General features: G+C 39.0%; 51 protein-coding genes and 1 pseudogene (2 of these 52 running past the window's edge). 40 read left to right on the top strand and 12 right to left on the bottom strand.

From position 1 onward, the window contains the following. Both CVT07_RS10400 and CVT07_RS10395 read left to right on the top strand, forming a co-directional pair. Positions 1-273: pseudogene (locus CVT07_RS10400) on the top strand (methyl-accepting chemotaxis protein) (its annotated part extends 33 nt beyond the left edge of the window); the annotation flags it as partial. Positions 274-330: 57 nt separating this feature from the next. Next, positions 331-639 carry a CZB domain-containing protein gene (locus CVT07_RS10395; protein WP_430622316.1) on the top strand — a complete coding sequence of 103 codons (309 nt, stop codon included), beginning with the start codon at positions 331-333 and terminating at the stop codon, positions 637-639. 79 nt (positions 640-718) lie between these two features. Here the strand turns inward: CVT07_RS10395 and CVT07_RS07155 are convergent, their stop codons facing one another. Then, positions 719-1,072, bottom strand: a complete 354-nt coding sequence (locus tag CVT07_RS07155; protein WP_004317216.1) for a histidine triad nucleotide-binding protein — start codon at positions 1,070-1,072, stop codon at positions 719-721. A gap of 118 nt (positions 1,073-1,190) precedes the next feature. Between CVT07_RS07155 and pheS the strand changes: the two genes are divergently transcribed. From pheS to CVT07_RS07110, 9 genes are all read left to right on the top strand, one after another. After that, on the top strand, positions 1,191-2,186 hold the full coding sequence (gene pheS / locus CVT07_RS07150) for a phenylalanine--tRNA ligase subunit alpha (RefSeq protein ID WP_004317202.1): 996 nt from the start codon (positions 1,191-1,193) through the stop codon (positions 2,184-2,186). After that, positions 2,183-4,519 (top strand): phenylalanine--tRNA ligase subunit beta, encoded by a 2,337-nt coding sequence (pheT, locus tag CVT07_RS07145; RefSeq protein WP_107936397.1) that lies wholly within the window; start codon positions 2,183-2,185, stop codon positions 4,517-4,519. The genes pheS and pheT overlap by 4 nt, the downstream gene beginning before the upstream one ends. Next, entirely contained in the window at positions 4,516-5,802 is a 1,287-nt protein-coding gene (aroA, locus tag CVT07_RS07140; protein WP_107936395.1) for a 3-phosphoshikimate 1-carboxyvinyltransferase, read from the top strand. The genes pheT and aroA overlap by 4 nt, the downstream gene beginning before the upstream one ends. Next, positions 5,783-6,607 (top strand): 4-hydroxy-3-methylbut-2-enyl diphosphate reductase, encoded by an 825-nt coding sequence (locus CVT07_RS07135; RefSeq protein ID WP_021093116.1) that lies wholly within the window; start codon positions 5,783-5,785, stop codon positions 6,605-6,607. The genes aroA and CVT07_RS07135 overlap by 20 nt, the downstream gene beginning before the upstream one ends. Before the next feature lie 80 nt (positions 6,608-6,687). After that, positions 6,688-8,364: a 30S ribosomal protein S1 gene (locus CVT07_RS07130; protein ID WP_103650771.1), complete on the top strand. Its 1,677-nt coding sequence runs from the start codon at positions 6,688-6,690 to the stop codon at positions 8,362-8,364. 50 nt (positions 8,365-8,414) lie between these two features. Beyond that, entirely contained in the window at positions 8,415-8,852 is a 438-nt protein-coding gene (locus CVT07_RS07125) for a hypothetical protein (protein ID WP_230855694.1), read from the top strand. Then, positions 8,846-10,426 (top strand): phosphoglycerate dehydrogenase, encoded by a 1,581-nt coding sequence (gene serA, locus CVT07_RS07120; protein ID WP_223227349.1) that lies wholly within the window; start codon positions 8,846-8,848, stop codon positions 10,424-10,426. The genes CVT07_RS07125 and serA overlap by 7 nt, the downstream gene beginning before the upstream one ends. A gap of 21 nt (positions 10,427-10,447) precedes the next feature. Then, on the top strand, positions 10,448-11,014 hold the full coding sequence (efp, locus tag CVT07_RS07115) for an elongation factor P (protein ID WP_004317246.1): 567 nt from the start codon (positions 10,448-10,450) through the stop codon (positions 11,012-11,014). A 24-nt stretch (positions 11,015-11,038) separates the two neighbouring features. Then, positions 11,039-11,650 (top strand): DUF4304 domain-containing protein, encoded by a 612-nt coding sequence (locus CVT07_RS07110; RefSeq protein WP_107936393.1) that lies wholly within the window; start codon positions 11,039-11,041, stop codon positions 11,648-11,650. Positions 11,651-11,693: 43 nt separating this feature from the next. Here the strand turns inward: CVT07_RS07110 and CVT07_RS07105 are convergent, their stop codons facing one another. Then, a complete protein-coding gene (locus CVT07_RS07105) occupies positions 11,694-11,951 on the bottom strand; it encodes a SelT/SelW/SelH family (seleno)protein (protein ID WP_257639680.1) in 258 nt (85 codons plus the stop codon). 81 nt (positions 11,952-12,032) lie between these two features. On the opposite strand from CVT07_RS07105, the gene CVT07_RS07100 reads away from it, so the two are divergent. The 5 genes from CVT07_RS07100 (at position 12,033) to CVT07_RS07080 (ending at position 19,473) form a co-directional block, all read left to right on the top strand. Continuing rightward, positions 12,033-12,584 (top strand): DJ-1 family glyoxalase III, encoded by a 552-nt coding sequence (locus CVT07_RS07100; RefSeq protein ID WP_107936391.1) that lies wholly within the window; start codon positions 12,033-12,035, stop codon positions 12,582-12,584. 224 nt (positions 12,585-12,808) lie between these two features. Then, positions 12,809-13,054 (top strand): RNA recognition motif domain-containing protein, encoded by a 246-nt coding sequence (locus tag CVT07_RS07095; RefSeq protein WP_009294719.1) that lies wholly within the window; start codon positions 12,809-12,811, stop codon positions 13,052-13,054. After that, complete coding sequence (locus CVT07_RS07090; protein ID WP_107936389.1) at positions 13,032-13,931, top strand: glutamate--tRNA ligase family protein; 900 nt, start codon at positions 13,032-13,034, stop codon at positions 13,929-13,931. The genes CVT07_RS07095 and CVT07_RS07090 overlap by 23 nt, the downstream gene beginning before the upstream one ends. Before the next feature lie 1,207 nt (positions 13,932-15,138). Further along, a complete protein-coding gene (gene dnaE, locus CVT07_RS07085; RefSeq protein ID WP_107936385.1) occupies positions 15,139-18,750 on the top strand; it encodes a DNA polymerase III subunit alpha in 3,612 nt (1,203 codons plus the stop codon). Positions 18,751-18,765: 15 nt separating this feature from the next. Beyond that, positions 18,766-19,473, top strand: a complete 708-nt coding sequence (locus tag CVT07_RS07080; RefSeq protein ID WP_107936383.1) for a DUF6882 domain-containing protein — start codon at positions 18,766-18,768, stop codon at positions 19,471-19,473. A gap of 34 nt (positions 19,474-19,507) precedes the next feature. Here CVT07_RS07080 and waaF read toward each other — a convergent pair whose 3' ends face one another. Beyond that, positions 19,508-20,461 carry a lipopolysaccharide heptosyltransferase II gene (gene waaF / locus CVT07_RS07075; protein ID WP_107936381.1) on the bottom strand — a complete coding sequence of 318 codons (954 nt, stop codon included), beginning with the start codon at positions 20,459-20,461 and terminating at the stop codon, positions 19,508-19,510. Then, a complete protein-coding gene (locus tag CVT07_RS07070; RefSeq protein WP_107936380.1) occupies positions 20,458-21,489 on the bottom strand; it encodes a glycosyltransferase family 4 protein in 1,032 nt (343 codons plus the stop codon). Before CVT07_RS07070 ends, waaF begins: the two co-directional genes overlap by 4 nt. A gap of 131 nt (positions 21,490-21,620) precedes the next feature. Between CVT07_RS07070 and CVT07_RS07065 the strand changes: the two genes are divergently transcribed. Genes CVT07_RS07065 through CVT07_RS07045 form a run of 5 tightly spaced genes read left to right on the top strand, consistent with a single transcriptional unit; the run spans position 21,621 to position 27,025 of the window. Continuing rightward, on the top strand, positions 21,621-22,556 hold the full coding sequence (locus CVT07_RS07065; RefSeq protein ID WP_107936378.1) for a glycosyltransferase family 9 protein: 936 nt from the start codon (positions 21,621-21,623) through the stop codon (positions 22,554-22,556). Then, positions 22,519-23,838, top strand: coding sequence for an O-antigen ligase family protein (locus tag CVT07_RS07060; RefSeq protein WP_107936376.1), 1,320 nt, complete (start codon positions 22,519-22,521; stop codon positions 23,836-23,838). Before CVT07_RS07065 ends, CVT07_RS07060 begins: the two co-directional genes overlap by 38 nt. Then, the gene (locus CVT07_RS07055) at positions 23,816-24,853 is read left to right on the top strand and encodes a glycosyltransferase (protein ID WP_107936374.1); all 1,038 of its coding nucleotides are present in this window, start codon (positions 23,816-23,818) and stop codon (positions 24,851-24,853) included. Before CVT07_RS07060 ends, CVT07_RS07055 begins: the two co-directional genes overlap by 23 nt. Next, a complete protein-coding gene (locus tag CVT07_RS07050) occupies positions 24,840-25,913 on the top strand; it encodes a glycosyltransferase family 9 protein (protein WP_107936372.1) in 1,074 nt (357 codons plus the stop codon). The genes CVT07_RS07055 and CVT07_RS07050 overlap by 14 nt, the downstream gene beginning before the upstream one ends. Continuing rightward, positions 25,910-27,025, top strand: coding sequence for a glycosyltransferase family 4 protein (locus tag CVT07_RS07045; protein ID WP_107936370.1), 1,116 nt, complete (start codon positions 25,910-25,912; stop codon positions 27,023-27,025). The genes CVT07_RS07050 and CVT07_RS07045 overlap by 4 nt, the downstream gene beginning before the upstream one ends. Here the strand turns inward: CVT07_RS07045 and CVT07_RS07040 are convergent. Continuing rightward, a complete protein-coding gene (locus CVT07_RS07040) occupies positions 26,973-28,070 on the bottom strand; it encodes a glycosyltransferase family 9 protein (protein ID WP_107936368.1) in 1,098 nt (365 codons plus the stop codon). The two genes, CVT07_RS07045 and CVT07_RS07040, sit on opposite strands and share 53 nt — an antisense overlap. A gap of 102 nt (positions 28,071-28,172) precedes the next feature. Between CVT07_RS07040 and CVT07_RS07035 the strand changes: the two genes are divergently transcribed. After that, positions 28,173-28,943 (top strand): polysaccharide deacetylase family protein, encoded by a 771-nt coding sequence (locus tag CVT07_RS07035; RefSeq protein WP_107936366.1) that lies wholly within the window; start codon positions 28,173-28,175, stop codon positions 28,941-28,943. A gap of 644 nt (positions 28,944-29,587) precedes the next feature. Here CVT07_RS07035 and CVT07_RS07030 read toward each other — a convergent pair. From CVT07_RS07030 to waaC, 6 genes are all read right to left on the bottom strand, one after another. Then, positions 29,588-32,011, bottom strand: a complete 2,424-nt coding sequence (locus CVT07_RS07030) for an N-6 DNA methylase (protein WP_107936364.1) — start codon at positions 32,009-32,011, stop codon at positions 29,588-29,590. A gap of 25 nt (positions 32,012-32,036) precedes the next feature. After that, positions 32,037-33,062 (bottom strand): IS1595 family transposase, encoded by a 1,026-nt coding sequence (locus tag CVT07_RS07025; protein WP_107936362.1) that lies wholly within the window; start codon positions 33,060-33,062, stop codon positions 32,037-32,039. Positions 33,063-33,308: 246 nt separating this feature from the next. Further along, entirely contained in the window at positions 33,309-34,379 is a 1,071-nt protein-coding gene (rfaQ, locus tag CVT07_RS07020; protein ID WP_107936360.1) for a putative lipopolysaccharide heptosyltransferase III, read from the bottom strand. Further along, a complete protein-coding gene (locus CVT07_RS07015; protein ID WP_107936358.1) occupies positions 34,376-35,080 on the bottom strand; it encodes a glycosyltransferase family 2 protein in 705 nt (234 codons plus the stop codon). The genes rfaQ and CVT07_RS07015 overlap by 4 nt, the downstream gene beginning before the upstream one ends. Continuing rightward, complete coding sequence (locus CVT07_RS07010) at positions 35,074-35,967, bottom strand: lipid A biosynthesis lauroyl acyltransferase (RefSeq protein ID WP_107936356.1); 894 nt, start codon at positions 35,965-35,967, stop codon at positions 35,074-35,076. Before CVT07_RS07010 ends, CVT07_RS07015 begins: the two co-directional genes overlap by 7 nt. Next, the gene (waaC, locus tag CVT07_RS07005; protein WP_107936354.1) at positions 35,960-36,934 is read right to left on the bottom strand and encodes a lipopolysaccharide heptosyltransferase I; all 975 of its coding nucleotides are present in this window, start codon (positions 36,932-36,934) and stop codon (positions 35,960-35,962) included. The genes CVT07_RS07010 and waaC overlap by 8 nt, the downstream gene beginning before the upstream one ends. Positions 36,935-36,997: 63 nt before the next feature. Here waaC and CVT07_RS07000 point away from each other — a divergent pair, with 63 nt between their 5' ends. The 5 genes from CVT07_RS07000 to CVT07_RS06980 all read left to right on the top strand — a co-directional run bounded on the left by CVT07_RS07000 (position 36,998) and on the right by CVT07_RS06980 (position 41,506). Then, positions 36,998-38,008 carry a 3'-5' exonuclease gene (locus tag CVT07_RS07000; protein ID WP_107936352.1) on the top strand — a complete coding sequence of 337 codons (1,011 nt, stop codon included), beginning with the start codon at positions 36,998-37,000 and terminating at the stop codon, positions 38,006-38,008. Positions 38,009-38,089: 81 nt separating this feature from the next. Next, entirely contained in the window at positions 38,090-38,764 is a 675-nt protein-coding gene (locus CVT07_RS06995; RefSeq protein ID WP_107936350.1) for a hypothetical protein, read from the top strand. A 9-nt stretch (positions 38,765-38,773) separates the two neighbouring features. Further along, positions 38,774-39,496 (top strand): hypothetical protein, encoded by a 723-nt coding sequence (locus CVT07_RS06990; RefSeq protein ID WP_107936348.1) that lies wholly within the window; start codon positions 38,774-38,776, stop codon positions 39,494-39,496. 88 nt (positions 39,497-39,584) lie between these two features. After that, complete coding sequence (locus tag CVT07_RS06985; protein WP_107936346.1) at positions 39,585-40,643, top strand: NAD-dependent epimerase; 1,059 nt, start codon at positions 39,585-39,587, stop codon at positions 40,641-40,643. Then, positions 40,640-41,506, top strand: a complete 867-nt coding sequence (locus tag CVT07_RS06980; RefSeq protein ID WP_107936344.1) for a DNA ligase — start codon at positions 40,640-40,642, stop codon at positions 41,504-41,506. The genes CVT07_RS06985 and CVT07_RS06980 overlap by 4 nt, the downstream gene beginning before the upstream one ends. On the opposite strand, the gene CVT07_RS06975 is transcribed toward CVT07_RS06980, so the two are convergent. Then, positions 41,503-42,543: an LLM class flavin-dependent oxidoreductase gene (locus CVT07_RS06975; RefSeq protein WP_107936342.1), complete on the bottom strand. Its 1,041-nt coding sequence runs from the start codon at positions 42,541-42,543 to the stop codon at positions 41,503-41,505. The genes CVT07_RS06980 and CVT07_RS06975 overlap by 4 nt on opposite strands. A gap of 188 nt (positions 42,544-42,731) precedes the next feature. On the opposite strand from CVT07_RS06975, the gene galE reads away from it, so the two are divergent. The 13 genes in view from galE to pglA are tightly spaced (at most 8 nt apart) and all read left to right on the top strand, a layout consistent with a single transcriptional unit that may run on beyond the window. After that, complete coding sequence (galE, locus tag CVT07_RS06970) at positions 42,732-43,715, top strand: UDP-glucose 4-epimerase GalE (protein WP_107936340.1); 984 nt, start codon at positions 42,732-42,734, stop codon at positions 43,713-43,715. A gap of 8 nt (positions 43,716-43,723) precedes the next feature. Beyond that, complete coding sequence (locus CVT07_RS06965) at positions 43,724-45,046, top strand: UDP-glucose dehydrogenase family protein (protein ID WP_107936338.1); 1,323 nt, start codon at positions 43,724-43,726, stop codon at positions 45,044-45,046. Further along, complete coding sequence (locus tag CVT07_RS06960) at positions 45,043-45,489, top strand: ecotin (RefSeq protein WP_107936337.1); 447 nt, start codon at positions 45,043-45,045, stop codon at positions 45,487-45,489. The genes CVT07_RS06965 and CVT07_RS06960 overlap by 4 nt, the downstream gene beginning before the upstream one ends. Further along, entirely contained in the window at positions 45,486-46,718 is a 1,233-nt protein-coding gene (locus CVT07_RS06955; protein WP_002939912.1) for a nucleotide sugar dehydrogenase, read from the top strand. Before CVT07_RS06960 ends, CVT07_RS06955 begins: the two co-directional genes overlap by 4 nt. 8 nt (positions 46,719-46,726) lie before the next feature. Further along, positions 46,727-48,856: an STT3 domain-containing protein gene (locus CVT07_RS06950; protein WP_107936335.1), complete on the top strand. Its 2,130-nt coding sequence runs from the start codon at positions 46,727-46,729 to the stop codon at positions 48,854-48,856. Next, complete coding sequence (locus CVT07_RS06945) at positions 48,856-50,373, top strand: MATE family efflux transporter (protein WP_107936333.1); 1,518 nt, start codon at positions 48,856-48,858, stop codon at positions 50,371-50,373. Before CVT07_RS06950 ends, CVT07_RS06945 begins: the two co-directional genes overlap by 1 nt. After that, positions 50,374-51,135, top strand: coding sequence for a glycosyltransferase family 25 protein (locus CVT07_RS06940; RefSeq protein ID WP_107936331.1), 762 nt, complete (start codon positions 50,374-50,376; stop codon positions 51,133-51,135). Further along, positions 51,136-52,068, top strand: coding sequence for a glycosyltransferase family 2 protein (locus CVT07_RS06935; RefSeq protein WP_107936329.1), 933 nt, complete (start codon positions 51,136-51,138; stop codon positions 52,066-52,068). Further along, positions 52,065-53,123: a glycosyltransferase gene (locus CVT07_RS06930; protein WP_107936327.1), complete on the top strand. Its 1,059-nt coding sequence runs from the start codon at positions 52,065-52,067 to the stop codon at positions 53,121-53,123. The genes CVT07_RS06935 and CVT07_RS06930 overlap by 4 nt, the downstream gene beginning before the upstream one ends. Continuing rightward, positions 53,120-54,163 (top strand): glycosyltransferase, encoded by a 1,044-nt coding sequence (locus CVT07_RS06925; RefSeq protein WP_107936326.1) that lies wholly within the window; start codon positions 53,120-53,122, stop codon positions 54,161-54,163. Before CVT07_RS06930 ends, CVT07_RS06925 begins: the two co-directional genes overlap by 4 nt. Then, a complete protein-coding gene (pglJ, locus tag CVT07_RS06920) occupies positions 54,160-55,284 on the top strand; it encodes an N-acetylgalactosamine-N,N'-diacetylbacillosaminyl-diphospho-undecaprenol 4-alpha-N-acetylgalactosaminyltransferase (RefSeq protein ID WP_107936324.1) in 1,125 nt (374 codons plus the stop codon). Before CVT07_RS06925 ends, pglJ begins: the two co-directional genes overlap by 4 nt. Beyond that, the gene (locus CVT07_RS06915; protein WP_107936323.1) at positions 55,277-57,376 is read left to right on the top strand and encodes an STT3 domain-containing protein; all 2,100 of its coding nucleotides are present in this window, start codon (positions 55,277-55,279) and stop codon (positions 57,374-57,376) included. The genes pglJ and CVT07_RS06915 overlap by 8 nt, the downstream gene beginning before the upstream one ends. A 2-nt stretch (positions 57,377-57,378) precedes the next feature. After that, positions 57,379-57,671, top strand: the 5' end (the start) of a protein-coding gene (pglA, locus tag CVT07_RS06910) for a N,N'-diacetylbacillosaminyl-diphospho-undecaprenol alpha-1,3-N-acetylgalactosaminyltransferase (RefSeq protein ID WP_107936321.1). It continues 823 nt past the right edge of the window; the window shows 293 of its 1,116 coding nt (coding positions 1-293); the start codon lies at positions 57,379-57,381; its stop codon lies beyond the right edge, outside the window.

Genomic DNA, 57,671 nt, shown 5'->3' with positions numbered 1-57,671 from the left:
GCGCTAAATGCTGCTATCGAGGCGGCTCGTGCGGGCGAACATGGACGAGGCTTTGCAGTCGTTGCAGATGAGGTTAGAAAGCTTGCTGAGCGCACGCAAAAGGCTACACTTGAGGTTGAAGTAAATATAAATGGCCTTAAGCAAAGTGCGAACACGATGATCGAAATGAGTGAGAGTTTCTCTAAAATTTCAGCAAATGCGATGCAAATTTTAGGTGGTTTTGAAGGCAACATCTCAAGTGTAAATGCCAACACGCAAAATATCCTAAACCAAGCTCTAAATGTCACAAACGAAGTAAATGTAAGTAACGGTAAGATAGATCACATCAACATGAAGTTAAATGGCTACCGAGGCGTCTTGCTTGGCGAGATAAATAAAATTCAAAGTGTGCATGAGTGTAGATTTGGCAAGTGGTATGAAAAAGATGTGAAAAATACCATCATAAAAGATCCAAGAACCCTCTCAAGCATAGCTGCGCACCACGAAAATGTCCATCACGGACTAGATAAGGCTATGGCGATTTTTGCTGACAAAGATAAGGGACATTTAGCAGGTGTCGAGATATTAAAAGACGTCGAGCACTCAAGCAAAGCGGGCTTTGAAGAGCTACTTGAGGCGGTAAAAGCTGCTAGGAGATAAATTTATTTAAATTTATGATGTTTTAAAAAGTAAAAATACGAAGTGAAATTTAGACTCAAAAAGAGTCTAAATTTTGTTTTTAAAATGTGCTTTGTGGATCAGCTACGCCTTCGCTCCAGCCAAGTTTTGCGCCAGCAAGTAGGTGAAAGTGCAGGTGCATGACCTCTTGACCGCCGTTTTCGCCACAGTTTGTTATGAGGCGGTAACCGCTCTTATCAACGCCCATTAAGCTCGCCACTTCTTGGATAAATTTAGTCATCTCACCCATCAAAACTGGATCCATCTCTTGGAAGTTTTTGTAGTGTTTTTTGGGGATGATGAGGATATGGATCGGCGCTTTTGGGTTGATGTCGTTAAAAGCTAGAAATTTCTCGCTCTCAAGCACTTTGTTACAAGGAATTTCACCGGCAACGATCTTTTCAAATATGGTCATTTTAGCTCCTTTGAAAGTTTGAGAAATTATATCAAAGTGTGCTTAAATTTCGCGCTTTTTATCTTGATTTTAACTCTTTTTCTATAAAATCGATGCAAAAATTCATAAAGGTAAAAAATTGCAAGATTTCATTAATAAAATCAAAAATGAAATTTCAACTCTTGATGATCTGGAGAAGGTCAGGGTAGAAATTTTTGGCAAAAAGGGCATCTTGGCGCAAGGCTTTGCAAAGCTAAAAGAGCTTGGCGAGGATGAGAAAAAGGAATTTGCAGCAAATTTAAACAAGCAAAGAGATGAGCTAAGCGCGCTAATAGAAGCCAAAAAGGCCGAGCTTAGCGAGCAAGAGATAGATAATAAGATGAAAAAAGAGGCCGCTGATATCACGCTCTTTAACGAGCCTGTTGCTAGCGGGGCGCTGCATCCTGTGATGGCCACGATGGATAAGATAATTGAGTATTTTTTAGCTCTAAATTTCTCGCTCGAGACTGGGCCGCTTATAGAAGATGATTTTCACAACTTTGAGGCGCTAAATTTACCAAAATACCACCCAGCAAGGGATATGCAAGATACGTTTTACCTAGATGATTTTAGACTTTTAAGGACGCATACGAGCCCAGTTCAGGTGCGAACTATGTTAAATCAAAAGCCGCCTATTCGCATGATAGCGCCAGGCACGGTCTTTAGACGTGATATGGACTTAACGCATACACCGATGTTTCATCAGGTTGAGGGCCTTGTAGTGGAGGACGCTGAGAAAGTTAGCTTTGCAAATTTAAAATCAATGCTAGAGGGCTTTTTAAAACACATGTTTGGCGACGTTGAAGTGCGTTTTCGCCCTAGCTTTTTCCCATTTACGGAGCCTAGCGCAGAGGTTGATATTAGTTGTATATTTTGCCATGGCAAGGGCTGCAGGGTGTGCAAGCAGACTACTTGGCTTGAGGTGCTTGGATGCGGCGTCGTTGATCCAAATGTATTTAAGGCGGTTGGCTATAAAAATGTAAGTGGATATGCCTTTGGTCTTGGCGTTGAGAGATTTGCGATGTTGCTTCATAGAGTGCCTGATCTAAGGTCACTTTTTGAGGGAGATTTAAGATTGTTGGAGCAGTTTAAATGATAATTTCAAAGCATTGGTTAAACGAGTGGATCGACCTTAGCGAGGTTAGCGGCGAGACACTTTCAAAGACATTAAATTCAATCGGTTTAGAAGTTGATAGCTATAAAGAGATAAATTTACCAAAGAGCATCGTAGTTGGCTATGTAAAAAGTAGAGAAAAGCACCCAGACGCCGATAAGCTAAGCGTTTGTCAGGTTGATGTTGGCAGCGAAACGCTTCAGATCGTGTGTGGGGCTAAAAACGTCGAGGCTGGTCAGTTTGTGCCAGTCGCGCTCATTGGCACTACGATGCCAAATGGCCTTGAGATCAAAAAGGCAAAGCTGCGAGGCATCGAATCATGCGGTATGATCTGCTCTTCAACTGAGCTAGGGCTACCTAAGACAAATGACGGCATCTTGCCACTTGATGAGAGTATCGGCAAGCTAAAACTTGGCACAAGCCTTGGTGAATTTGAAGCGTTCAAAGATGTGATCATCGAGGTTGATGTCACAGCAAATAGGGGCGACTGCCAAAATTTACACGGCATCGCAAGAGAAATTTGCACCGCACTTGATCTAAATATGAAAGATAGCCACGAAAATGAAGACAGTGAAAATTTACTAGGCATCGGCAGGATCGCATCTGTGCGAACTGAAGATAAGGTAAATGGCTCGTTTTTGTATAAAGCATTTGAGCTAAAAAATGCATTAAGTGAAAATTTATTAACTCGCTTGAGACTAGCTCTAATTGATTGTCAAAAGACAAATTTAGTAGAAAGACTACTTGAATACGCGACATTTTGCACGGGCGTTCTATTTAGAGTTTATGATCACGCTAAGCTTGTGGGCGAGGGCGAAAAAGCAGTTTTTGACATCAAAAATGGCGAAAATGGCGAGTGCGTGGTCTTTTGTGAGGATAAAAATTTAGGTGTTGCTGGAATTTACCAAAGCGATGAGGCTAGGGTCGATGAGGGCTCAAAGGTGATCTTGGTAGAGGCTAGCTACGTAAAACCAGATGTTGTCTCAAAAGCCATTTTTGAAAATAAAAATTTACCAAAAGGCGATCAAGTTTATCGCTCAAGCCGTGGCAGCGAGCCAAATTTAGCTTATGGGGCGGACTATCTTTTTAAAAGGCTAGCTAGCTTTAAAGATAGTCTAAGTCTTTTTGCAGGATCACAACAATCACTTCTAAACACCGAGCCTATCACGCTTAGCATCTCACTTGGTGAGCTTAAAAATATGATCGGTCAAGAGGTTGCAAGAAACGATGTCGTTAAAATTTTAAAGAAACTTGGCTTTGAGATCGCGGTAAATGTCGAGCAAGAGAGCTTTAATGTAAAAGTGCCGTTATTTCGCCATGACATCGTAAATTCTCATGATATCTGCGAGGAGATCGTAAGGATAATAGGCATCGACAATATCGCCTCAACGCCGCTAAATTTCTCTGAGAAAAATAGGCTAAATAAGACATATTTTGACTATAAAAATGCTTTAAATTTAAGGCGCCGTGCAGCTGATAATGGCTTTTTTGAAAGCGTGCACTACGTATTTGACAGCCTTGATGAGCTAAGTGAGCTAAATTTCAAGCCTTGCAAGATCAAGATACTAAATCCTATAAACAACGAGCTAAACACGCTTAGACCGGCACTTGTTAATCACCTTCTAAGCTCAAGCGAGAAAAACATCAAAAACTCAAAACGCTCAGTTAGACTTTTTGAGCTTGGCGAAGTCTTTGACGAAAATGCAAACCAAGGCTTAAATTTAGGCTTTGTCGTATCTGGACTTTTAAAAGAGCCGACACTGATAAATGGCGCAAAGGGCGAGGAGGCAAATTTCTACGCATTTGCAGCGATGGTGCAAAATGTCATAGGCAAATTTGAGCTAAAACCTTGCCATGGCATTTCATATCTTAGCCCATACGAGCAGGCACACATCTATCAAAACGGCGAAAAGATCGGCTATATCGGCAGAGTTGATGCAAGAGTAGAGGCAAAAAGGGATCTGCCTAAAACTTATGTTTGTGAGATTGATTTTGCAAAGCTTAAATTTGAGCCGATCCTAGCAGTGCCTTACTCAAAATTCCAAAGCACTACAAGGGATCTTAGCCTTATCGTGCCTGAAAATTTCGAAGCTGGACGAATTTATGAGTGCATAAGAGGGCTAAATTTAAAAGAGCTAAAAGAGTTCTTGCCAGTTGATATCTATAAAGATGCAAAACTAAACGGCGCGATTAGCCTTAGCCTTAAATTTACATTCCAAGATATGGAAAAAACGCTCGAAGATGACGATATAAACGCACTTATGGATAAAATTTTAAGCGAGCTAAAAGAGAAACTAAATATCGGAATAAGATGAGAATTTATCCACTAGAAAAAAGTCTAAATTTAACCATCGATGACATCGCAGCTGATAAGTCTATCTCGCATAGATGCGCGATGTTTTCGCTTTTAAGTGACAAGCCATCTCGCGTTAGAAACTACCTAAGAGCAGGTGACACGTTAAATACCTTAAAAATAGTCGAGCTCCTTGGCGCAAAGATCGAAGATAACGGAGCTGAGATAACGATCACTCCGCCACAAAAGATAAAAGAGCCAAATGAAATTTTGGAGTGTGGCAACTCAGGCACGGCGATGAGGCTTTTTATGGGGCTATTAGCCGCGCAGGAGGGCTTTTTCGTGCTAAGTGGCGATAAATACTTAAATTCTCGTCCGATGGCAAGGATAGCAAAGCCTCTAAATGATATGGGTGCAAAGATAGATGGCGCAAACAACGCAAACAACGCTCCTCTTTGCATAAGAGGGACTAAATTTGAAAGATTTAGTTTTGAGAGCAAGATCGCCTCAGCTCAGGTAAAAAGCGCGCTTTTACTGGCAGCACTTTATTCAAATGGTTGCAAATTTAGCGAGCCAGAGCTAAGCAGAGACCACACTGAGCGCATGCTTGCTGGCATGGGGGCTGATATAAAGCGTGACGGCCTAGAGATCACTCTAGAGCCGATGAAAGGCCCACTTGCGCCACTTGATATAGATGTGCCAAACGACCCAAGCTCGGCATTTTTCTTCGCAGTCGCAGCTTTAATCATCCCAAATTCGCATATCATTTTAAAAAATATCTTGTTAAATAAAACTCGCATCGAAGCTTACAGAGTTTTAGAAAAAATGGGCGCTGAGATAAAATTTCACAAAACTTCAAGCAAATATGAAGATATCGGCGATATTGAGGTTAGATACTCGCCAAATTTAAAAGGTGTAGAGGTTAGCGAAAATATCTCGTGGCTCATCGACGAAGCCCCAGCTTTAGCCATCGCATTTGCCTGCGCTAAGGGTCAAAGCAAGCTAACAAATGCAAAAGAGCTTCGCGTAAAAGAGAGCGACAGGATAGCTGTCACGATAAATGCGCTAAAGCAGTGCGGTGTCGATGCTAGCGAGCTTGAAGATGGCTTTATCATAAATGGCTCTGAGGCTAAATTTGCTACAATAGATAGCCACGGAGATCACAGGATCGCCATGAGCTTTGCCATACTTGGACTAAAATGTGGCATGCAGATAGAAAAGAGCGAATTTATCGCTACTTCGTTTCCAAATTTTGCTGAAATTTTAAAGAAAATGGGAGCTAGAGTTGAAGATCGAGCTTGCTAGTAGTTATGGATTTTGCTTTGGCGTAAAAAGGGCTATAAAAATAGCTGAAAACGCTGGAGATGCCGCAACTATCGGTCCGCTCATACATAATAACGAAGAGATAAACAGGCTAGAGAAAAACTACAATGTAAAGACGCTTGAGGGCATAGATGAGCTAAAAGATGAGAAAAAGGCGATCATCCGCACTCATGGCATCACTAAAAACGACCTTGCGGAGCTAAAAAAGACCGATATAAAAGTGATCGACGCAACTTGTCCATTTGTGACAAAGCCACAACAAATTTGCGAAAAAATGAGCGAAGAGGGTTATGATGTGGTGATCTTTGGCGACATGCATCACCCAGAAGTAAAAGGGGTGAAGTCGTATGCCAAGGGCAATGTCTATGTCGTGCTTGAAGAGAGCGAGCTAGAGGGCATTAAATTTAAGCAAAAGGTCGCGCTCGTTAGCCAAACTACTAGAAAAGTTGAGAAATTTATGCAGATCGCAAACTATCTCATGCTTCATGTAAAAGAGCTGCGCGTTTTTAACACTATCTGCAACGCGACATTTGAAAACCAAGAGGCTGCTAAAAATTTAGCAAAAAGAGCTGACGTGATGATAATAATCGGCGGTAAAAACAGCTCAAACACAAAACAACTCTATCTAATATCTAAAAATTTCTGCGAAGATAGCTATCTCATTGAAAGCGAAGAAGAGCTTGAAAGATCATGGTTTGATGGCAAAAATTTGTGTGGTATAAGTGCGGGTGCTAGCACACCTGACTGGATCATACAAAAAGTCGTTGACAGAATCAAAAAAGTATAAAATTTATCCTAGCTAAAGCCACAATTAACTATAATAAGCCAATTTGCCGCTACTGGCATAATAAAATTTAAAGGATCAAGATGGCTGTGAACAAAAGTGTTCAATTAGGAAAAGCAAAAGACGAAGATATCGAAGATATCGATTTTGCTGCGATGTTAGAGGAGTCTTTTAAAAAGACTGAAGAAGATAGTGACGCAAAGATCGTCAGTATCAATGGCGATGAGGTTTTAATCGACGTTGGCAAGAAGTCAGAAGGCATTTTAAATGTTTCTGAGATCACTGACACAAACGGCAACCTGACGCATAAAGTTGGCGATACGATCAAAGTTGTAATAACTGGATCAAGAAATGGAAGACCTATAGTGTCGCACAAAAAAGCACTTAGAAAAGAGAAAGTTAAAGCTTTCATCGAAGCTTACGATCCTGAAAATTCTGGCGAAATCGACGTAAAAGTAGTTGGAAAAAATAAAGGTGGTTTTATTACTCAAGACGCAAATGGCGTAGAATTTTTCTTACCAAGAACGCACAGCGGATTTAAAAACGCTGAGGGCGTAGTTGGAAAATCATACAAAGTAAGAGTTATAAAAGTTGATAAAGAAGAGAATAGCATCGTTGTCTCAAGAAAGAAAATTTTAGATGACGACCGCAAAAAACGCAAAGAAGCTCTATCAAACATAGTAGAAAACGATAGCGTTATAGAGGGCACAGTTAAGAAGATTACAACTTATGGTATGTTTGTTGATGTTGGTGGTGTGGACGGACTTGTGCATTACAGCGAGATAAGCTACAAAGGCCCAGTAAATCCTAGCTCTTTATACAAAGAAGGCGATAAAGTTTTAGTTAAAGTTATCAGCTATGACAACGAAAAACGCCACCTATCTCTATCTATCAAGGCTGCTACTCCAGATCCTTGGGAAGAGATCATAAATGATGGTCTAGAAGTTGGCGACACTATCAAAGTAACAGTTAGCAATATCGAGCCTTATGGCGCATTTGTCGATCTTGGAAATGATATTGAAGGATTTTTACACATATCTGAAATTTCATGGGATAAAAATATCAAAAATCCAAAAGATCACATCAGCGAAGGTCAAGAGATCGATGTTGAAGTTATCGAAATAGACGCAAAAGGACACCGCTTAAGAGTGAGCCTTAAAAATTTACTTCCAAAGCCATTTGATGAATTTAAAGCTAAATTTAAAGAGGGTGACGTAGTAAAAGGCGTTGTGACAACTATCACAAATTTTGGTGCATTTGTTAGAGTAGGCTGCGTTGAGGGCTTGCTACACAACGAAGATGCATCTTGGGATAGAAATGACAAGTGCAAAGATATGTTCAAAGCTGGCGACGAGCTTGAAGTAAAGATCATCAAAATCGACAGCGCTGAGCAAAAAATTTCTCTAAGCCTAAAAGATCTAAAACAAAGTCCAGTTCAGGCATTTGCTAATAAATTTAGTGTAGGCGATATCGTAAAAGGAACGATCCGTGACATTAAAGATTTTGGCGTGTTTGTTGAGCTTGGCGATAATGTCGATGCGTTAATCCGCAAAGAAGATCTAGGTAGCGTAGATGCTAGCACGTTAAAGATCGGCGATGAGATCGAAGCCGCTATCGCATTTATCGATGAGAAGAAAAATAGAATTCGCCTAAGCATACGCCGTTTAGCAAAACAAAAAGAGCGTGAAGTGTTAAATGAGATCAACGACAACGACGACAAAGTAACACTTGGCGACATTATAAAAGAACAATTACGCTAGTATAAATGGGCAGACGCACGCTTTTATTAGTAGTTGTTCTGCTCTTTGTGATGTTAGGTTTGGTTGGAGTTTATCTTGTTAAATTTGCAAGCGTAAATTTCAGCCAAACTACTGAAAAAAATATTACAAGTGAGCAAAATATAACCAAAAATACAGCCGGCAGTGAAAACTGGATCAACGAGCTGGCAACTATTAAGAAAAAAGATTACGTATTGCCCGTAAATGAAATTTTTATAGAATACAACCGACCTAAGATAGAAAAGCCAAAGATCACAGCATACGAACTTTTGATAGATAAAAACGACATCTACTCTATGTTCTGCTTGATGCAGACTTTAAGAAATAGCGAGGTTGATTTTACTGTAGTAAGAGATGGCGCTAAGAGCCAGATCTTTTTAAATACCCAAGACTCAAGGCTTTTGCAAAATATCATTTTGCAGCTAAGGGTTTACGATATTCACTCAAGTGTGAGAGAGGTAAAATTATGAAAACTATCATTGTTTGCGATGCGATACACCCAGTAGGTTTTGAACTTTTAAAAAAAGAACAAGATATAAATGTAATAGACGCAGTTAATACCCCAAAAGACGAGCTTTTAAAAATTTTAGGCGAGGCTGATGTAGCGATCACTAGAAGCTCGACTGAGGTAAATGAAGCGTTTTTAGAAGCTGGTAAAAAACTAAAAGCTATCGTTAGAGCTGGTGTTGGCGTGGATAACGTTGATATAGATGGCTGTTCAAGAAGAGGCATCATCGCTATGAACGTCCCAACTGCAAATACTATCGCAGCAGTTGAGCTAACTATGGCACACATGCTAGCAGCTGCAAGATCACTTGAATACGCTCACAACGACCTAAAGCTAGATAGAATTTGGAAACGCGAGAAGTGGTATGGAGTTGAGCTTTTTAAGAAAAAGCTAGGTGTGATCGGTTTTGGTAACATCGGCTCAAGAGTAGCAGCTCGCGCAAAAGCTTTTGGCATGGATATCATCGCATATGATCCATATATCGATCCATCTAAAGTTATCGATATGGGAGGCACATATACTAAAAATTTTGATGATATCTTGGCGTGTGACTTCATCACGATCCACACTCCAAAGACCAAAGAGACAACCGATATGATCGGGGCTAAAGAGATAGCAAAGATGAAAGATGGCGTAAGGCTTATAAACTGCGCTAGAGGTGGTCTTTATAACGAAGAGGCGCTTTATGAAGGGCTAAAAAGCGGCAAGATAGCATTTGCTGGCATTGACGTTTTTACAAAAGAGCCAGCGACAAGTCATCCGCTTCTTGATCTAAATAATGTAAGCGTCACACCGCATCTTGGAGCAAACACTCTTGAGTCGCAGCGCAACATCGCAGTAGAGGCAGTCGAGCAGGCTATCTTGGCAGCACGCGGCATAAGCTATCCAAACGCTTTAAATTTACCTATAAAAACAGAAGATCTACCGCCGTTTGTTGAGCCTTATATCGATCTTACAAGCAAGATGGCATTTCTTGCAGCTCAGATAAACAAAAGCGCGATCAAAGCTATCCGTATAGAGACTCACGGGCAAATTGGCGAATATGCAAATTCAATGCTAACTTTTGCGATCGTAGGCGCTTTAAAAGAGAGTCTTGGCGATGCGATAAACTACGTAAATGCTAAATTTTTATGCGACGAAAAAGGCATAACTACCGAAACTAGCACAGGTGGAGACAGTATCTTTAAAAACAAGATCACAGTTCGTCTTACGACAGAAAATGGCATCGTAAGCGTTGGTGGCACGGTATTTGGTGAAAATCAACAACGCATAGTAACCGTAAATGGCTTTAAGACTGACTTCAAGCCAAAAGGCAAGATGATCATCTTTAAAAACCACGACGTACCAGGCGTTATCGCTCAGATCAGTAAAATTTTAGCTGATGAGAAGATAAATATCGCAGACTTCCGTCTTGGTAGAGATGAGCACGGCATGGCGCTTGCGGTCATCTTGGTTGATGAACATATAAAAACAGAAACGCTAGAGAGATTAAACGCACTTGAAGCTTGTGTTTGGGCTCAATACGCAGTTATATAACAAATTACGAAAGGATAAAAAATGGCTTCATATTCAATGGGCGATCTAAAAAAGGGACTAAAGATCGAGATCGACGGCGTTCCTTATAAAATCGTAGAATATCAACACGTTAAACCGGGCAAGGGTGCAGCTTTTGTTCGTGCAAAGATCAAATCTTTTGTCGATGGAAAGGTTCTTGAAAAGACTTTTCACGCAGGTGACAAGTGCGAGCAACCGCATCTTGAAGAAAAAGAGATGCAGTACCTCTATGATGATGGTGAGTTTTGCCAGTTTATGGACACGACTACTTACGAGCAAGTTGCGATCAGCGACGAGGACGTGGGTGATGTTAAAAAATGGATGATCGATGGCATGATGGTTGAAATTTTATTTCACAATGGCAATGCTATCGGCGTTGAAGTGCCACAAGTAGTCGAGCTAAAGATAGTTGAAACTCCACCAAATTTCAAGGGCGACACACAAGGCGGTAAAAAGCCAGCTACTCTTGAGAGTGGCGCGGTAGTTCAGATACCATTTCACGTACTAGAAGGCGAGGTTATCCGCGTTGATACCGTTCGTGGTGAGTACATCGAGCGCGCAAATAAATAATCACACATCTGGCACGTTAAATTTATGAAAGAGAAATTTGACGAGCTTATCGCTCTGCTAAAGCCGCTATTTAAGGATAATGGCTTTAGCAAGAGCGCTTTAAATTTCTACAAAAATACTCCAAATTTTATCTACGTTGTAAATTTTCAAAAAAGTAGTGGCAATAGCTCAGAGCGCACGAGATTTTATATAAATTGCGGCATTTACGCCCCTTTTATAGAGGCTACTCTTGGCAAAGAAGCGCTTAGCAAGCCAAAAGAGTATGAGTGCCATTTTAGAGCTAGAGCACATGAAATCACTCGCACATCTGCTGCATACTACGAGCTAGAGCCAGATAGTGACGTGGCTAAAATTTATGAAAATGTAGCAAATGACCTTGGCTTTGTTTTTAAATTTTTTGAGCAAAATAGCTTTGAAGAAAATTTAATAGAGCTAATGCTCGAACAAAACGGTCTTGCAGCGATAAATCAGCTCTACGAATATCTTTTGATAAAAGATAAAAGTGAAATTTTGATCTCTCATGCCAAGATGCTTTATGCAAAGCATGGCAGCGAAGCAAGATGGGAGAAATTTCAAAATCAGATAAACGAGCTACTTAGAAAATATAAAAAAGATGAGATAAAATTTAAAGAGTAAATTTTGAGCAAAACGAGGCAGTTGCCTGCCCCGCTAGTTAGCATTAAGCCGACTTTTCTTTGAGATATTTGTTTATAAGAGTTGTGATCTCTTCGCCGTGTGGGAACCTTGACTCATCGTTTCCGATGCGATCCTTTTTAGAAAAGATAACGTTTCCATCAACCTCGACGATGAAATTTCCACCATCTCCTACAACCAACTCGACTCTTGCATCACTAAAGTTCGCTTTTATTTCATCTTCTACACGAGAAGCTACCGGACGATAGTTTCAAGAGTTGCAGTAAATAATTTTTACTTGCATGCTCTGTCCTTTCTTGTGAAATAAGCTTTGATTATATAAAATTTATCCTAACAAACAGATAACACGAGAAAGGACGATTTTATGAAAAAGGTAGCCGTAATCCTAGCTGATGGTTTTGAGGAGATCGAGGCGCTAACCTCCGTCGATGTTTTGCGTAGAGCTGGAGCTATAGCATCTATCGCTAGCTTGAAGGACGCGCAGATCAGAGGTGCTCACAATATAAATGTAAAAGCTGATGTCACACTTCGTGAGGTGGAGGAGCTAGGCTATGATGCGATCGTGCTTCCAGGAGGTCTGCCTGGCGCAGAAAATCTCGCAAATGACGCCAAACTAAGAGAAATTTTGCAAGAATTTGACAAAAAAGGTAAGCTGATTTGTGCCATTTGTGCCGCTCCTATGGTGCTTGAGCTAGCTCGTGTGCTTAAAGAGCATTTTGTCTGCTACCCTGGATTTGAAGAGAACGTAAGAAGCGACAAAAGAGGCTACGTGAGCGATAAAAACGTGCTAAAAGATCAAAATATCATCACTGGCAAGGGACCAGCTTTTTCTATGGAATTTGCGCTTTTTATAGTGAAAAATTTGCTTGGCGAAGAAGCTTATCTTAAAGTAAAAAATGATTTACTTTATAAATAGTTTATAAAAAAATTGTAATTTTTTATTTAATTATTCCACTTAAACTTAAGGATAAATTTTGTTTAGTGATAGATATTATAACGCCTTGCTGTTGCGATTTGTTGCATTTAAGGATATTTTTTAAAAATTTGTAATATTTTTCTTGGTTTTTACATCTTTTTGACGGAAATAAGCTATTATTTCTCTAATCGATCAGATCGATAATTTTTTTAAGGAATAATCCTGTGAACATTTATGTAGGAAATTTGTCGTATAGAACGACAGAGGCAGAGTTGAAGGAAGCTTTTGCACAATTTGGTGAAGTAAGGCGCGCAAAGATCGTAAAAGATAGAGAGACAGACCGCTCAAAGGGCTTTGGCTTTGTTGAAATGGACGACGCGAACGAGGGCCAAAAGGCGATCGACGCACTAAATGAAAAAGAACTTGGCGGACGCACTTTAAGAGTAAATGAGGCTAGACCAAGGGATTAATGACTATTTGCCACCATCTGGTGGCATAGTCTCGCGCATAGCTCCGACGCCAAGCGGCTATCTGCACGCTGGCAACGCCTATAATTTCATCTTGACTTATCTTCTGACGCGCTCACTGAGCGGCGTTTTGCACTTAAGAATTGATGATTATGACCTTGGCAGATACCGGCGCGAATTTGTTCAAAATATCTTTGACGTTTTAGAATTTCTAGGACTTTGCTATGACAAAGGTGCTAAAAGTATAGACGACTTTGAGCAAAATTTTAGCTTCAAAACAAGAACCAAAAGATATGAAAACGCACTTGAAAAGCTAGATGAAATTTACATTTGTGAATGCACAAGAGCTACCAAAGATGCTTATGAAAACGGCATTTACACTAAAATTTGCAAAGACAAAAAGCTAAAATTTATAAAAGATAAAACCGCCATTAGACTAAGCGTGGATGAAAATGACGAGCTTGGCAGGCAAGTAGCAGCGCAGATGGGCGATTTTGTCATTTACAAAAAGGATTTTACCCCAGCTTACAACTTCGCAAGTGTCATTGACGATGAGGATATGGGGGTAAATTTAGTGGTTAGAGGCGAGGATTTGCTGCCTTGCACGCTAGCTCAAAGATACCTTGCAAAAAGGCTAAATTTTAGCTTTTTAAATGCTAAATTTATCCACCACAAGCTACTTTTAGACGGAGCCAAAAAGCTTTCTAAAAGCTCCAAGTCACCACCTATTAATCTAAGCCAAAATCCTCAAATTTATTACAAAATGTTAGCAAGTGACCTTGGACTAAATTTAAACTCAGCAGATAAAATTTCAAACTTGCTTTATGAATTTAGGCTTAAAAATATGGCTGAGAAGTTGATGAGCTCTAAAATTTTCTAGAAATTTAAAATTAGCTTGATTTTTTTGGCGCAAATAGCATGCAGTGCTTTAGCACTGAAGCATGCACCTTGAACGTCGTAGGGGTTAGGGGATTGTTAAGGGGGAAGGGAGCGACTTCGTAATTCAAGCCTCTTCCCCCTTAACAAAGAAATAAACATCAAATTTATAAAAATCTATTTTGCAAATTTTAAACTTTCACTCACTCGCAAGAATTGACTACTGATTTAGGTCTCGCAAAGCTTGCCACTAAAATCAGAGCCGAAATTACTCGCTCATGAAATTTTAAAATTTGCTGGATTTTAACAAAAACGCATGCAGTGCAAAGCGCTGAAGCATGCACCTCTAACGCGCGAGGGGATTGGGGGATTTAAAAAGGGGGATAAGGGGACGGCTTTGCTTTGACTTCTCGTAACTGCGAGCAGACCGTAATTCAAGTCCCCTTGTCTCCTTTTCGAATAAAAGAGTTTTTAAATTTAAGGTCTGTATTTTTAAAAGAGAAATTTGCTATTTTGTAAATTTTAAAATTCCATTCACTCGCAAGAATTGACTACTAAAATTTGGCTTTGCTTGCAGCTTAGCTCAAATTTTAGAGCCGAAATTACTCGCTTATGAAATTTTAAAATTTGCTGGAAATTTCTTAAAAATAAATCGCATGCAGTGCGCTAGCACTAAAGCATGCCCTTTCAACGTGCGAGGGGATTGGGGGATTTAAAAAGGGGGATAAGGGGACGGCCTCGTAATTCAAGTCCCCTTGTCTCCCTTTTGGATAAAAGAGTTTTTAAATTTAAGGTCTGTATTTTTAAAAGAGAAATTTGCTATTTTGTAAATTTTAAAATTTCATTCACTCGCAAGAATTGACTACTAAAATTTGGCTTCGCTTGCAGCTTAGCTCAAATTTTAGAGCCGAAATTACTCGCTCATGAAATTTTAAAATTTGCTGGAATTTCAATAAAATGTATGCATCGCAAAGCAAATTTTAAAATCTTACTCACTCGCCTTAGCAGACTACTAAATTTAAAGCCGTGATTTTCCAGCTCTAATTTTAAAATTTGATAGACGCTAAATAGCGCAGCGTGACAGCTTAACCATGCGCTTTGTTCTTGCCATAGACAGAAAATTCTCTAAATTTTAAAGCTATCATTAAGCTTTCATCAAGCGCCTTATTAGCCAAAATTTTGTAAAATCCGCTCATTAAAAAGGATAAAAAATGAGTGAAAATTCTGGCTTTACACACCTACATTTACACACCGAATACTCCCTACTAGACGGAGCAAACAAGATAGAAGAGCTAGCCCACATGCTCCACGACAGAGGTGACACGGCAGCAGCGATCACAGATCACGGCAACATGTTTGGCGCGATTGATTTTTACAAAAAGATGAAAAAAAATGGTATAAAACCGCTAATTGGCATCGAAGCATACGTGCATAACGGCGAGCAGCTTGACGATAAGAGCACCAAGCAGCGCTTTCACCTCATCCTAATCGCCAAAAACGAGACTGGCTATAAAAATCTGATGTATCTTAGCTCCATGAGCTATATCGAGGGCTTTTACTACTATCCTCGTATCAATAAAAAAATCTTAAAAGAGCACAGCGAAGGCCTAGTTTGTAGCTCAGCGTGCTTGCAGGGCGAGGTGAGCTGGCATCTAAATTTAAGCGAGCGTAACGTTAAATTTGGCGCTAAAGGCTACGAGCGGGCAAAAGAGGTCGCGCTTGAGTATAAAGAAATTTTTGGAGATGACTTTTACCTTGAGATCATGCGCCACGGCATTGGCGATCAAAGGCGCATAGACGATGACATTTTGCGTATCGCAAAAGAGACTGGCATCAAGGTCATCGCCACAAACGACACCCACTACACTTTTAAAGAAAGAGCCGCCGCGCACGAGGTTTTCATGTGCATCGCGATGAACAAAACCTTAGACGATCCAAACCGACTTCGCCACAGCGTCCATGAGTTTTTTGTCAAAAGCAAAGAGCAGATGAACGAGCTATTTTTAGACATCCCTGAAGTGATAGAAAACACCCAAGAGATCGTGGATAAGTGCAACCTTGAGATCAAGCTTGGCAACCCAACTCCGCCAAATTTTAAATTTACTCTTGAGTGCGCTAAGGAGAGAAATTTGACCCTCCCAGAGCCAGAAAACAGATATAGCTTCAAAAATGACGCTGTTTTTTTCGAGCATGAGTGTAGAAAGGGTCTTGAAGAGAGGCTGAAATTTGTCCCTGAAAATTTACACGAAGAGTATAGAAAGCGCCTTGAGATAGAGATCGGCATCATCAATAAGATGAATTTCCCAGGATATATGATGATCGTTTGGGACTTCATCAACGAGGCCAAGCGCAGAGGCGTGCCAGTTGGCCCAGGACGTGGCTCCGCAGCTGGTAGTTTGGTCGCTTACTCGCTAAAGATAACCGACCTTGATCCTATCCCATACAACCTGCTTTTTGAGAGATTTCTAAACCCAGAGCGCGTTAGCATGCCAGATATCGACGTGGATTTTTGCCAGAGCAGGCGCGGCGAGATCATCGACTATGTCACGCAAAAATACGGCAAATTTAACGTTGCTGGCGTTATTACATTTGGTAAATTGCTCGCAAAAGGTGTCATTAGAGATGTCGCTAGAGTCTGCGACATGCCTTATGCGGAGGCTGATGCGATGGCAAAGCTTATCCCTGATGAGCTTAACATCACGCTAAAAGATGCCTACGATAAAGAGCCAAAGATAGCTGAGCTAATAAGTCAAAATCCAAAGGCGGCTAAAATTTGGAAATTTGCCCTTGATCTTGAGGGGCTAAACAGAAACGCCGGCCAGCACGCAGCAGGCGTTGTCATCTCAAACGAAGAGCTTTGGAACAAAACACCGCTATTTCGCCAGCCAAACAGCCCAGAAGATCGCTTTGTGACGCAGTATAGCCTGAAGTACCTTGAAGACGTTGATTTAATAAAATTTGATTTTCTTGGCCTTAAGACGCTAACGGTTATTGATAATGCGATCAAGCTTGTTAAACAGCGCACTGGCAGGGACATCATCTGGGAGCAGGTCGATAAAAACGACTCTGGCGTTTATAAAATGATACAAAGTGGCCAAGCCATCGGCATCTTTCAGATAGAGGGCGAGGGCATGAGAAAGCTAGGAACTAGCCTGCGCCCAGACTGCTTTGAGGATATCGTCGCGATGCTAGCACTCTACCGCCCAGGACCGATGGAGAGTGGTATGCTTGATGACTTCGTCAAAAGAAAACATGGCGAGGCGGAGATAACATACGTATTTAAGGAGCTTGAGCCGATCCTTGCGCCAACATACGGCGTCATCGTCTATCAAGAGCAAGTCATGCAGATCGTTCAAGCCATAGGTGGCTTTAGCCTTGGTGGGGCGGACCTTGTGCGCCGTGCGATGGGTAAAAAGATCAAAGAAGAGATGGACAGGCTAAAGGGCGAGTTTGTAAAAGGCGCTGAAGAAAAGGGGCTAAACGGTCAAAAAGCGGACGATCTTTTCGAGCTGATCGTTAAATTTGCAGGATATGGCTTTAACAAGTCTCACTCCGCAGCATACGCTTATGTTACATTTCAGACTGCTTATCTGAAGGCTTACCATCCGGCTGAATTTATGGCGGCACTTCTAACAAGCGAGGAGAGCAACGTCGATAAGATCGTTCGCTACATCGATGAGATAAAACGCATAAACATCGATACTTTGCCACCATCTATCAACAAATCAACCAAAGAATTTAGCGTCGTTAAAAACGAGGGTCACGATGGCATTATATTTGGACTTGGAGCGATTAAGGGTGTTGGCGGAGCGGCTATTGAGAATATCATCGCTGAGCGTGACGCAAAGGGCGAGTTTAAGAGCATGGACGACTTTGTCTCAAGGATCGATCCATTTAAGGTCAATAAAAAGGTCTTTGAAAGCCTTATAAAAGCTGGCTGCTTCGATGAGTTTGGCTTTAGTCGCAAGATGCTTTTACAAAATGTGGAAAATATCGTAGAAGCTTGCAAAAATGCAGCCCAGATACGTAAAAACGCGGCTGAGAGCCTATTTGGCGAAGATGATAGCATGAATGATGTGAAGATAAATTTCGTCACTATAGATGATGAATTTGACATCAAGCAGATCTTGAAATTTGAGCAAGAGAGCGTTGGCATCTACCTCTCAGGTCACCCGCTTGATGACTATAAAGATGAGATAAATAAGATCAAATACACGCTAAGCTCGGAGTTTGAAACCTTGCCACAAAGTGCTGAAATTTTGGTAGTTGGCAAGATCGAGGACTTTGCTACGAGGATAACAAAAAGTGGCAAAAAAATGGGCACTATAAATGTGCTGGACTTTCACGGCAACATCGAGATCGCCGTCTTTGAAAGGGAGCTTGGCAACATCGAAGATATCGTAAAAGACGAGGCAAAACGCGATCTGCCTTATGCATTTAGGATAAATATCTCGCGCGACGATCAGTTTGTAAGGACAAATTTAAACGAGGTTTATAGCCTAGAAGATGCGCAAAATTTAGACTTTAAGACAAGAAAGCTAAAGCAAAACTCTAAATTTAGCAAAAACGAAGAGGCGAGCGCCCCTCAAAAGGCAAGAGAGTATGCCGAGCTAGAGGTGCTTTTAAGCCTTAGCGAGCTTAGCAGGCAAAAGCTGGAGCAAATTTACTCGCTAGTTTTTAGCAAAAATGCTCCAAATAATCAAAAACGGCTCATTTTAAAGATAAAAAATGAAGCAACTGGCGAAATTTTTATCTATAAGACCGAGTTTATCGTAAGCGACGATGTGGGCGAAGAGATAGAAAAGCTCACTGCTTCGGCGTAAATTTAAGGACAAGAAATGTTTGATATTTTTAGAAAAAAGAGCCATTTTTTAGATGAGTTTGGCATAGATAAAAGTAACTGGAGCGAGCTTTTTAGCGCTTGTCTTGGCAGAGCGATGCTGCTTCAAAAGAGATTATTTAAGCAAGTGGTTGAGGCTAGCAAGTGGCAGGCTGACTTTGAAAGCGGCAAAATTTGCTTTGACAAGCAGGAGTTTGATATGCAGTTCATCGGCTCTGAGAGCTTTTCGTCTAACACTTGGCTTTGGGGCTATGAAAATGTAAATGGCTTTGATGAGCGCTTGCTTAGCCTTGCAAATAGGGCGCGTGAGTTTGGCGAGAAATTTGGGCTTGAAGCGTTTAGCACGGCGCAGTTTGAGCTAGATGAAGAGATAAATGGTCATACGCTCAGCATGGTTGCTTGCGTGGCGCTTGGCGAGGAGCTAAGCTATTATAGGATCGATTACGACGGAGGTGCTGCGTACGTGGCATTTAGGGCTGAGACTATCTTTAAAGAGCCAGTTTTAGCAAGCGAAGTAGTTAGCGTAGTAAATGAGTGTATAAGCGCCTATGAGCTAGATCACAAGCTTTTTATAAAAGGGCTTTTGCTGGGTTGCGAGATAAAAATTGAGGAAAAACCTAACGAAATCGTAGCTAAATTTCAAGACAAAGTAAGTTTTACATTTGATGAGCCAAATAGGCTGACAAATATCTCCGCGAAATTATAAATTTATATTTTGGCTTGGTTATTAGGCGCTTAGCTTAATAACCAAGCTCTTTTCTTAGTAAATTTATCTCATCTATTACCATTTGCGGCTTTAGATCTTTCATGCAAGCATGCGTTTTTAGTGGGCAAACTCGCTTCATACAGGGCATGCAAGCTAAATTTAGATGCAATATCTTTGCAAATTCATTGCCCCATGGCGAGGTTTCACTAAATTTTGTCGGTCCAAAAAGAGCGATCGTTGGCACATGAAAGGCGGCAGCTACGTGCATAGGGCCGCTATCGTTTGTGACAAAAATGCCATTTTGACTAAGCCCAGCTATGCGCTCACAAAGCTCTTTGACGCTGGTTTTGCCAGCTAAATTCTGGCAAGTTGCGCCGTTTTCTTTTAAAATTTGCTCTATTTTCTCGCAAATTTCTTGCTCGCCTTTGCCACCAAAAATGACTATCTCAAACTCATCTTTGTAATTTAAAGCCACCTGCGCAAAGTACTCTGGGTACCATCTTTTCGCACTTCCGTAGCTCGCACCTGGATTTAGAGCTAGTGTTTTTTTAGCTGAAATTTGAGGTGTAAAATGTAGCTTTAGCTTAGTAGAAATTTCGCTTAGGCCTAGGGCATTTTTTACAAAATTTGCATATTTTAGCACCTGATGAAGGACGGTTTTGCTCTTTTTAAAGATGGCTTTTTTCTTAGCGTTTATAAAAAATAGCAAAAATTTACTAGCAAACGAGCTTCTAAAGCTAAGTGCTAGATCAAATTTACCAAGACTTTTTGCACTTTTAGCAAGGGATAAAAATCTAAATTTAGCCTTTTTGCTCTCATCAACGACCACTTTTTCGCAGTTTGGATGACTTTTATAAAGCTCGCAGGCTACAAATGAGCCAAAAAAAACGATTTGTAAATTCTTTTCGTTTTGCACTAAATTTTCGATCGCAGCGCTTGCCATCACGCTATCACCAAGCCAGGTTGGAAGCTCGATAAAAACTCTCATTTTAAGACGTCTTTTATCACTTCAAGCGTAAGAGCAGCATTTTTTTCGATGCTAAAATTTAAAGAAAGCTCGTAAGCCTTCTCTTGCTGGCTCGCCATGAGCCCATGGTTTGTGAGAATTTCATCTATAAACTCCAGCGCGCTCTCGTCATTTGGGCTTTGAAGCACAAATTTATCTTCTAAAATCTCGCTAGCTCCATTTTGAGCCGTCGTAAAGACCACGTTTTTAAAGCTAAGTGCCTCTAGTACGACATTTGAAAATGGTTCATAGTGCGTTGGAAAGATGAAAATATCGCTCGCTTCATAAAATTTCGCCGTGCTCTTTTGCTCGCCGACAAAATAGGCGTTTAGCCCAAGTTTTTTAGCTAGGCATTTGTAGCTTGAGATGTTTTTGTCTTTGCCCACAATGAGCGTATTTACGGGCGTTTTTAGCTTTGAGGCAAGGAGCAAAAACTCTTTTAGCCCCTTTCTTTTAAAGCCATTTCCCACAAAAAGCAGGGTCGCAAGCTCAAATTTAAGTCCAAATTCCTCACAAAGTGCGAGCTTTGCCTCGGCTTTTTGCACCCTTTGGGGTAAATTTACGCCGTTATAAACGGTCGTGATCTTTTCAGGCTCTATGCCGTAAGTCTCGATGATCTGCTCTTTGATGAAATTTGAGTTTGTGATGATCTTTTGGGAGTTTTTAAAGCACTTTTTCTCTAAGTATGGATAGACGAAGTTTAGGGGGTTTAGCCACCAAAAGCTCTTTGTCGCCCTATAAACCTTGTGCACGCCGTCTCCAGCCCTGTAGATATCGGCGCAGCTTACTCGCTCTAGGCTAAAATAAAACTCGTCCTCTTTTTTTTGGCGTTTTACTTGGCGGTTAAAATTTAGAGCTTTTTTCCAAGAAGATATGCCAACATCTCCAAGATATGAGCGAATTTCTGTTTGGATACCAAGCTCATTTATGGCCTTAACAAGCCTTCTTAAGTATCTTTCAGCACCTCCAACTGCGTTTGGATTAGTTCTTAAAAATACTATTTTTTTCATCTATAACTCCGCCAAAAACATTTTTAAATAATATTAAATTATTTAATAATACAAAAAAATGCCTTAACCTAAAAATTGGCTTGTTTTAAAATAATCTTAGATATAATTTGCCATTTTAATGAAGGAACATTTTGAAAATTTTACTTATAAGAAATGACAACATAGGTGATTTAATTTGCACTACGCCAGCCATTGAAGCGTTGCGCAAAGCCTACGCTCAGGCTCAGATAGATATCGTAGTAAATAGCTTAAATGCTTGTGTTGTTAAAAACAACCCTTTTTTAAACAAAATATACACATATACAAAGCCAAAGCATGTGAGATCCATTGCCGCGAAGGTTAAAGCTTTTTTTGGAAAGTGTAAAATTTTATTTCAAATTTGGCGTGAGAATTATGATGTAGTTGTTATTTTTAGAAGCTCCTATTCGCCATCTGCCGCTATCTTTGCAAGAGTGGCTCGTGCTAAAAAGATAATAGGAGCAGTCAAACAAAACGAAGATAGACATCTCATAACAGATAGGTTAAATTTTGATCAGTCCTTACATGAAGCCATGCTGTGTTGTCAATGCTTGGCGCCACTTGGGGTAAATTTTAAAGATGAAAAAACACTTTACGTGCCAAGTGAAAAAAATGAAAAATTTAAAGACTTTGTATTTTTTCATATCTCATCACGAGTAGAACAAAATCGCTTAAGTGAAGGTAAAATCTTAGAAATTTTAGAATTTCTAAAGCAACGATTTAAAAATATTGCCATTAGTGCAGAAGAGGCCAACTTTGGTAATGACATATCACATAAGGCAGATGTTGTTTTTGCTAGAACAAAAAGTTTAGATGAGCTAGCAAGTTATATCTGGGCAGCCAAATTTGTTCTTACTCTTGACGGAGGTGTAGCACATTTAGCTCCAGCGCTTGGTGTAAAGACGATCGTTTTATTTGGAAAAACAAATCCTTTAAGATGGGCACCAATCTACGGCAGCGGTAAGTGCATAGTCTTGCAAAGCCCAAACAAAATAGCAGAGGAAATCAAAAATGATGAAATTTTTAACAAAATATTACAGTTTGCTTGAAAATTTAAAATATATATTTTTTACCATTTATCTCTTTTCTTTGCCAGTGGCAAAAGTAGCTTCTATACAGTCTATATCTATGTCATTATTTACTCTCTTAGTCGTTGCAACAGAGTATAAAAAATGGAGCTTGAAAGATTTACTAAAAATAAAAGCTCCACTAGCTCTACTTTTTATCATAGCTTTATTAGCGTATATATCACTTTTTTTTACCATAGATATAAATGAAACACTAAAAGAGGTTAATAAGGGTGTTATAAAAAATGTCGCATTTATGATCGTTTTGTTCTATTATTTTATGAATTTAGGATATGAGAAAATTAAAATTTATATTTATATATTTTTCTCTTCACTTTTACTGCATTCTGTCATAAATATAATAACGTGGGCTAATGTTGGCTTTGATTTTCGTTATAGAACTGGTGGGTTGTTAGATGGATATATTTACGATGGTGGTGGCGAGAGGTTTGGAATTTGGGCAGTGTATGCTTTTGGATGTGCCATTTCTCTTTTAACATTTCAAAAAAATAAAGCATTCGCGGTTCTTTTTTTAGTAATCTCACTAGTTAGCATCATTTCAAACAATACAAGAGCTACTTATATAGGTGTTATATTTGTGCTAGCAGCTGTTTTTTTTATTTTTATACGATCAAATAAAATTAGAATATTATCTTGCGCGTTAGTTACTATATTTATCTTTGGTTTTTATGAGATTTCTCATCACATATCTCCAGATAGATATAATTTGACACTAATACCAAAATATATTGAGCTTATGAAAAAATCTCCAAAAGAGATGGGGACATACTCTGAAATGGGGCTAACTGAGTCAGTTCCTTCTAGAATAGCTTCGTGGAAGTCAGTCCTTATTTATAGACTGCATGAGCCATTTGTGCCGACTGGATATGGTAGATTTTTATATGGAAAAACTATTAGAAAATTAAATAGCGAGCAAGATGTGCCTTTTTCTGATTATTCACAAGTTCATAATGAATTTTTAGGGATGTTTTTTTCGCTTGGCATATTTGGGCTTCTCGCATTTATTGGAATTTGGATAAGTTATTTAAAAACTAGCATTCAGGTAAGTAAAAATAATAATATGCTTTTAATGGTGTTTGGACACACGATTTTCTTTGGCGGACTTGGCTTTATTGCAAGCTTGCTATTTGGTAGTTTTTTTGGAAGTAGCGAAGCAAAACTTTTCTACCTTACATTAGGTATGGCACTTGGTATATATTATAAAAAAGGCCCTAATAACGATGATAAATATACTAGAGCTTGAAAGCTCTCTTGGATTTGGCGGGCAAGAGCACCGCACGCAGCGTGTGATAAACGGACTAGACAAGAGCAAATTTAAAGTTTTTTATGGGCTAAACCCTGGCTCAAAAAGCCTTGAAAAGCAGATAGAGTGTGAATTTGTCGAGTTTAATCTCAAAAGGTCATTTAACATCCTTGAAATTTTAAAAATTTGCAAATTTGTAAAGCAAAATAATATAAAAATCATCTCAACTCACTCGGGTAAAGATGGGATTATAGGTGCTATAGTTAGTAAAATAACTGGTGCAAAGGTAGTTCGCACTAGACATTTGCAAACGCCAATTAGGTCGCCATTTAGTTACAACATAAATGATAAGATCGTTGTTGTTTCAAATGCCGTCAAGACTCAGCTTATATCTCAAGGAGTACAAGAAAGCTTAATAGAGACTATCTACACTGGAGTTGATACTGATAAATTTACTCCACATTTTAAAAAAGATATAAGAGATCAACTAGGCTTGCCAACAAATTCCATTATAGTGGGCATTGTGGCAGTGCTAAGAGCTGCTAAAAATCATAAAATTTTATTTGAAGCCTTTAGAGAGCTAAATTTACCAAATACTTTTTTGGTTGTAGTAGGTGATGGCCCACAATATGAAAATTTAAAAAATATAAAAACCTCAAACATTTTAATGCTTGGCAATAGAGCCGATGTAAGCGATTTTTTAGGTAGCTTTGATCTATTCGTTTTGCCATCAAAAATGGAAGCCCTTGGCACAGCACTGCTTGAGGCTCAGTCTTGTGCGGTGCCTTGCATAGGTAGTGATGTAGGTGGTATTGGCGAGGCGATAAAAGATAATGAAACGGGACTTTTGTTTGAAAATAACAACAAAGACTCTCTAAAAAATGCTCTGCAAACTCTCATAGAAGATGCCAATCTTCGTTCCAAATTTAGCACAAATGCTAGAGATTTTATAGTAGAGAATTTCTCAATCCAAACAATGGTTAGACAAACGGAAAAAATGTATGAAACTCTTTGAAAACTTTATGCGTCTAATTTTAAATTTTAAAAAAATACAAAAGACGCAGCTGGTAACCGAGCCTTTTCAAACCGTTTGTTTTTTTAGTAACACAGCACTGGGCGATACTATTTTTAACACACCAGTATTTCGAGTGTTTAAGCAAAATTTTCCGCATGTAAAAGTAGTTGCGCTACTAAATCCATCTACAGCCTCACTTTTTAAAACCGATCCAAACATTGATGAAATTTTATTATATGATGGTAAAAAAAGTGGGTTTTTGGATATTTTAAAAAAATTAAAAAAACTATCACCAGATATAGTTTTTATTTTACACTCAAATGAACCGCAAGCTACTCCACTAGCTGTTCTTAGTGGGGCAAAATATCTATTTAAACTGCCAAATTTAAATAATAAGTTTAGCTCATTTCACTCAAATGCTCCAGAGCCATATGGAGATGATAGATATGTGGTATTAAACCGTCTAGAACAGCTTAAATTTATAGGCATTCAAAGTCGCGATACGCGTCTAAATTTATACCTTGAGGCAAGTGATTTTACTAATGTTGATGAGGCGCTAAAAGGCTATGAGAGCCGTAAAATTATCGGTTTTCAAATGGGTGCTAGCACTATTTCTAGGCAGTGGTTTATAGATAAATGGGAAAAACTTGCAAAGCTTGTTTTACAAGATAGAAATGCTATCATAGTCTTAACAGGAAGTCCTGCTGAACGTGCCATGACTAAGCAGTTAGAAGAAAGGATAAATGATCCTCGTCTTTTAAACCTTGCTGGTAAATTTAATATCAGAGAAGCAGCCGCACTAATTTCAAGGCTAAATATACTAATCACGCCAGATACTGGTCCTTTGCATGTCGCAGCAGCCCTAAAAACTCCAACTATTGGTCTTTTTGCGGTGGCATCACCTATAAATTCAAATCCAGATTTTGATATAGATATTCATAAATTTATTAAAAAACCACGCACTTGCTCTCCATGCATAGGCAAAAAGTGTAAATTTCAAAAATGTATGTTGCAAATTGATGAAAAAGAGGTTTATGATATGCTCAAGGAAATGATTTGAAAAAAATTTTGTTTGTGGATACTGGACATGAATATGGTGGTGGAACAAAGAGCTTTATATATCTCTTAGAAGGTCTAGAAAAATACAAGAAATATCAATTTAGCGTTTTTTTTGAAAATGACTATAAAGTTGGTGAGCAAAATATATCTGAAATAATCAATAATCTTGGCGTGAACTTTATAAAATTTACGCCAAAGAGGCAGCCAGCAAAAATAATAAAAGAGCTGTTGCGTATATTTAGCAAAGAAGCTTTAGCTAAATACCTTTATCAAAAAGATTACAAATATGCCATCGCTATGCTTTCAAATGAAAAACCAGACATAATTCATCTAAATAATCACTTTTCAACAAACCTTGCCTATATCGAAGCCGCAAATGTTTTAGGCATTAAAGTTATACAGCATTTAAGAAAGAACTCTCCCATAGAACCATTTAAACTTAAAATTTTAAATAAACAAAAATTTATACCTATTTGCGTTTCAAACTCAACTTATGAATTTTATGCCAAACAGATAGAAATACAAAAAAACATCATATATAATCCAGTGATAGTTAATAACGAAGCAACTGTTATAGACAATATAAAATTTGATAAAAATAAGATCAATATAATAATGCCTGCAAATTTTCTAACACTCAAAGGACATGAGCTGGTCTTTGATGCGCTAACTATTTTAAAAAGAGATGATGTCGATTTTTATTTTGCAGGCAGTGGAGAGCTGACACCTGGTGCAAAAGAGAAATTTGATATGCTAATAAAATCAGGTAAGGCGCAATATTTAGGCTTTGTGCAACAAATGGGAGAAATTTATAAAAATTGTGACTACGTACTAGGCTTTTCAAGTGATGAAGGCCTGCCAAGAGTCGTTATAGAAGGACTTAGTTGTGGCCTTGGCGTTATTTACTCAAATATACCAGTTATAAGAGAAATTTATAATATATCATCAAAAAAAGAAGATTTTTTCATAGTCCAAAGAGACCCAAGGTCGCTTTTAAAATGTCTTGAAAATTTAACTAAACCAAGCTCAAAAGCGCCAGATAGTGCAGTCATTGATACTTTTAGTTTGGATAATTATATTCGCAGCGTTGATGCGATATATAGTGATCTTTGACAAATCGTTCAATCTTTTCTAGATCATCTTTGCTGAGCTCAAAAAAGGAACTTGCATCTATATTTCTAACAGTTTTAAATACTGAACTAATTGGGGATAAAGCAGAATTTATAACAAGCGAATCAAATACTCCTCTTTGCTCACTTGCAAAGCATGGTCCCATTAAACATATCGTTGGAGTGTGCACGCTGTCAGCCACATAGTAGTTTCCAGTATCAGAGCTTATGTATAACTGCATCTGTGATAGATAAAACGGAAGTTCTTCAAGTTTGACCTTATCTATCATCGATATAAATTTTAATCCCTCAAAACTATTTCTTTCACTACTTTCTAAAATTAGTTTTTCCAGCAGTTTAGCCTCATCACCAACGCCAAAAACATAAATTTCGCAGTCAAATTTAGAGAAAATTTTCAAGATCTTCTCCCAAATTTGATTAGGTGGCGTTTTCATTTTATTGCCAGCACTAAGACTTATACCTACCTTAAATTTATCGCTTTTGATAATATTTTCTGATGGTACAAACAGTGGTTTTTGTAGTTGTTTTTCAAATTTTAACTCATTAACGTTTATCATCTTTAGATATGTTGATAGTGTTAAGTCATTTAATGTATGTGAAATTTTTTTCATACCAAAAGCTAGCAGTTTAAAGCTACTAGAAGTAGCGTAATGCTTGATAGTTGCTATGTTTTTGGCTAGAGTACAGCGTGCTAAGAAAAGATTTAGACTATTTGGCATAAGGACATAAACATCTTTATAGTTTTGTTTAAAAAGTGCAAATGCCAGTCTTAGCTTGGAAGTTTTTTTCTTTTTTATATCATTTATTATAAAAATTTTATCAATCCTATTGTCATGTTTGGCAAAAGCAATATTTATCTCATCAAGCAATATATCAAATTTAGCCAAAGGCTCAAAAATAATAGTCGAATTTGCATAGTCGCCGATCTTGGCAGTTTGTATGATTAAAATTTTATCAGATGGTTTTCTAAAAAAACTTATAAATTTAAATATGGGATAAAAAAGTATGTATTGTAAAAGGTAAAACAAAACAAATTCCTTTAGTTTGATTTAAGGCATATTTTACATAGTTTTTAATAAATAGGTTGTTAGAATACAAAAATAAAAAATGAAATTTTGTAAAAGGCAAAAATGAGCGTACCAGTTTTGATGTATCACCACGTACTTGAAAAGAGTGGTTTTATTGCTAGTAGTGTGGATGAGTTTAGATCGCATATGAAATTTCTAGCCGAAAATGACTATAAAACACTAAGTATAAATGAATTTATCGCATATAAAAAAGGCGAGCTTGAAGTGCCCAAAAAGAGCGTTTGCGTAACATTTGATGATGGCTGGATGGACAACTACATCTATGCCTATCCTATCGTGAAAGACTTTGGACTAAAAGCAAATATGTTTATAGTCACTGGCTGGATAGAGGTAGCACAAAAAGCCCATGAGATAAGTCATGGAACCTTCTTAAATGGCAGCCATAGTGAGTGTAAAAATGCGGCTCCTAGCAGACCACAAGACGTGATCTTAAATTTAGAGCAGATCGAGAAGATGAGCGATTGTTTTAGCTTTCACTCGCATACGCACGGGCATTTTGATGGATATTTTGGGCAGCTTAGCTTGGATGAGGAATTTGGTCTTTGCCGTGAGTTTATGAAGAAAAATTTTGGCTTTGAAGATGACGCACTTTGCTGGCCAAGAGGCAAATATAATGATGAGTATCTAAGTGCTGCTAAAAAGCATGGCTATAAGGCGTTTTTCACGACAAAGCGCGGCATAAATAAGGCCGATGGCAACTTAGAGGAGATAAAACGCATAGTGACAAAGCGCGATGAAAAATGGCTTAAAAAGACTATGTTTATCTATCAAAATGACTTTTTGGGCTCGATATATGCTTTTCTTAGGAGTTAAAACCAATAAAACATTAATTAATTTTTTTCAATTAATTAGTGAGATCAAAAAAGATAAAGAACTTTTTTGATCTCAAAATATAGCGATTCTTTTTTTATTATTTAAAATATCAGTGAATCTTATCGTAAATTTATCATCTCCAATTCAAAAGCCAAAATTTCTTTTTTATAGTGTTTTCTGGGATGTTATTTCTAAACTGTTCGCTTAAAACATGCCAAGTAAAATTTAGAAATATTCTTGAATGTGCTACTATTGAACCATATTTCTTCATTTTTTCTTTTTTCTTTTCATAAATTATTTTATTTTGTGAATCATCTCTGTTTAATGAGTGATGTAAGGTCTTAAGTTCAAGCGTGAGACAAAAAATTATCCTAAAGTCATCTTTATGGCTATAATTTTATAGTTCGCCATAAATTTTAATGTGCCTTCATAAAAGATATGATCTAGGTCTGTGATTATTAATTTATCACTTTTTACACTTAAAACTCCTAAGTTCCTTACTCACTTTGGTTCCATTTTACGTCTTCATTGATTTTTATCCAGTGTAAATTTAGATTAAAATCTGGTATTTTATATTGGCTCTGTTGCAATAACTTATTGATTTTTATATAAAAAAACGACTCTTTAAAAAGAGTCGTAAAAAATCAAGTATAAAAAACATCATTTTGTGTTTTTAAAATATTAACTGCATTTAAAAAGCCCCATTGTTTAGAAATGGCTTCTTTAACTTTTTTAGTAATTTTTTCTAATTCGCTAATATCACAAGGTATGGGTATTTTTAACTCTTTCCACCTATCGGCTATGTTTGGTAATGTAGTATCTATGAAAATTTTATTTTCAAGCTGTTTATAGGTCAAGATGTGCGACAAAGCATAAATCAGATATTCTGCTGTTAATCCGTATTTATCCATAGCTTTTTGAGCATTTACTCTAAGAACCAAAATTTCCCTAGTCAAAATTACATTAATGTCATTTCTTGATACCATAGCTACACTGCCTATTCTATAGCTTCCACGTCTTACAAACAATATATCTTTTTGTTTTAGTCTTTTTTGAAAAGAAAAAAGTCTTTTATATTCGTCAAGCGGTATCATTGCAGTAGGGTCTTTGTAAATCTGCCAATTTACAATGTCTTTAACTCTGATATATGGAATTTCGCCTTCGCCTTTTAGCTCACCTTTAGGAGAGCCGTGTCCATCAAAGAAACTGACACACTCATTATTTATTAATTCTTGTAGTGATATTAAATGTAGATTTTTCTCTCTAGCAAAGTTTGAAATTTCAGCTTCTTTGCTTTTCCAAAAATATCTAGGAATTAAAATATCGCTATTGATAACCTCTTTGGCTTCCACTTGAAATGTGTATTGTTTTTCGTTTGTCACTCCTTTGATTTCGTCGATAATTTTTAATGTGTCATCTTTAATGTTCTTTTCTGTGTCATAAATAGGCTTTCCGTTGTGGTCGTGTCCTGCAAATTCGGCGACCGCCATATTTATATATCTTTGCTGTTTTTTGTTCTTTTGAATTATTAAGATGATACATTTTGCATTGTTATGCGGTCTAAAGGTATCGTGAGGAATATCTATTAGCCACTCAATGTTGTGTTTGTATAAAAATTCTCTAACATACCTCGTGCTAGGTGCGTGAAAGTATGTTTCAGGCAAGATTATAGCTAAACGACCTCCATCTTTTAAAAGTTGCATATTTCTTTCTAAAAACAGCGTTGAAACATTGCCCTCTTTTTTATCAAAATTTAGCTCATACTGAGCAAGTTTTGTTTTGCCGGTTACTTTTATGTCTTTTCCAAACGGAGGATTTGAAAAGGATATATCAAAGCCATCTAACTTTATTGAGTTTTTTGTAAGTTCTCCCCAATGGCTTGGTAAATCAAGACTATCCTCACAAAAAATACCACCCTTTCCATCTCCTAAAATTGTCATATAGGCTTTACCTACTTTTGTTAGAAAGCTATCTTTTTCAATACCTCTTATATTTTTAATGGCTAAAGCCATTTTTTCCTCAGCTCTTGAAATTTCGTTTGAAATAGTCTTGTCAAGAATGTGCCAAAGATACTTTAATGACTCCACTAAAAAACCACAGCTTCCACACGCTGGGTCAATGATAGAGTGCTTTTTATCAGGTGCTACTATTTCAACCATCATTCTAACTATATTTTTAGGTGTAAAGAATTGCCCTTGAGAGCCTTTAAGTGAGTAGCCTATAAAAACTTCAAAAGCGTCACCTACACTATCTCTATCGGTTTCTGTAATACAAATATTTTGGAGTTTTCCTATAACAAGTTTTAAGGTTTTTCCGTCAAAAGTTATGGTATCTTGCTCACTTAAAACATCATCATATTTTTCTTGAATATCAGCAAATAGCTCACCTATTCGCTCTTTTACTTCGTCATCACTTTCATCTACTGAGGCTCTAAATCTAACCATCTCATCATTGCCAGTAAAACGCTCGTCGTAAATTTTACAAAGTATCAAAAGTATCATCTCTTTTGCAATTTGCTCATCTCTATTTACACCTGTGCTGTTTGCGACAATTCGCCCTCTAATTTCTTTGAAAATATCCTTTAAATTATGAGTAGGCTTTAAGTCTTTTCTTAAATACTTTCCTATTTCACTTAGTTTTTCATTGTGTTTTGGAAAGGCGGCAATTTCTTCAAATTCTATATTGCCTGACTTTTCTATCTTTTTTAGATATACGCTCTCATCGCCATTAAACCAAATTCCTATATTTGCTTCACAAAATTTAAGATAATCTTTGAGCTGCTCGACGCCATCTTTTCTATCTTTTTTCTTGCACTCTACTACAATTTTAAGCTTTTTCTTGCCTTTTATCGTTTCAAATACGGCAATATCGATAGGATAGCCTCTTTTGTCGGATGGACTTGCTTTTACTCTATATTGTGGGTGTGATTGTATAAGCTCTTTTGGATAACCGTAATCTTCGTGAAGTATTTTAAGAAATGGCTGAACGGCTTCTCGCTCCTCTGGTGTGTCTTTTATATTTTTCCCTGTTATAAAATCCACTAAAGTATTTTGTTGTTTTTCGCTCATTTTTTATCCTTGCTCTATTTGGATATTAACTTACCATAGGTAACGGCACGGCAGGTCTATTTGCTATATTAATTGACTTGCTAAGACACTCTGTATTTACAATGTGGTCTAGCAGTATTCGCTCTTTATCGCTTTTAGCTTCTTTGGCAAAATTCACAAAGTTATTATACACAAGATAGTTATTGAGATATTTAGTGGATACACCTTTAAAGTTATGGATTAGCATATTCTTTAAACGAGAGTGGTAGTTATTGATTGTTTGGATATTGAATGAGCCTAGCTTATACTTATTGCGTGGTATTCTAATGTGGTTTAATCCCATTTCATAGGATAGTTTAGAATAAGCCCTGAAACTATCAGTAACAAACACGCTATCTCTAGCTATCTTACCACCTAGAACTATATTTAAAGAGTGAATATTTGGCTTACCTAGATTAGCTACTTTTGATATAGATAAACCACCTAAATTTACACCACAACTTATGCAAACCTGCTCCTTAGATAATCCACGTCTAGTAGCAGGTTCACCTCTGTGTTTAGCTAAACGTGTTAATTTAAAATTCTTATGATGTCCTTTAAAGCTTATAGACATAAATGTCTCGTCTGCTTCAATAACACCATCAAGTTTTACCTGATCTTGCATTTTCTGCAAAGCATCAAGAATTTTATGTCGCCATACAAAGGCAGTTCTAGTTGATATTCCGCAGATTTCGGCTGTTTTTCGCAGAGAGTATTTTTCTATCATGCACTGGATATATTGCTTCCAAACTCTCATATCCTTTTTAACTGCATAGAATATGGTTTGGTTTCTTGTTCCAAAAGTTTTACCACACTCTTTACAAATAAAACGCTGAAATCCGCTAACTTTACCGTTCTTGCTAAATTCTGTTGAGTTGCAATGAGGACAATGAATTATCTCACGCTTGATAGGTTCTTTTTTATTCAATTCATCTTGAAATTTAATTGATTTTAGGAATGTCTTTTTATCTTTTTCAGAGAGCGAGCCAAAGAGCTGTCTAATTATCTCGATTTCGTTAGATACTTTTTGCATTGAAACTCCCTATATTTCGTTATTTAATTAATGTATATTCTAACAAAAATCAACTTAATTTTCAATAAGTTATTGCAACAGAGCCTTTATATTTTAATGGTGAACCGTCATCTATTATGACAAATTCTATAATATCCAGCAATTCTAGATTATATTATTTTGATCGCAATAAAAATGCATAACATAGCTAACTTTATATAAAAGCGATTTTTAGTTGCAAATTACGAGAGGGCTTAATAGGAAGCTTTATTTTTCTCCTTTTAAAATTTGGTTTATCTTCTCTTTTATCTCTGGCATTTCGTCGCTAAAATCCATTAAAGTCTTCTCGATGCCGTGCTCTTTTATACCCTCTTTATCGCAAGGCACAAAGTCCCAGTCCTTTTGATAGACGATGTGCTTGCCCATGCTTTGGATGCCATTTTGCGCTGTGTAGCCATTTTGCATCAAGTCATTATCCCAAGGTCCCCATTCAAAAGCTCCACTAGGGCCAAAAAAGGCGATCACTGGTACGTCATTTGCTGCAGCTATGTGCATGATAGCAGTATCAACGCCGATAAAGAGGCTTGAGCGCTTTGAGAGGGCGATCGTTTGTTTGAGGCTTAGCTTGCCGCCTAAATTTATAGGCTCGCTTTTGCAAATTTTTAGCACGCTTGCAAGCTTATTTAGCTCATTTTCTTTGTTATCGCTTGTTAGCACGACTTTTACATTTAGCTCGTTTTCGCAGTAGTCTATAAGCTCTGCCATGCTCTCGTCGTTTGCGCATTTAAACATCCAGCGGCTTGTTAGATGCACGTGCACAAAGCGTTTTGGTAAATTTAGATACTCCACGCTCTCGTCTGAAAAAACGCTCACTTTTTTACTAACCGGCTCAAAGCCCAAAGCTCTTAGTGCGTTTAAATTTAGATCAACCGTGTGAGAGAAATTTTCGTAGTATTTTGCCTTTACGCTTAAAAGCTTGTTTATCGCCTTATGCTTGCCTAAAAAGCCAACTATCTTTTTGATCTTGGCGTATTTTGAGATGATGACACCGCGGTCTCCAGTGGTCGTTTGCACCGCCATATCGTACTTCTCTTTTTTGATCGCTCTTATAAATTTTAGCTCGGTAATTAGCTTTTTAAAAAAGCCAGAATTTGCACTTTGCCTATCGTAAATGTGGATTTTGTTTATATAAGGATTGCCTTCTATCATCGCTTCTGTGCCTTTATTTAGGGCAAAGTCGATGGTTGCATCTGGGTAGTAGTGGTGCAAATTTTCAATGAGTGGCGTTGTCAAAAGCACGTCGCCGATGTTTCTAAATTTAATCACAAGTATTTTCATTTTATGTATTTCCAAAATGTGTACTGGGCGTAAAGTCTAGCGATAACGTAGCCAGCAAAGCCCTCTTTAAAGCCACCTTTTAGCACATAAAGCTTAAAAAATGTCCAAGCTGGGCTTGTAAGCGCCTTTAGTAAATTTCTTTTTGCGCCCATGCTTGAGTAGCGATTTTGCTTGGCGATAAACTGCTCGATGCTCTCATACGCGTAGTGCAAGAAGTGGTTTTTAAGCGCTCCAAGCCTTTGTGAGCCGTCATTTAAAACAACCTTTTCATGCACAGCTCTGCCATCAAATTTGGCAAAATTTTTATTAAAAAGTCTCACCGTGTAGTCCGGATATAGCCCCATGTTTTTTATCGCTTTACCAAAGAAAAAATTTAGCCTGGCAACGTTATAAGCCATAAATTTAGGCTCTTTTAATGTGCTAATGATCTCATTTTTAAGCTCGTCTGTTATCACCTCGTCGCTATCAAGCACAAATACCCACTCGTTTTTGGCTAGATCCACGCCCTTTTGCTTTTGCGCGCCAAATCCAAGCCAAGCTTGCTCGTGAAATTTCACATTGCTAAAGCCATCACAAATTTGCCTTGTGCTATCTTTTGAACCGCTATCAACCACGATGATCTCATCAGCAAATTTAGCGCTATCTAGCACCTCTTTTAGGTACTTTTCGCTATTAAAAGTCAAAATGACAACGCTTAGCATTTATACTCATTTTCGTAAAATCTCTTAAACCTTTGGTGAAACCAAAAGTACTCTTCTGGCCTTGCTCTAACCATCTCTTCGCACGCACTGCACTGCATCTGCGTCGCTTTTTGCACGGCATCTTCTTTATCAAACGTGCTTATATCTATTGGCTCTTCAAAGCAAATTTCATTTAAATTTTCACCTTTTTGGTAGATAAATGCGTTTATGATAAGGGCATTTGTCTTTTGAGCTAGCACGCTTGCCGCTGGCGTATGAAGCACGTCTTTGCCAAAAAACTGCACCTTTATGCCATCTTTTGGCGCGGTATTTTGATCGACTAAAATTCCTACTATTCGCCTAGCTTTCAGCGCTTTTAAGATATCTTTTGCACCGCCATCTTTGTCGATGAGCTCCACGTCAAACTGCGCTCTGTTTGCTCTTAAAATTTTATCCATGACGCTGCTATCAAGCTTTCTGCCAAGCACCGAAGATGGCCCAAAATGAGCCGCGACAGCTAGAGGAAATATCTCCCACTGCCCAAAGTGCGCCGTTGTGACGATGATAGGCCTGCCAGACTTTATCGCATCAAGCAAAAAGTGCTCATTTTTAAAAACAACTTGCTTAAGTATCTTTTGCTTTGTCGTGTTTTGATTGAGGATAAAATTTATGCCAAGGTATTTTGCAAAGTTGTAGTAGCATTTTTTGGCGATCTCTAGCTTCTCTTCTTTACTCTTTGTCTCGCCAAATGCAAGGTCTAAATTTGTCATCACGATGTGAAATCTCTTTTTTTTAAGCTTCATAAACGCAAATGCTAAAAATTTAGCAAGCAGGTTTTGAAGTGAGCTAGGCAATATAAATATAAGAAATTTTAATGTGTAAAAGCCAGCTAGATAGAGCCTATCCATTTAGCAGCCTTTTTGCAAAATTTGCAACCGTTTCAGGGTAAATTTCTCTTATGCAAAAGTCGTTTTTATCGATGCTTCTAGCATCTATCTCCTTGCCCATATCAACAACTAAGTTTTTGTCTGTGACATAGGCATTGCGGTGGCTTGGTCGGTTGCCAAAAAGCGTGATAGAAGGCCTATTTACAGCCCATGCAAGGTGCGTTAGACCGCTATCGTTGCCGATTACTAGATCGCAGCTCGCGATAAAATCTATCATATCTTTTATGCTTAGTTTTTCAAGCAGTTTTGCAGAAGTGCCTGAAATGATCGCCTCAGCCCTTGTTTTTTCGCTCTCACTCCCGTAGCAAAGGTAAATTTCGCATCCCTCAAGCAGTCTGATCACATCTTTAAATTTGTCATAAATTTTGCTCTCTTCGCTTGCAAAGGCAGCAATTAGTACGCGTTTTTTACCGCTTTCATTTTTAAATTTTTTGCAAATTTCAAAGCAGGGTGATTTTTTTAAAATTTCATCTCTGTCAAAGCTAAAATTTAAGGCATATCCAACGAGGCTTAGGTTTCTAACTATGATATTTTCGTTGTAGTCGATCTTAAATTTATGCCTATAAAGCCTGGCTGCTATCTTTTCTTTGACGCTTTCTCTGCTAAAGCCATAAATTTCTTTGCCAAGTAGTTTTGCGACGACGGCTGATTTGAAAAGTCCTTGCAGGTCGATGATCTTGTCAAATTTACCAAGCGTTTTTATGATCTTGTAGCTCTTTTTAAAGCTCTCTTTAAGCGGCAAAACGACTAGTTCGTCGATTAGGGGATGGTCTTTTAAAAGGCTTGCAAAACGGGCATCAACGAGCCATGTGATGTGAGCATTTGGGCAGTGCTTTTTGATAAACTGAAGCACGATGGCTGCATGGACGATGTCCCCAAGTGCCGAAAGCTTTACAATGGCTATTTTTAGTTGATTTTTATCTTGCATTGGCTACTTTAAATATAAATTTTTGGTATGATTTTAAAAAAAAATGCTTAAAAAAGGGCTAAAATGGCGAAAAGTTACATCTGCGTCTTTGACTGCGAGACGATACCTGATGCAAATTTGATAAGAAAAATTTACGGCATCGATGGAAGCGACGAAGATGTGAGTGTGCAGGCGATGGCATTGCAAAAAGAGGCTAGTGGTAGCGACTTTTTGCCTGTGATGTTTCATAGAGTGGTCGCGATCTCTGCGGTGATGGCCGATGAGTACGGCAAATTTTTAAAAGTTAGCACGATGGAGGGCAAGAACGAGCGCGAGATCATCGCTAAATTTTTAAAATTTATAAATGATTATAACCCAAGGCTCGTTAGTTTTAATGGCCGTGGCTTTGACCTGCCAATGCTTATGGTGCGTGCGATGCGCTACAACCTAAATGCGGTGGCATATTATGAGAGCGAAAACAAAGAGCTAAATAAAAACAAATGGGAAAATTATAGGGCAAGGTATTCGCCTAAATTTCACCTTGATTTGCTTGATTTTATAAGCGATTTTGGAAGCGTAAGAGGGCTAAAGCTCGATACGCTTTGCGCTAGCTTAAATTTACCTGGCAAATACGACGTGCACGGCGATCAGGTGCTTGAGCTATACTACGCAGGCGAGCTTGATAAGATAAACGAGTACTGCGAAAGCGACGTGCTTAACACATACTGGCTCTTTTTGAAATTTGAGCTTTTGCAGGCAAATATCTTGCAAGATGACTACACAAATCACCTAAACGTGATGAGCGAATTTCTAGTTAAAAACTGCGCTCACAGAGGATACAGCGAGGTCTTTTGCTCTGCGATAAGTGACGAGCTAGCAAGGCTTAACGGACAGCTAGACTACGAGATCAAGGTAGATAAAGAGGCCTTGGAGTTTAGCGAATTTGATGATGTAAGGCCGATTAGCAAAGAGGAGCTAAACCGCGATATGTTGGGCGGTTTGCTTAAAAAAGCAAGCGATCTAAAGCCAAAAGAGCCAAAGAGCAAGACACTTTTTGAAGAGAAAGTGCCTGAGATAAATTTAGACGACGAATAAGCCAAAATTTTAAATTCATTAATTTCTTGTTTAAATATAAGTTTTTTGTTAAAATGCAACAAAATTTAAAAAAGGAAACTTTTGCTTAGAAAAATTCTATTTTTTATTTTAATTGCATTTATGATAAGTGGATGTTCTTATAAGGAAACTGTAAGTAAAACAGACAAATTGCAAGGCATTTATATGCATAATGGGGGATATTATATATTAGGAGATAAATTTAGCTATAAGTTAAATGAAACCTCAAAAATTGATGAGATAAAGGATTTTTATCAAAGTGATTTTTCAAAAAGCATAATTAAAGATTTTGCAAAAGTAGATATAGACGAAGCGAGTGGTAAAATGGTTGGCGACTATTTTGTGTCACTTGGTTTTGACTCATTTACAGATAATGAACGAAATAGACTTTATAATACTTTCAAATCCTTTAAAGAAAAAAAGGCTTTGAATTTAGGGACTGATTCGAAGTTTAAAAAGCTCTTGATCGGTGGGTTTCATCTAAGTGGCGATGTTGTAAAGATATCAAAAGACGAAAGAGATAGGATTTTAAGCCTAGGAAAATTTAAAAATCCTATAAATGTCGATATAAATTATGTTTACTCAAGAAAGGAATCACCAGAAGAAGTGGCTTCAAATGTTCAGGTCATATTATTATTTCCAATCGCAGTTGGTGTAGTTACCGTTGCTGCGCTTACTATGCCTGTATGGGTACCTGTAGTTTGTGTCTTTAGTAGGTGTTCTAAAAATAATTTTTGAGGGGTATATATGTTTAAGAAATTTATGATTTTTGCGATCGCTTTTTCTTTAATATTTTCTGGATGTGCAAGTAAAACTGCTGCTTCAAAGAAGATAGATGACCTAAGAGGTCTTTATAAGTACAACAATGAGTATTACGTTATTGGTGATAAGTATAGTTTTAGTATAAAAGAAACTGCCGATATCGATGAGATTAGACGCTTTTTTGCCAGTGAATTTGCAAAAGATGTGAAAGAGGATTTCGCAACCGTTTGTATATATGAAAAAGAGCAAAAGATTGCAGGATCTTATGTTATTGCAATAGAAAAAAAGAAAATTTCAGATGAAAAATATCTTGACTTAAAAAAATCTTTTAATATGTTCAACCCTCTTATAAACAAAGATGGCTCTGAGTTTATAAAAAGCCTCTTAAAGGCCGGTTATGTGACTAGTTTTAATTATTTAAATGGAAACCTTGTGAGGTTAGATGATGAGAAGCGAAAAGAAATTTTAAAATTAGGTAAATTTCAAAATCCTATAAAAGTCTTTGCAAGCGATGATTGTACAAAAAACAATAGTGGCAGTGATCTTGATGTGGGAAGTGTCCTTGTAGGTACAACAATGGTTGCTGGTGCAGCTGCTACTGTTGTAGCTTTTCCTATGGTATATATAGCAGGCGCTGCATTTTATGCCACATTTCTTATTGGATGGGGACTTTCTTGTTTGTTTAAATTGTCAAAATGTAATTTTTGATGTAAAAAAACTAAGATAACTTTATATATCTTCTCTAAGACGACAAATAAAAGTGTGCTAAAATAGCGTCAAATTTGAAAGGAAAAATATGAAAATTTTAGTAACTGGAACAGCTGGATTTATAGGATTTCACCTTGCAAATGCCCTTGTGGCGCGCGGAGATGAGGTCGTTGGGTATGACGTGATAAATGACTATTACGACGTAAATTTAAAGCTTGCGCGCCTAAAAACGGCTGGCTTTGACGTGAGCGAGATAGATTACGGCAAGCTCATCACATCAAAAACGCATCCAAATTTAAAATTTATAAAAGCTGACCTTGCTGATGAAAAGACGATGAAAGAGCTTTTTGAGAAGCAAAAATTTGACGTAGTGGTAAATTTAGCCGCACAAGCTGGCGTTCGCTACTCGCTTATAAATCCAAAAGCCTATATAGACAGCAACATCACAGGCTTTATGAATATCCTCGAGTGCTGCCGCCACAATGAGATTAAAAATTTAGTCTATGCAAGCTCTAGCTCGGTTTATGGACTAAATGAAAACATGCCATTTTCTACGCACGAGGGGGTCAATCACCCTATAAGCCTCTATGCAGCGACTAAGAAGAGCAACGAGATGATGGCGCACACTTATAGTCACCTATTTAACGTGCCAACGACTGGACTTCGCTTTTTTACGGTTTATGGACCATGGGGACGCCCTGATATGGCGCTATTTTTGTTTGTTGACGCGGCACTTAAAGATAAAACCATCGACGTCTTTAACTACGGCAAGATGAAGCGCGACTTTACCTACGTGGACGACATCGTAAAGGGTATCATCAAGTGTATCGACAACCCTGCTAAGCCAAATCCAAACTGGGACGCAAAGCACCCAGACCCTGCCACCTCAAAAGCGCCGTTTAAGGTCTATAATATCGGTAACAACAGCCCAGTTGAGCTCATGGACTACATCAAAGCAGTTGAGATAAAGATCGGCCGCGAGATCAAGAAAAATTTCCTCCCACTTCAAGCAGGCGACGTGCCAGCGACATTTGCAGACGTGAGCGACCTTGTGGCTGACTTTGACTACAAGCCAAATACAAAAGTAAATGACGGCGTGGCTAAATTTGTCGAGTGGTATAGCGAGTTTTACGGCATAAAAATTTGAAATTTCTAGCCCTTTTCTTAGCATTTTGCCTTAGCTTTGCCTTTGGAGCAGGGCAGGGCAAGCTTGAGCTGCTGCGTCTTAGCGAATTTAAAGATCAAAACGTCTCAGGCTGGCTAGCTAGCGAGAAGCTTGATGGTGTGCGTGCCTACTGGGACGGAGAAATTTTACTCTCAAGGCAGGGCAAAAGGCTAAATGCACCGCTAAGTTTTACTAAAAATTTCCCAAAATTTGCACTTGATGGCGAGCTTTACGCAAAGGAGCTTAAATTTGAAGAAATTCAAGCTACCGTGATGGATAAGCTGCCAGATGAAAAGGCATGGAGCAGGCTTAAATTTCACATTTTTGACGTGCCAGAGGCAAGTGGTGGCTTGCTTGATAGGCTTGAAGTTTTGGCTAAATTTCTAAAAAATGAGCCAAATCAAAATTTAACCATCATAAAACAGATAAAAATGCGCGATAACGCCCAGTTTTTAAAATTTACAAAGGACATTATCGCAAGAGGCGGCGAGGGAGCAGTCGTGCGTGAGCCAAATGCGCCCTACGAGCGAAAACGAAGCAAAAATGCGCTCAAATTTAAGAAATTTAAAGATGCTGAGTGCGAGGTGGTCTCAATAAATAAAGGCAGCGGCAAATACGCAAATCTTGCTGGCTCGCTCACTTGCAGGGCGCTTGGTGGCAAGCATGGCGAAGAAAAAGCTGGCGAGCCAAAAGAGGGCACTATCTTTAAAATAGGCTCAGGACTAGGCGACGAGCAGCGCACAAATCCCCCAAAGATAGGCTCTATCATCACATATAAATTTCAAAATTTAACTTATAATGGCAAGCCAAGATTTCCTATATTTTTAAGGGTTAGAGAGGATTAAATTTCATCCGCGATCTCTTTTAAAGCCCTAAAAGAGTCAAACTGCGCCTCCTCATCAAAAATGAAACTTTGAGCCATGATCTCATCGACTGCCAGTCTATTTTGAAACTCTAAAATTTGCTCTTTAACGCTTTGTTTTGAGCCTATGAAAGAGCACGCCATCATCTCTTCGGTGACGATTCTCTCTCTATTTTTTAGTTCTATTTGCCTAAAGTCGATCGGCCCAAAATGTGGAGCCTTGCTGCCTGTTTTGTAAGAAGCAGCAAAGACCTCGTCGTTGTCCTTTTTTGGTGGCTGCAAATACTCTTTTTCGCCAGTTACTACGTTTAAGAAAAACTGCGTTTGCGTAGTTGCCAAACTCTTTGCTAGCTCGTCACTTTGAGCTATTATCACATTTGCTCCTGCGATGACATAAGGGGCAGAAAGAAACGAAGAGGGCTTGAAATTCTGACGATAAATTTCTACTGCTTTTTCTAGCGAACGTGGTGCAAAGTGCGACGCAAAGGCGTAAGGCAGGCCAAACTCAGCCGCCACGTATGCGCTATATATGCTTGAGCCAAGTATGTAGATGGGCGGAAATTTTTCAATTTTTGGATAGGCTTTTACGGCTCTTTTGGCGTCAAAATAGTCCATTAGCTCGTTTATCTGCATGTCAAATTCTATCTCTCTAGCACCTCGTCTAAGTACCGCAGCTGTCTCTTGATCAGTCCCTGGAGCTCTGCCTAGCCCAAGATCGACGCGGTTAGGAAATAACGTCTCAAGAGTGGCATACTGCTCTGCGATAGAGTAGGGGCTGTGGTTTGGTAGCATCACGCCGCCAGAGCCCACGCGCAGGCTTTTTGTGTGCTCTAAGATGTGCGCGATGATGAGCTGCGTGGCTGAACTTGCTAAATTTCTCATATTGTGATGCTCGGCAACCCAGTAGCGCTTCATGCCGATATCCTCGGCAAAAATAGCTAGTCTAACGGCTGCATCTATGGCAGCTTTTGCATCACCGCCTTGCTTTATCGGCAGTAAATTTAAGATCGAGACATTCATTTTTATCCTTTTTTGTAGATGAAGGATTATAAAGATTAAATTTAAAATAGATTGTAAGTCTATTTTAAATTTATAAAGGCAAAGATCTATTTTGCAGCTTTTAGGTAAATTTTAAAAACTAACCTTGCTTTACTTTTGCTTTACTCTATTTTTGATAAAATTACACACTTTTAATGAAAGGCTTAAACTTGAAAATTTTAGTAACAGGTGGAGCTGGATATATCGGCAGCCACGTAGTAAAAGCACTTTTAAAGCAAGGCAAAGATGAGATAACCATCATCGACAATCTCTGCAAGGGCTCACAAAAAGCACTTGAGGCACTCCAAAAGATAGGAAATTTCAAATTTATAAATGCAAATTTAGAGGATGATCTAAGCGAAATTTTTGCAAATGGCAAATTTGATGCGATCATCCATTTTGCAGCGTTTATCGAGGTCTTTGAGAGTATGAGCGAACCGCTAAAATACTATCTAAACAACACTGCAAACGTCGCAAGGGTGCTAAGATACGCAAAAACTTACAATGTAAATAAATTTATATTTAGCTCAACTGCTGCAGTTTATGGCGAGCCAGATGTGGCGGAGGTTAGCGAAACAACGCCTACAAATCCGATAAATCCATACGGCAGAAGCAAGCTAATGAGCGAGCAAATCATCAAAGACTACGCCGCTTCAAATGAAAATTTCAAATTTGCGATTTTGCGCTATTTTAACGTAGCAGGTGCAGACGAGGAGGGGCTTATCGGTCAAAACTATCCAAACGCCACGCACCTTATCAAAGTAGCCGTGCAAACAGCACTTGGCAAGCGTGAGAGCATGGGTATCTTTGGTGATGACTACGCGACAAAGGATGGCACATGCGTTAGAGACTATATCCACGTTAGCGACCTAGCGGACGCCCACATAAGCGCACTTGAATACATCAGTCAAAATGGTAGCGAAACTTTTAACGTGGGATATGGCAGGGGATTTAGCGTAAAAGAGGTCATCGAGACCGCAAAAAAAGTAAGTGGAGTAAATTTTAAAGTGCTAAATGCGCCAAGAAGGGACGGCGACCCAGCTATCCTTATCTCAAATGCAAGCAAACTACGCTCGTTAACAAGTTGGAAGCCAAAAAGAGACGATCTAGCGCTCATCATAAAAACCGCCCTTGAGTGGGAAAAGAGAATTTAAGGATAAGCATGAAAATAGCAGTAATTGGAACCGGATATGTTGGACTAGTGAGTGGTGCATGCTTTGCTAAGATGGGCAACAGCGTGATCTGCGTCGATGTTGATAGCAAAAAGATCGAAGCGCTAAAAAACGGCGTCGTGCCTATATATGAGCCAGGGCTTGCTGATATCGTGAGTGACTGCTATAAAAATGGCTCGCTTAAATTTAGCACGCAGATAACCGAGGCACTAGAGCATGCAGATGTGCTATTTATCGCTGTTGGCACACCTATGGGCGCCGATGGACAGGCGGATTTAAAATATGTCCTCTCGGTTGCGAAATCGATCGGAGAAAATTTAAGCAAACCGCTAATCGTAGTCGATAAATCAACCGTTCCAGTGGGCACTGGAGCTAAGGTGCATGAGGTGATCGAGGCTGAGCTTAAAAAGAGAAATGCAAAGGTTAAATTTGAAGTCGTCTCAAACCCAGAGTTTTTAAAAGAGGGCGCGGCAGTTGAGGACTTTTTAAAGCCAGACCGCGTAGTTATCGGAGCTAGCAGCGAGTGGGGCTTTAGCGTGATGAGAGAGCTTTATGAGCCATTTATGAAAAATCACGACAGGCTCATTTGTATGGACGTAAAATCAGCTGAGATGACAAAATACGCTGCAAATTCGATGCTGGCAACCAAAATAAGCTTTATAAACGAGATAGCAAATATCTGCGAACGCGTTGGAGCTGATGTAAATTTAGTAAGAAAAGGTATCGGCAGCGACTCAAGGATCGGATATAGCTTCATCTACCCAGGCTGCGGATACGGCGGTAGCTGCTTTCCAAAAGACGTCGAGGCACTCATCTACACAGCTAGGCAAAATGGCTTTGAGCCAGAGCTTTTAAACGCGGTCGAGTCAAGAAATAAGGCTCAAAAAAGAGTTCTTTTTGATAAAATTTATAACTTCTTTGGCGGCGATCTAAAGAGCAAGACGATCGCACTTTGGGGACTTGCGTTTAAGCCAAATACCGATGATATGAGAGAGGCTAGCTCGCTAACTTTGATAAAGCTTTTAGACGAGGCTGGCGCAAAAGTGGTCGCTTACGATCCAAAAGCAAGCGAAGAAGCGAAAAAATATATGCCAAATTTAGATGTGAAATATGCTAAAAATAAATATGACGCTCTTAATGGCGCCGATGCTATGGTGCTTGTGACGGAGTGGAGTGAGTTTAGATCGCCTGATTTTATGGAGATCAAAGAGAGGCTAAAAAATGCTGTCATATTTGACGGACGCAACCAGTATAACGCTAAAGCTTTAGCCGAGCATGGCTTTAAGTATTTTCAAATAGGCGTCAAAGCGTGAGGCAAATTTTATCTTTTCTTGTAGCTTGCTTGCTGCCTTTTACTCTCTTAGCTAGCGAAGCGGCAGGCAAAAGTGAAGCCAAGACGCAAGAGCAGGTCTTTGAGCTGCCCGTCTCAAAGATGCCGAATGATTATTTTAAATATGAAGTTGCATTTTTTAAAGAGGTGCAAACGGATTGTGAATTTGCTATGCTAGAGGGCGGACATTTAGATAAAAAAGAGGATAAAAGCGGGGTTTATTATGAATTTAGCGCAGATGATGAACCGCTTAAGCCTTGCAATGGCAAAAATAAAAAGAGGCAAATTTATTATGAATTTACCCAAATTTTGCCTGGCATTAGCCCCATTAAGATCGTAACTCCGCAAGGCGTGGGCGCAGAGATAAGAATTTATGAACGTTTAAAAACAATAAAACCAAAAATTTTAAAAAGGAAAGAGAAATGAAAATAGCAGTAGTAGGACTTGGATATGTGGGACTTCCACTAGCAGCAGCTTTTAGTGAAAAGTACGAAGTAGTCGGCTTTGACGTAAATGCAAAACGTATAGAAGAGCTTAAAAGTGGTTATGACAGAACGCTTGAGCTTAGCAATGAGCAGATGAAAAAAGCGATCGATAATGGCATGAAATTTAGCCTAAATTTAGATGACATCAGAAGTTGCAATTTCTTCATCGTAACCGTCCCAACTCCGATAGATAAGAACAAACGCCCTGATCTAACTCCAGTGGTAAAGGCAACCGAGAGCGTGGCAAAAGTGCTTAAAAAAGGCGACATCGTTGTATATGAAAGCACCGTTTATCCAGGCGTTACAGAAGAAATTTGCGTGCCACTTCTTGAAAAGAGTGGGCTTAAATTTAACAAAGACTTCTTCTGCGGCTACTCTCCAGAGCGCATAAACCCAGGCGATAAAGAGCACACTGTTACAAAGATCAAAAAGATCACAAGTGGCTCAACTCCAGAGATCGCTGACAAGGTCGATGAAATTTATCGCTCGATCATCACAGCTGGCACTCACAAAGCTTCAAGCATCAAAGTAGCAGAGGCTGCAAAGGTCATCGAAAACACCCAACGCGACATCAACATTGCCTTTATAAACGAGCTTGCGATGCTCTTTGAAAAGCTTCACATCAACACCATAGACGTGCTTGAGGCTGCAGGTACGAAGTGGAATTTCTTAAATTTCCGCCCAGGTCTAGTTGGCGGTCACTGCATCGGCGTAGATCCATACTATCTAACTCACAAAGCTCAAGAGGTAGGCTATAACCCTGAAATGATCTTAGCAGGTCGCCGTATCAACGATGATATGGGCAGATATGCAGCCGATCAAGTTATAAAACTAATGATAAGAAAGGGTGTGCTTATCAACAAAGCGCGCGTACTTGTTCTTGGTATGACATTTAAAGAAAACTGCCCAGATATAAGAAACTCTCGCGTTATAGACGTGGTTGATGAGCTAAAAGACTTTGGTTGCAAGGTCGATGTGACTGATCCTTGGGCTGATAGCGCTGAGGTAAAACATGAGTACGGCTTTGATCTAGTAAAAGAGTATAACCTAGACGACTACGACTGCATCGTGATCGCCGTAGCTCACAATGAATTTAAAAAGCTCAACCTAAAAGGCCACTTGGTTTATGATATAAAAAATATCTACCCAGAGGCTGACGCTAGGCTGTAAGGAATTTAGTGCACAAAGTAAGCGTAAATTGTAAAATTTTACTTATCTTTCTAGCTGCTTATCTGTTTGGATTTGCAGCTAGGATGCTTTGGGTATTGTGGGCAAAGGATATGCCAGAGTTTTACTTTAACGGCGAATTTATGCTTACGACAAATGACGCATACTATTACGCAGAGGGCGCTAGAGATATGCTTGCTGGCTTTCATCAGCAAAATGACTCTAGCCCCTTTAATCACCCAATCTCAACCATAGTTTTTTATATTTGCAAAATTTTACTTTTCAAGATCGAAAGCGTGATGTTTTATATGAGTGCGCTTTTAGCACCCCTTATCGCACTTCCAGTTATCTTGATATCAAATGAGTTTAAAGCTCTAAAAGCTGGGGCTGTGGCGGCATTTATGAGCGTTATCTTGCCAGGCTATCTTGTAAGAACGTCGCTTGGTTACTTTGATAGCGATATGCTAAATGTCACATTTGCGCTTTTCATCATCTATCTTTTGATCAGACTTTTAAATGCAAATGAACTAAAATTTATCGTTTTGCCAGGGCTTTTTGTATCGCTTTATCTTTGGTGGTATCAAAGCTCTTATGCTCTTATTTTAAGCATTATTTTTGTCTTTTTTATCTACACGCTTGCTTTTATACGAAGCAGGATAGAAAACTACCAAGCGATATTTTTTATGTTTATAAGCATCGTTAGTTTTAATGTTTTTTCAAAAGATCCGCTCATTGCAAATAAAATTTTGATTTTAAATTTAGCGGTTATTGCTTCATTTTATGCCATTTTTTGCAAATATAAAAAACTACTTTCACCTAGAAATTTAAGCATTTTTCTAACTATTATGCTAGCTATTTTTATCTATTTTGGCGGCTTTGATCTTATCATCTCAAAGATTGGCAGTTACGTTTTAAAAAGCAGCTCAGAGGTTGCAAGTAAATTTCACTTTATAAGCGAATACACGCTAATTGACGAGGTAAAAAGCGCTAGCCTTTTATATTTTGTCTATTTCATGGCTGGAAACATCCTTATTTTGCTAACTGCAGCGATTGGCTATCTGGTGCTTTGTTTTAAATTTCGCCCATTTTTACTTAGCTTGCCACTGCTTGGACTTGGCGCTTTATCGCTATTTGGTGGAGTTAGATTTGCTATGTATATAACGCCACTTGTTGCACTTGGTTTTGGGTATTTCTTACACTTTTTTTTAAATTTATTTGACCTTAGAAATTCTCTTAAAAATTTATCCTTTTTTATCTTTGCAGCAGCTGCGCTTGCCCCAAATTTAGAGATCGCTTACTCTTATAGACCGCATACTTTGATCACGCACGATGAGGCAATGGCACTTGATCAGTTAAAAAAGGCTGCTAAGCGCGATGACTACGTGCTTTCATGGTGGGATTATGGATATGCGGTAAGATACTTTGCTGATGTTAAGACGCTAAATGATCCTGGTAGGCAAGGCGGCGAGAATGGCTATTTTGTTAGCCTTGCATTAAGAAAAGACGAGGCAACCTCAGCCAAGCTAGCTAGAGTAGTGAGCGAGTATAGCGACATATCGTTTGAGAAAAAGAGTAGAGCACTAGAAGAAATTTTAAAAGATCACAACACAAGCGACCTAAACCTCTTTTTAAGCCAGCTTGAAAGCGCAAATTTTACTCTGCCAGCGGCAAAAAAAGAGGTTTTTTACTATCTTGTGCCAGATATGATAGATATCGCTCCAAACATCTTTAGATATAGCTACATCGACGTTATGAGCGGTGAGCAGCCAAAAGAGGAGTTTTTTTACTACATTAGCCCTATAAATAGCGTTAGCGAGGCTGGCATAGACCTTGGAAATGGCTATATCTTGCCGCTAAAAGAGCCAAAATTTATCACTCAAAATGGCGAAAAAGTAGCGGTAAAGTCCTTTTATAAGATAAAAGGCTCTGGCAAAGAGCTACAAATAGACGAGAAAACTATCGACGAAAAGGCAAAAATCTCTGTTTTATTTTTGGAGGACTATGCGCGCGTGGTTTTAGTTGATGAAAATGCCTTAAATTCAGCCCTTGTGCAGCTTTTTATATTTGAGCGAGCTGATGAGCGATACTTTGAGCCATTTATCATCTCAAGTGGTGTAAAAATTTATAGGTTAAAAGTCTAATGCTAATCAATCTAATAAGCTCTATCGTCGTTTTTGTCGTATCAATGGGCATAAATTTCTTTCTTACGCCATTTATCTTAAAAAGCCTTGGCAACGAGGCATTTGGCTTTGTGGGTCTTAGCAATGCCATCGTTAGCTACGCAGCAGTCGTAAGCGTAGCTATAAACTCGGTAAGTGGGCGCTTTGTCGCTCATGCGTGGCACAAAAAAGATCTAATCCTTGCAAATACATACTACTCATCAGTGCTTGTTGTAAATATCTTCTTTTGCGCCGTTGTCGTGGTGCTTAGCTCCATTTTTATACTAAATTTGCAAAGCTTTTTAAACGTTCCTGAAAATTTACTCTTTGACGTGAGAATGACCCTTGTTTTTTACTTTATAAATTTCTGCGTCGGGCTATTTAACGGCGTTTTGACGGTTTGTGCTTTTGTGACAAACAAGCTCTACCTACTCTCCATCAGAAACGCCATCTCAAGCATGGTCCTAGCGAGCCTCATCGTGGCGCTCTTTTTCTTTTTTAAGCCGTTCATTTCATACATCGCCATTTCAGCGCTAATCGCTAGCCTTTTTGTCTTTTTTAGCACCATTTTTATGTCAGCTCGTATCACGCCAGAGCTAAAATTTAGCCTTAGTAAATTTGATTTTTCTAAGATAAAAGAGCTTTTAAGCTCTGGCATTTGGAACAGCTTTAATGCGCTAAACCGCATACTTTTAACAGGCATGGATCTTTTTATCTGCAACATTTTCGTAAATGCAAACGCCACTGGCCTTCTTTCAGTCGCCAAGGCTGCTCCTATCATACTTGAGAGCTTTGTAGCGCAGCTTAGCGGTATCTTTGCGCCAAAATTTGTCGAGCTTTACTCTAAAAATTTGATCACGGACCTCATAAAAGAGGCTAAATTTTCAATGAAGGTGATCGCCTTTGTGATGAGCGCTCCGGCTGCATTTTTCGTCGTTTTTGGGCTTGATTTTTACACGCTTTGGTTGCCTTTTAAAAGTGCGGACGAGGTTAAATTTATCTACAACGTCTCGATGATCACGCTAGTGCCGATCGTCTTTATAAGCTTTGTTTTTTCGCTTTTTAACCTTGATAGCGCGACAAACAAGCTTCGCCGACCAGCCATTGCCAACACCATCCTTGGCGTTAGCACGATCATAGCGCAGATCGCACTGCTTAAATTTAGTGACTACGGCGTTTATGGCATCGTCATCGTCGCAGCCATTTTTTATAGCATAAGAATTCTCGGCTTTGACCTCATAAATGCCGCCTTAAATTTAGAGGTGAAGCTCACCACATTTTACGGGGTTTATTTTAAAAATTTAGCCGTTTTTGCGCTTTGTGTGCTTGCGATGTTTGCCTGCAAGGACTTTGTGAGCCTAGATAACTGGCTAAAATTTGCTATCTTTGCTGCGATATACGCCAGCGCAGCTTATGCTTTGGGATATTTTTTGTTTTTTAATGCCTTCGAGCGAGGCATAGTTTGGCGTAAAATTTTAAAAAAATTTAAAAGGTCTTAAATGAATGAAATTTATCTGATCTCTTTGGCAAAAGATACCAAAAGGCGCGAGCTTTTGCAGCAGAAATTTGGCTCTTATGATAGCTTTAAGCTAATAGACGCAGTTGATGGCAGGGAGCTAAACGCAAAGGAGTACTATAAGATCATTTCGCCATCATTTAAAGCTTACGGCAAGGTTTTAAGCCCAGCAGAGGTTGGCTGTTCGCTCTCGCACGTGAAGGCTTATGAGGCGTTTTTAGCAAGTGAGGCGAAATTTGCTCTCATCTTTGAAGATGACGTGATCGGAGATGATAATGCCATAAAAGAGGCCTTTTTAGCAGCTAGCAAGATACCAGAAAATAGCGTGCTGATATGCGGCATGCAAGATGGGCTAGAGGGCAGGTTTAGCGCCTTTGGCAAAAAGGTGGATGCTAGCCTAAGTAAGCCACTTTGGCAGGTCTCAAAGCACTCATTTTCAAGCATTTATAGAGCAGGGGCTTATGTGCTAACTAAAAAAAGTGCTAAAAATTTGCTTGAAATTCATAAACGTGCGCTTTGCACGACCGATGTTTGGGACTATTTGCTAGGCGTTAATGATATGCAGATGTATTTTTGCGATCTTTTTGCGCATCCAACTGATCTTAGTGGCTCAAATATCGAGGGCGAGCGCCTTGAGAGAGGATACAGCGCAAATTTAAAGGCATACATAAAAACATTTAAATTTATACTTTTCTCACGACTTGAAAAGCTTCAAGGCTATGAGAGAATTTTTAAAAGGGGCTAAATGGGCGAGCCATTAATCAGCATCGTAACTGCGACCTATAAGCGTCCAGAGCTTTTAAAAAAGGCCATAAGAAGCGCTCTAGCTCAAAGCTATAAAAATTTAGAAATAGTTGTAACTGACGACGGCGATGACGAGAGTGCGAGTGAAATTTGCAAGAGTTTTAACGACGCAAGGATCAAATTTGTAAAAAACAGCGCTCACAAAAAGAGCCCAAATGGCAATAAAAATAACGGCTTTGACAACGCAACAGGCGAGTTTGTCTGCTTGCTAGATGATGACGATGAGCTTTTACCAGAGGCGATTGCCCAGTGCTATGAAATTTTAAAAAGTGGCGAGTATTCGTGCGTTTTTGCAGACGCGATCTGCGAGAAAGATGGCGTGATGACCGAGGTCGTGGCTGGTAGAAGCCCATATAGCAAGAGTGGGGCGATGAGTAAGGTTGATTATCACTGCGGGCGGATAAATGGCGAGTATTTTAAGCTTTTTTCGCGTGAATTTATAGACGGCTTTAGGTTTGATGAGAGCAGTTTTGGCGGCGAAAATGAGCTTTATATCCGCTTTTTTGAAAAAAATGTCTTTTATCTTAAAAAGTCACTTTACATCTACCGTATCGCAAGAAGCGATAGTGCGACGCTAAATGCTGGCAAACACGCGTTGAGCGTTGCAAACGCTTACATCAAAACAGCAAATTTACACTACGACATCGCTATAAAAAACGAGCCAAAATTTCTAGCTATGCAGTATAAAAATGCCGCTTACTATGCCAAAATAGCAGGCGAATATGGCCTTATGCTAAGGTGTATCTTTAAAAGTCTTAGCATCAAATTTAGTAAAGAAGCGTTTATTTTCTTACTGCTTAGCCCGCTTCCAAGTGGCATTTTACCGGCACTCTCAAAGCTTAGAGTGAAGATAAAACAAAGGCTTGGCGTATGAGGATATTATTTGTCACATCAACGCTTAGAAGTGGCGGTGCAGAGCGAGTTTGTGCGGTGATCGCTTCAAGATTTAGCGTGGATCACGAGGTAAGCCTTGTTAAATTTGACAAGGACGAGCCATTTTACGAGCTAGCAAGTGGCGTGAAACTCATAAATTTAGGTGTTGGTGCTGATGAGCTTGGCTTTGTTGGAAATTTAAAAAAGAGAGTTTCAAAGGTGCTTGCTTTAAGAGCGCTCATACGAGAGGGCAAATTTGACGCTGTGATATCCTTTTTAGACGCCGTAAATACCTTGGTGCTCTTTAGCTCAGCTGGGCTAAAAACGCCTATAATCATAAGTGAGCACACAAACTATCTCGCGCCAAAAAGAGCCATTTTTAAGGTGCTAAGACGCATAAGTTATCCATTTGCAAATGCACTTAGCGTCTTAAGCGACGAGGATCTAGGCTACTACTCTAAATTTTGCAAAAATGTGATGAAAATTTACAACCCACTCTTTGAAGAGGTGCGCAGTGAGAGCTTTGATAAAGAAAATTTAGTCATCTTTGTTGGCAGGCTAAATAAGATAAAAAACTGCGAAATGTTTGTAAGAGTGGCTGCAAGCTTAAAGCAAAGCGGCTATAAATTTGCCGTGGCTGGAGATGGCGGCGAGAGGCTAAATTTAGAAAATTTAGCCAAAAGCTTGGGCGCTGATGTAGAGTTTTTAGGCAATGTAAGCGACATCGCCTCGCTTTATAAAAGGGCAAAGGTGCTGCTCTCTTGCTCAAATTTCGAGGGTCTTGGAAACACCTTGATAGAGGCGATAAACTATGACTGCGTGCGGGTTGCGACAAGAACTAGCGGGGCAAAAGAGCTTATAAAAGATGGTTTTGATGGCTTACTTTGTGAGATAAATGACGCTGATCAGATGAGTAAAAAGCTTGCAAATTTGCTGCAAGATGAGGCAAAAATGGGCGAATTTGCTAAAAACGCAAGAGCTAGGCTTGATGAGTTTAGTGTGGAGCAAATTTATAAAAAATGGCTGGAGCTTTTAAAGCTTGGAGGTGTGAAGTGAAAATTCTTTTTGTCATCGCTGCGCTTAGAAATGGTGGGGCTGAACGTGTGCTAAACGTGCTTGCAAACGAGCTTTGCAAAGACAATGAGATCACTATCGCTCTTCTTGAAGAGGACCTTGGGCTTTATAAATTTAGTGAAAAGATAAATATCATAAACCTTAACGTCATTGGCTCAGGGCTCGCTTTAAAATTTAAAAAAATCCTCGCTCTTAGAGCGCTTTTTAAAGAGCAAAGGGCTGATCTGATAATTAGCTTTATCGACTGGACAAACGTCGCTTGCGTGCTGGCAAATGCTGGGCTAAAGAGCAAACTAATAGCAACTGAGCATCACGAGCACAGCTACCTAAAAAACAAAATCGCAAGCGCTATGCGTGATATTAGCTACCGTTTTGTAGATGGCCTAAGCGTGCTAAGCAAAAGCGACTACGACTACTATAAATTTGCCAAAAACCGCGAGGTCATCCACAACCCACTCTTTATCGACGTGCCTGAAATTTGCGAGAAGAAAAATGTCATCTTAAGCGTGGCAAGGCTGGAGGCGGTAAAGGGCTATGATCTCTATTTTGAGGCGCTTAGCAAGGCGGATAAGAGCTTGCTTGATGGCTGGGAGATAAAGATCGCAGGCAGTGGCAGGCAGGAGGCCGAACTGAAGCAAATGGCGTCAAATTTAGGGCTTAATGTCAAATTTCTAGGTCACATGAGCGATGTTAGCAAGCTTTATAGCGAGGCAAAAATTTTTACTCTTTGCTCAAGAAGTGAGGGGCTTTCAAATGTGCTAATAGAATCAGGCGCCTTTAATTGCGCTAGGCTAAGTAGTGACACCGTGGGAGCAAGAGAGCTTATAAATGACGGCATAGATGGGCTTATCTTTAAAAATGGCGACGCAAATGATCTAAAAGATAAGCTTGAAATGCTTTTAAAAGATGAAAATTTAAGGCAAAAACTAGCAAAAAACGCCAGCGAAAGTGCAAATTTATTTAACAAAGAAAATATAATCAAACAGTGGCGAGAATTTATAAAAAAGGTTGTTAGCAAGTGAAAAAATTAGCCGTTTTTTTATATTCGATGGGGCCTGGTGGGGCTGAGCGAAATGTGGCAAATTTACTGCCATTTTTGGTTAAACATTATGAAGTTCATCTCATCTTAATGAGCAAGGTCATCGCCTATGAGATCCCAAGCGAGGTGCAAATCCACTTTATAGAAAATAGCGATCCTTACGAGAGCGGACTAAAGAAGCTTGCAAGGCTCTTTTTAGCGATGCCGTTGCTTGCCTTTAAGTATAAAAAGCTCTGTCAAAACTTAGGCATCGACACGCAGTTTGTGCTGATGAACCGCCCTTGCTATATCGCTGGGCTTGCTAGGATTTTAGGGCTAAAGGCTAGGCTAGTTATCAGCGAGCGAAGCTGTCCGTCGATCCTATATAAAAACGATCTAAGCGGCAGGGTTAATAAATTTTTACTCACTCATCTTTATAAAAAGGCTGATCTAATCCTCGCAAATGCAGCTGGCAATAAAGAGGATCTGGTGCGAAATTTTGGCATGAGTGAGGCAAAAACAAAGGTGCTTTATAACGCCCTTGATCTAAAAACTATAAATTTGCTAAAAGATGAGCCACTTGAGAGCGACTTTAAGCCATTTTTCATAAACATAGGCCGCCTTGATAGCGGTAAAAATCAAGCCATGCTAATAAAAATAATCGCTTCAATTAACGACCCTAGAGCCACGCTTGGCATCCTTGGCAAAGGGCCTTTAAAGGATGAGCTACAAAATTTGATAGATAAATTTGGCGTGGGCGATCGAGTAAAACTTCTTGGCACTGATAAAAACCCTTTTAGGCATATAAAAAACGCCTCTTGCTTGCTTTGTGCCTCGCGTTTTGAGGGCTTTTCAAATGTCTTGCTTGAAGCGCTAGCGTGCGAAAAAACTATCATTTCAACCGAGCATAAAAGCGGTGCAAAGGAGCTTTTGGGCGAGAGCGAGTTTGGCATCTTAGTGCCAGTTGATGACGAAAATGCGATGAAAGAAGCGATGATAAAGGTGCTTAACGAGCGTGAAATAAGGCAAAATTTTGAAAATGTTGCGTATAATCGGGCTAAATTTTTTGATAGTGAAAACATAGCGAGCAAACTTATAAATTTTTTGGAAAATCCTAATGAATAGAAATTTATTTTTTAAAAATTACTCTTTATACCTTATGATATTTGCCGCAGTCCTCTTTGGCATGGTTTGCAGGCTTTACTGGGTCTTTTGGGCGAGTGAGTATCCAGTCTTTTTCTGGAACAACGAGCTGATGATCAGCACAAACGACGGCTACGCATTTGCCGAGGGGGCAAGGGACATGCTAGCTGGCTTTCACCAAGAAAACGACCTTAGCTACTATGGCTATCCGCTCTCGACGCTTACTTACTGGATCGTGAAATTCCTAGGCGTCAAGCTTGAGACAGCGATGATTTATATGAGTGTATTTTTCTCGTCGCTTGTGGCTGTGCCTGTTATCTTGATCGCAAATGAATACAAAGCAAAAATGGCTGGCTTCATCGCTGCACTTCTTGCAGTGATCGCAAATAGCTACTACAACCGCACGATGGCTGGTTACTACGACACTGACATGCTCATCATCACTCTTAGCGTCTTTGTCGTTTGGGGACTTGTTAGGGTGCTTGAGAAAAAGGACGCAAAGAGCCTGATAATAGCACCTTTAAGCGTGCTTATCTATATGTGGTGGTATATGAGCGCCTTTTCGCTTATTAGCATTTTAACCGGGCTATTTTTACTTTACACGCTCATTTTTGATAGGAAAAATCCACTTTTTTACCTTGAAATTTCGCTGCTTTTACTTGCTATCTCAAACCTTGATCTAACTCTTAAATTTATCGTTGTCATCGCTATTTACGCACTTTGCCTATTTAAAAAAGAGGTGATAAATTTAAAAATTGCTCTTGGCATTTTGGCGATTATCTTTGTCATTTTTGTCATCCGTGGTGGGCTAAATCCGATAATCTTTCAGCTTAAATTCTACGTCTTTAGAGATGCGCCTGAAGTTGGCGGTATGAGCTTTCACTTTTTTAATGTCAATCAAACTATCCAAGAGTCAAGCGTCGTTGATTTTACGCTATTTTGTGAGAGGATCAGCGCAAATGTCATCACATTTTTGATCTCGCTTGCTGGCGTCGCTCTGTTTTGCTACAAGCACCGCTCATTTGCCGTCTCGCTGGGCATGCTCGCACTTGGCTTTTTAGCCTTTAAAAGTGGCCTTAGATTTACCATTTATGCCGTGCCTATCATGGCACTTGGCTTTGGCTACTTAGTGGAGTTTGTGCTTGCAAATTTAAAGCTAAAAGGGGCTGTTTTAAATCTCATAAGAGCGTTCATAGCGGCCCTAGTGCTTGCTCCAGCGCTCATTCACATCTATGGCTACAAGGCTGAGCCAGTCTTTGTAAATAAAGAAGTTGAAATTTTAAATAAGCTAAAAAGCATCGCAGGACGCGAAGACTACGTGCTTGCGTGGTGGGACTATGGATATCCGATTAGATATTACAGCGATGTTAAGACGCTAATTGACGGCGGAAAGCACCTTGGACGTGAAAATTTTGCCGTGAGCTTTGCGCTTGGAAGCGACGAGATGAGCTCGGCAAATATGGCAAGGCTCGATGTAGAATACACTGAGCGAAATTTCAAAGAGCACTTTAATGGCAACTTGGCTCAAATTTTAAAAGATAGAAATTTAAGCGTTGATCAGTTTTTTAGCGAGATAAAAGAGGCAAATTTTAGCCTACCAGCAAAGAGCATAGAGATTTATTATTACCTGCCAGATAGGATGCTTAGCATCTTTCCGACCATTTTGCAGTTTAGCAAGATCGATCTAAAAAGTGGTAAAAACCTAAACAACGGACTTTTCATCACCACAAGAGCGATCTCGCAAAGCGAAAAGGGCATTAGACTAAGTGGTGGATTTACTCTAACAAGTGATGTCACAAATTTGATCTATGATGGCAATGTCTTACCACTAAGATCTTTCATAGAGACCGACTACAACGAGGCTGGCAAGCTAAATGTAAAAGAGTATAAAAATAATGAAAGCTCAAATATTTCTGTCATTTTTATGAGGGATTATGGTAGATTTATCATCCTTGATGAGAGCATTTTAAATAGCGCCTACATCCAGCTTTTCGTGCTTGAAAGATACGATCCTAAGGTCTTTGAGCCAGTCATACTTGACGGGGCGGCAAAAGTTTATAGGCTAAAGAGGTAGAGATGGCAAGGATAGGATTTTTAAGCCATGCTGATATGAGCATACACTTTTTTAGACGCCCTATTATGCAGGCTTTAAAAGATATGGGGCATGAGGTTTTTGCTATCGCTCCAAAAGGAAATTTCACTAATGAGCTTGCTAAAAGCTTTCACGCCGTTACCTACGAGCTTGATAAGGCGAGCCTAAATCCGCTAACCGTGATAAATAACTCAAAAAAACTATCTCAAATTTTAGGCGAGCTAAATTTAGACCTGCTTCAAACTGGCGCTCATAAGTCAAATGTCTTTGGCACATT

Origin of the sequence: Campylobacter concisus, from assembly GCF_003048875.2 — a bacterium.
Lineage (GTDB): Bacteria > Campylobacterota > Campylobacteria > Campylobacterales > Campylobacteraceae > Campylobacter_A > Campylobacter_A concisus_AU.
The sequence above is the reverse complement of the archived record's forward strand: the minus strand, read 5'-3'. Positions and strand labels throughout refer to the sequence as shown.

What these genes read in the sequence shown, in the direction of transcription:
- waaF (WP_107936381.1), bottom strand. Translation starts at nt 20,461, where the DNA reads ATGAGAGTTTTTATCGAGCTTCCAACCTGGCTTGGTGATAGCGTGATG.
- dnaE (WP_107936385.1), top strand. Translation starts at nt 15,139, where the DNA reads ATGAGTGAAAATTCTGGCTTTACACACCTACATTTACACACCGAATAC.
- pheT (WP_107936397.1), top strand. Translation starts at nt 2,183, where the DNA reads ATGATAATTTCAAAGCATTGGTTAAACGAGTGGATCGACCTTAGCGAG.
- CVT07_RS06945 (WP_107936333.1), top strand. Translation starts at nt 48,856, where the DNA reads ATGCTAATCAATCTAATAAGCTCTATCGTCGTTTTTGTCGTATCAATG.
- CVT07_RS07030 (WP_107936364.1), bottom strand. Translation starts at nt 32,011, where the DNA reads ATGAGCGAAAAACAACAAAATACTTTAGTGGATTTTATAACAGGGAAA.
- CVT07_RS06935 (WP_107936329.1), top strand. Translation starts at nt 51,136, where the DNA reads ATGGGCGAGCCATTAATCAGCATCGTAACTGCGACCTATAAGCGTCCA.
- CVT07_RS07060 (WP_107936376.1), top strand. Translation starts at nt 22,519, where the DNA reads ATGATGAAATTTTTAACAAAATATTACAGTTTGCTTGAAAATTTAAAA.
- CVT07_RS07130 (WP_103650771.1), top strand. Translation starts at nt 6,688, where the DNA reads ATGGCTGTGAACAAAAGTGTTCAATTAGGAAAAGCAAAAGACGAAGAT.
- CVT07_RS06930 (WP_107936327.1), top strand. Translation starts at nt 52,065, where the DNA reads ATGAGGATATTATTTGTCACATCAACGCTTAGAAGTGGCGGTGCAGAG.
- CVT07_RS07035 (WP_107936366.1), top strand. Translation starts at nt 28,173, where the DNA reads ATGAGCGTACCAGTTTTGATGTATCACCACGTACTTGAAAAGAGTGGT.
- CVT07_RS10395 (WP_430622316.1), top strand. Translation starts at nt 331, where the DNA reads ATGAAGTTAAATGGCTACCGAGGCGTCTTGCTTGGCGAGATAAATAAA.
- CVT07_RS07025 (WP_107936362.1), bottom strand. Translation starts at nt 33,062, where the DNA reads ATGCAAAAAGTATCTAACGAAATCGAGATAATTAGACAGCTCTTTGGC.
- CVT07_RS07100 (WP_107936391.1), top strand. Translation starts at nt 12,033, where the DNA reads ATGAAAAAGGTAGCCGTAATCCTAGCTGATGGTTTTGAGGAGATCGAG.
- CVT07_RS06940 (WP_107936331.1), top strand. Translation starts at nt 50,374, where the DNA reads ATGAATGAAATTTATCTGATCTCTTTGGCAAAAGATACCAAAAGGCGC.
- CVT07_RS07015 (WP_107936358.1), bottom strand. Translation starts at nt 35,080, where the DNA reads ATGCTAAGCGTTGTCATTTTGACTTTTAATAGCGAAAAGTACCTAAAA.
- CVT07_RS06965 (WP_107936338.1), top strand. Translation starts at nt 43,724, where the DNA reads ATGAAAATAGCAGTAATTGGAACCGGATATGTTGGACTAGTGAGTGGT.
- CVT07_RS07010 (WP_107936356.1), bottom strand. Translation starts at nt 35,967, where the DNA reads ATGGATAGGCTCTATCTAGCTGGCTTTTACACATTAAAATTTCTTATA.
- CVT07_RS07090 (WP_107936389.1), top strand. Translation starts at nt 13,032, where the DNA reads ATGAGGCTAGACCAAGGGATTAATGACTATTTGCCACCATCTGGTGGC.
- waaC (WP_107936354.1), bottom strand. Translation starts at nt 36,934, where the DNA reads ATGCAAGATAAAAATCAACTAAAAATAGCCATTGTAAAGCTTTCGGCA.
- CVT07_RS06975 (WP_107936342.1), bottom strand. Translation starts at nt 42,543, where the DNA reads ATGAATGTCTCGATCTTAAATTTACTGCCGATAAAGCAAGGCGGTGAT.
- CVT07_RS07070 (WP_107936380.1), bottom strand. Translation starts at nt 21,489, where the DNA reads ATGAAAAAAATAGTATTTTTAAGAACTAATCCAAACGCAGTTGGAGGT.
- efp (WP_004317246.1), top strand. Translation starts at nt 10,448, where the DNA reads ATGGCTTCATATTCAATGGGCGATCTAAAAAAGGGACTAAAGATCGAG.
- CVT07_RS07155 (WP_004317216.1), bottom strand. Translation starts at nt 1,072, where the DNA reads ATGACCATATTTGAAAAGATCGTTGCCGGTGAAATTCCTTGTAACAAA.
- CVT07_RS07125 (WP_230855694.1), top strand. Translation starts at nt 8,415, where the DNA reads ATGTTAGGTTTGGTTGGAGTTTATCTTGTTAAATTTGCAAGCGTAAAT.
- aroA (WP_107936395.1), top strand. Translation starts at nt 4,516, where the DNA reads ATGAGAATTTATCCACTAGAAAAAAGTCTAAATTTAACCATCGATGAC.
- CVT07_RS06985 (WP_107936346.1), top strand. Translation starts at nt 39,585, where the DNA reads ATGAAAATTTTAGTAACTGGAACAGCTGGATTTATAGGATTTCACCTT.
- CVT07_RS07000 (WP_107936352.1), top strand. Translation starts at nt 36,998, where the DNA reads ATGGCGAAAAGTTACATCTGCGTCTTTGACTGCGAGACGATACCTGAT.
- CVT07_RS06955 (WP_002939912.1), top strand. Translation starts at nt 45,486, where the DNA reads ATGAAAATAGCAGTAGTAGGACTTGGATATGTGGGACTTCCACTAGCA.
- CVT07_RS07055 (WP_107936374.1), top strand. Translation starts at nt 23,816, where the DNA reads ATGATAAATATACTAGAGCTTGAAAGCTCTCTTGGATTTGGCGGGCAA.
- CVT07_RS07080 (WP_107936383.1), top strand. Translation starts at nt 18,766, where the DNA reads ATGTTTGATATTTTTAGAAAAAAGAGCCATTTTTTAGATGAGTTTGGC.
- CVT07_RS06915 (WP_107936323.1), top strand. Translation starts at nt 55,277, where the DNA reads ATGAATAGAAATTTATTTTTTAAAAATTACTCTTTATACCTTATGATA.
- CVT07_RS06990 (WP_107936348.1), top strand. Translation starts at nt 38,774, where the DNA reads ATGTTTAAGAAATTTATGATTTTTGCGATCGCTTTTTCTTTAATATTT.
- CVT07_RS07110 (WP_107936393.1), top strand. Translation starts at nt 11,039, where the DNA reads ATGAAAGAGAAATTTGACGAGCTTATCGCTCTGCTAAAGCCGCTATTT.
- rfaQ (WP_107936360.1), bottom strand. Translation starts at nt 34,379, where the DNA reads ATGAAAATACTTGTGATTAAATTTAGAAACATCGGCGACGTGCTTTTG.
- CVT07_RS07050 (WP_107936372.1), top strand. Translation starts at nt 24,840, where the DNA reads ATGAAACTCTTTGAAAACTTTATGCGTCTAATTTTAAATTTTAAAAAA.